Source organism: Nocardiopsis sp. CNS-639 (assembly GCF_000381685.1).
GTDB classification, from domain to species: Bacteria; Actinomycetota; Actinomycetes; order Streptosporangiales; family Streptosporangiaceae; genus Nocardiopsis; species Nocardiopsis dassonvillei.
The window spans coordinates 31,956-87,511 of record NZ_KB906875.1 but is presented as its reverse complement, the minus strand read 5'-3'; the positions used below and the strand labels follow the sequence as shown (position 1 = coordinate 87,511).

55 protein-coding genes (1 of these 55 only partly in view) are annotated in these 55,556 nt (G+C 72.2%); 25 read left to right on the top strand and 30 right to left on the bottom strand.

The features are described 5' to 3' along the window. Positions 1-96, bottom strand: the 5' portion of a protein-coding gene (locus tag G011_RS0125070; protein WP_019610865.1) for a hypothetical protein. It extends 684 nt beyond the left edge of the window; the window shows 96 of its 780 coding nt (coding positions 1-96); it begins with the start codon at positions 94-96; its stop codon lies beyond the left edge, outside the window. A gap of 56 nt (positions 97-152) precedes the next feature. Here G011_RS0125070 and G011_RS0125065 point away from each other — a divergent pair, with 56 nt between their 5' ends. The 3 genes from G011_RS0125065 (at position 153) to G011_RS0125055 (ending at position 3,257) form a co-directional block, all read left to right on the top strand. Continuing rightward, entirely contained in the window at positions 153-938 is a 786-nt protein-coding gene (locus tag G011_RS0125065; RefSeq protein ID WP_013156327.1) for an ABC transporter ATP-binding protein, read from the top strand. A 404-nt stretch (positions 939-1,342) separates the two neighbouring features. Beyond that, positions 1,343-2,266: an SPFH domain-containing protein gene (locus G011_RS0125060; RefSeq protein ID WP_013156328.1), complete on the top strand. Its 924-nt coding sequence runs from the start codon at positions 1,343-1,345 to the stop codon at positions 2,264-2,266. 232 nt (positions 2,267-2,498) lie between these two features. Beyond that, positions 2,499-3,257, top strand: coding sequence for a sulfite exporter TauE/SafE family protein (locus G011_RS0125055; protein ID WP_019610864.1), 759 nt, complete (start codon positions 2,499-2,501; stop codon positions 3,255-3,257). A gap of 73 nt (positions 3,258-3,330) precedes the next feature. Here the strand turns inward: G011_RS0125055 and G011_RS0125050 are convergent, their stop codons facing one another. The 3 genes from G011_RS0125050 to G011_RS0125040 form a co-directional block, all read right to left on the bottom strand. Further along, on the bottom strand, positions 3,331-3,954 hold the full coding sequence (locus G011_RS0125050; RefSeq protein WP_017563491.1) for an HD domain-containing protein: 624 nt from the start codon (positions 3,952-3,954) through the stop codon (positions 3,331-3,333). A 211-nt stretch (positions 3,955-4,165) separates the two neighbouring features. Beyond that, a complete protein-coding gene (locus G011_RS0125045; RefSeq protein WP_019610863.1) occupies positions 4,166-5,035 on the bottom strand; it encodes a S9 family peptidase in 870 nt (289 codons plus the stop codon). Beyond that, positions 5,029-5,619 (bottom strand): TetR/AcrR family transcriptional regulator, encoded by a 591-nt coding sequence (locus G011_RS0125040; protein ID WP_013156332.1) that lies wholly within the window; start codon positions 5,617-5,619, stop codon positions 5,029-5,031. Before G011_RS0125040 ends, G011_RS0125045 begins: the two co-directional genes overlap by 7 nt. 402 nt (positions 5,620-6,021) lie before the next feature. Between G011_RS0125040 and G011_RS0125035 the strand changes: the two genes are divergently transcribed. Then, entirely contained in the window at positions 6,022-7,479 is a 1,458-nt protein-coding gene (locus G011_RS0125035; protein WP_019610862.1) for an aldehyde dehydrogenase (NADP(+)), read from the top strand. Positions 7,480-7,838: 359 nt separating this feature from the next. Here the strand turns inward: G011_RS0125035 and G011_RS0125030 are convergent, their stop codons facing one another. Further along, the gene (locus G011_RS0125030; RefSeq protein WP_231391583.1) at positions 7,839-8,507 is read right to left on the bottom strand and encodes a hypothetical protein; all 669 of its coding nucleotides are present in this window, start codon (positions 8,505-8,507) and stop codon (positions 7,839-7,841) included. A 94-nt stretch (positions 8,508-8,601) separates the two neighbouring features. Between G011_RS0125030 and add the strand changes: the two genes are divergently transcribed. The 4 genes from add (at position 8,602) to G011_RS0125010 (ending at position 13,586) form a co-directional block, all read left to right on the top strand. Then, positions 8,602-9,660, top strand: a complete 1,059-nt coding sequence (gene add / locus G011_RS0125025; RefSeq protein WP_019610860.1) for an adenosine deaminase — start codon at positions 8,602-8,604, stop codon at positions 9,658-9,660. Between the two features lie 726 nt (positions 9,661-10,386). Further along, the gene (locus G011_RS0125020; protein ID WP_019610859.1) at positions 10,387-11,433 is read left to right on the top strand and encodes a chaplin family protein; all 1,047 of its coding nucleotides are present in this window, start codon (positions 10,387-10,389) and stop codon (positions 11,431-11,433) included. A gap of 211 nt (positions 11,434-11,644) precedes the next feature. Further along, complete coding sequence (locus G011_RS0125015; protein ID WP_019610858.1) at positions 11,645-12,646, top strand: SURF1 family protein; 1,002 nt, start codon at positions 11,645-11,647, stop codon at positions 12,644-12,646. A gap of 112 nt (positions 12,647-12,758) precedes the next feature. Then, the gene (locus G011_RS0125010; RefSeq protein WP_019610857.1) at positions 12,759-13,586 is read left to right on the top strand and encodes a class I SAM-dependent methyltransferase; all 828 of its coding nucleotides are present in this window, start codon (positions 12,759-12,761) and stop codon (positions 13,584-13,586) included. Between the two features lie 50 nt (positions 13,587-13,636). On the opposite strand, the gene G011_RS0125005 is transcribed toward G011_RS0125010, so the two are convergent. After that, positions 13,637-14,185 (bottom strand): RNA 2'-phosphotransferase, encoded by a 549-nt coding sequence (locus G011_RS0125005; RefSeq protein WP_026338643.1) that lies wholly within the window; start codon positions 14,183-14,185, stop codon positions 13,637-13,639. Positions 14,186-14,459: 274 nt separating this feature from the next. Here G011_RS0125005 and G011_RS0125000 point away from each other — a divergent pair, with 274 nt between their 5' ends. The 3 genes from G011_RS0125000 to G011_RS0124990 all read left to right on the top strand — a co-directional run bounded on the left by G011_RS0125000 (position 14,460) and on the right by G011_RS0124990 (position 16,275). After that, entirely contained in the window at positions 14,460-14,915 is a 456-nt protein-coding gene (locus G011_RS0125000; RefSeq protein ID WP_019610855.1) for a GNAT family N-acetyltransferase, read from the top strand. 100 nt (positions 14,916-15,015) lie between these two features. Continuing rightward, positions 15,016-15,267 (top strand): Smr/MutS family protein, encoded by a 252-nt coding sequence (locus tag G011_RS0124995; protein ID WP_013156341.1) that lies wholly within the window; start codon positions 15,016-15,018, stop codon positions 15,265-15,267. A 210-nt stretch (positions 15,268-15,477) separates the two neighbouring features. Further along, positions 15,478-16,275, top strand: a complete 798-nt coding sequence (locus G011_RS0124990) for a VOC family protein (RefSeq protein WP_019610854.1) — start codon at positions 15,478-15,480, stop codon at positions 16,273-16,275. Between the two features lie 64 nt (positions 16,276-16,339). Here G011_RS0124990 and G011_RS0124985 read toward each other — a convergent pair whose 3' ends face one another. The 3 genes from G011_RS0124985 to G011_RS0124975 form a co-directional block, all read right to left on the bottom strand. Next, a complete protein-coding gene (locus G011_RS0124985; RefSeq protein ID WP_019610853.1) occupies positions 16,340-17,911 on the bottom strand; it encodes a long-chain-fatty-acid--CoA ligase in 1,572 nt (523 codons plus the stop codon). 119 nt (positions 17,912-18,030) lie between these two features. Continuing rightward, positions 18,031-19,014, bottom strand: a complete 984-nt coding sequence (locus G011_RS0124980) for an amidohydrolase family protein (protein ID WP_019610852.1) — start codon at positions 19,012-19,014, stop codon at positions 18,031-18,033. A gap of 45 nt (positions 19,015-19,059) precedes the next feature. Then, a complete protein-coding gene (locus G011_RS0124975; RefSeq protein ID WP_019610851.1) occupies positions 19,060-19,899 on the bottom strand; it encodes an EamA family transporter in 840 nt (279 codons plus the stop codon). A 485-nt stretch (positions 19,900-20,384) separates the two neighbouring features. On the opposite strand from G011_RS0124975, the gene G011_RS0124970 reads away from it, so the two are divergent. Continuing rightward, positions 20,385-20,681 (top strand): DUF4287 domain-containing protein, encoded by a 297-nt coding sequence (locus G011_RS0124970; protein WP_019610850.1) that lies wholly within the window; start codon positions 20,385-20,387, stop codon positions 20,679-20,681. Between the two features lie 191 nt (positions 20,682-20,872). Here G011_RS0124970 and G011_RS31375 read toward each other — a convergent pair whose 3' ends face one another. Beyond that, positions 20,873-21,067 (bottom strand): DUF397 domain-containing protein, encoded by a 195-nt coding sequence (locus tag G011_RS31375; RefSeq protein ID WP_019610849.1) that lies wholly within the window; start codon positions 21,065-21,067, stop codon positions 20,873-20,875. A gap of 9 nt (positions 21,068-21,076) precedes the next feature. Then, the gene (locus G011_RS0124965) at positions 21,077-21,916 is read right to left on the bottom strand and encodes a helix-turn-helix transcriptional regulator (protein ID WP_081643027.1); all 840 of its coding nucleotides are present in this window, start codon (positions 21,914-21,916) and stop codon (positions 21,077-21,079) included. A 177-nt stretch (positions 21,917-22,093) separates the two neighbouring features. Between G011_RS0124965 and G011_RS0124960 the strand changes: the two genes are divergently transcribed. From G011_RS0124960 to G011_RS31905, 3 genes are read left to right on the top strand one after another with little or no spacing between them, the layout of a single operon-like run. Next, positions 22,094-22,429 carry a hypothetical protein gene (locus tag G011_RS0124960; RefSeq protein ID WP_019610847.1) on the top strand — a complete coding sequence of 112 codons (336 nt, stop codon included), beginning with the start codon at positions 22,094-22,096 and terminating at the stop codon, positions 22,427-22,429. Further along, a complete protein-coding gene (locus G011_RS0124955) occupies positions 22,426-22,710 on the top strand; it encodes a hypothetical protein (protein ID WP_019610846.1) in 285 nt (94 codons plus the stop codon). Before G011_RS0124960 ends, G011_RS0124955 begins: the two co-directional genes overlap by 4 nt. Further along, complete coding sequence (locus G011_RS31905; RefSeq protein WP_019610845.1) at positions 22,707-23,051, top strand: hypothetical protein; 345 nt, start codon at positions 22,707-22,709, stop codon at positions 23,049-23,051. Before G011_RS0124955 ends, G011_RS31905 begins: the two co-directional genes overlap by 4 nt. A 247-nt stretch (positions 23,052-23,298) precedes the next feature. Here the strand turns inward: G011_RS31905 and G011_RS0124945 are convergent, their stop codons facing one another. The 4 genes from G011_RS0124945 to G011_RS0124930 all read right to left on the bottom strand — a co-directional run bounded on the left by G011_RS0124945 (position 23,299) and on the right by G011_RS0124930 (position 27,262). Further along, the gene (locus G011_RS0124945; protein ID WP_019610844.1) at positions 23,299-24,039 is read right to left on the bottom strand and encodes an anti-sigma factor domain-containing protein; all 741 of its coding nucleotides are present in this window, start codon (positions 24,037-24,039) and stop codon (positions 23,299-23,301) included. Continuing rightward, the gene (locus G011_RS0124940; RefSeq protein ID WP_013156349.1) at positions 24,036-24,647 is read right to left on the bottom strand and encodes a sigma-70 family RNA polymerase sigma factor; all 612 of its coding nucleotides are present in this window, start codon (positions 24,645-24,647) and stop codon (positions 24,036-24,038) included. The genes G011_RS0124945 and G011_RS0124940 overlap by 4 nt, the downstream gene beginning before the upstream one ends. Before the next feature lie 253 nt (positions 24,648-24,900). Further along, positions 24,901-25,548: a fasciclin domain-containing protein gene (locus G011_RS0124935; RefSeq protein WP_019610843.1), complete on the bottom strand. Its 648-nt coding sequence runs from the start codon at positions 25,546-25,548 to the stop codon at positions 24,901-24,903. 76 nt (positions 25,549-25,624) lie between these two features. Further along, the gene (locus G011_RS0124930; protein ID WP_019610842.1) at positions 25,625-27,262 is read right to left on the bottom strand and encodes a molybdopterin-dependent oxidoreductase; all 1,638 of its coding nucleotides are present in this window, start codon (positions 27,260-27,262) and stop codon (positions 25,625-25,627) included. 361 nt (positions 27,263-27,623) lie between these two features. Between G011_RS0124930 and G011_RS0124925 the strand changes: the two genes are divergently transcribed. Next, entirely contained in the window at positions 27,624-29,228 is a 1,605-nt protein-coding gene (locus G011_RS0124925; RefSeq protein WP_019610841.1) for an OmpA family protein, read from the top strand. Between the two features lie 227 nt (positions 29,229-29,455). Here the strand turns inward: G011_RS0124925 and G011_RS0124920 are convergent, their stop codons facing one another. The 5 genes from G011_RS0124920 to G011_RS0124900 all read right to left on the bottom strand — a co-directional run bounded on the left by G011_RS0124920 (position 29,456) and on the right by G011_RS0124900 (position 36,422). Next, a complete protein-coding gene (locus tag G011_RS0124920) occupies positions 29,456-30,169 on the bottom strand; it encodes a hypothetical protein (protein ID WP_019610840.1) in 714 nt (237 codons plus the stop codon). Between the two features lie 186 nt (positions 30,170-30,355). Beyond that, positions 30,356-31,759, bottom strand: a complete 1,404-nt coding sequence (lpdA, locus tag G011_RS0124915) for a dihydrolipoyl dehydrogenase (protein ID WP_019610839.1) — start codon at positions 31,757-31,759, stop codon at positions 30,356-30,358. A 212-nt stretch (positions 31,760-31,971) separates the two neighbouring features. Then, positions 31,972-32,991, bottom strand: a complete 1,020-nt coding sequence (locus G011_RS0124910) for a DedA family protein (protein ID WP_026338642.1) — start codon at positions 32,989-32,991, stop codon at positions 31,972-31,974. A 214-nt stretch (positions 32,992-33,205) separates the two neighbouring features. Beyond that, on the bottom strand, positions 33,206-35,188 hold the full coding sequence (locus G011_RS0124905; protein WP_019610837.1) for a hypothetical protein: 1,983 nt from the start codon (positions 35,186-35,188) through the stop codon (positions 33,206-33,208). A 118-nt stretch (positions 35,189-35,306) separates the two neighbouring features. Next, positions 35,307-36,422 (bottom strand): winged helix DNA-binding domain-containing protein, encoded by a 1,116-nt coding sequence (locus tag G011_RS0124900; protein WP_019610836.1) that lies wholly within the window; start codon positions 36,420-36,422, stop codon positions 35,307-35,309. 215 nt (positions 36,423-36,637) lie between these two features. On the opposite strand from G011_RS0124900, the gene G011_RS0124895 reads away from it, so the two are divergent. Next, positions 36,638-37,234, top strand: coding sequence for a GNAT family N-acetyltransferase (locus G011_RS0124895; RefSeq protein WP_019610835.1), 597 nt, complete (start codon positions 36,638-36,640; stop codon positions 37,232-37,234). A gap of 247 nt (positions 37,235-37,481) precedes the next feature. Then, positions 37,482-38,057, top strand: a complete 576-nt coding sequence (locus G011_RS0124890) for a hypothetical protein (RefSeq protein WP_026338641.1) — start codon at positions 37,482-37,484, stop codon at positions 38,055-38,057. Positions 38,058-38,168: 111 nt separating this feature from the next. Here G011_RS0124890 and G011_RS0124885 read toward each other — a convergent pair whose 3' ends face one another. Further along, on the bottom strand, positions 38,169-40,529 hold the full coding sequence (locus G011_RS0124885; RefSeq protein ID WP_019610834.1) for a trehalase-like domain-containing protein: 2,361 nt from the start codon (positions 40,527-40,529) through the stop codon (positions 38,169-38,171). Positions 40,530-41,016: 487 nt separating this feature from the next. After that, entirely contained in the window at positions 41,017-41,673 is a 657-nt protein-coding gene (locus tag G011_RS0124880) for a response regulator transcription factor (RefSeq protein ID WP_013156361.1), read from the bottom strand. Between the two features lie 100 nt (positions 41,674-41,773). On the opposite strand from G011_RS0124880, the gene alr reads away from it, so the two are divergent. Continuing rightward, positions 41,774-42,982 carry an alanine racemase gene (alr, locus tag G011_RS0124875; protein ID WP_013156362.1) on the top strand — a complete coding sequence of 403 codons (1,209 nt, stop codon included), beginning with the start codon at positions 41,774-41,776 and terminating at the stop codon, positions 42,980-42,982. Further along, positions 42,975-44,027: a D-alanine--D-alanine ligase family protein gene (locus G011_RS0124870; RefSeq protein WP_019610832.1), complete on the top strand. Its 1,053-nt coding sequence runs from the start codon at positions 42,975-42,977 to the stop codon at positions 44,025-44,027. The genes alr and G011_RS0124870 overlap by 8 nt, the downstream gene beginning before the upstream one ends. 81 nt (positions 44,028-44,108) lie before the next feature. On the opposite strand, the gene G011_RS0124865 is transcribed toward G011_RS0124870, so the two are convergent. Beyond that, the gene (locus tag G011_RS0124865) at positions 44,109-44,813 is read right to left on the bottom strand and encodes a class I SAM-dependent methyltransferase (RefSeq protein WP_026338639.1); all 705 of its coding nucleotides are present in this window, start codon (positions 44,811-44,813) and stop codon (positions 44,109-44,111) included. A 230-nt stretch (positions 44,814-45,043) separates the two neighbouring features. On the opposite strand from G011_RS0124865, the gene G011_RS0124860 reads away from it, so the two are divergent. From G011_RS0124860 to hisG, 3 genes are all read left to right on the top strand, one after another. Continuing rightward, positions 45,044-45,877 carry an SDR family oxidoreductase gene (locus G011_RS0124860; protein ID WP_019610830.1) on the top strand — a complete coding sequence of 278 codons (834 nt, stop codon included), beginning with the start codon at positions 45,044-45,046 and terminating at the stop codon, positions 45,875-45,877. A 182-nt stretch (positions 45,878-46,059) separates the two neighbouring features. Next, entirely contained in the window at positions 46,060-46,323 is a 264-nt protein-coding gene (locus G011_RS0124855; protein ID WP_013156366.1) for a phosphoribosyl-ATP diphosphatase, read from the top strand. A gap of 75 nt (positions 46,324-46,398) precedes the next feature. Beyond that, entirely contained in the window at positions 46,399-47,253 is an 855-nt protein-coding gene (hisG, locus tag G011_RS0124850; protein WP_013156367.1) for an ATP phosphoribosyltransferase, read from the top strand. A 99-nt stretch (positions 47,254-47,352) separates the two neighbouring features. On the opposite strand, the gene G011_RS0124845 is transcribed toward hisG, so the two are convergent. Next, positions 47,353-47,829, bottom strand: coding sequence for a DUF6194 family protein (locus G011_RS0124845; protein WP_019610828.1), 477 nt, complete (start codon positions 47,827-47,829; stop codon positions 47,353-47,355). A gap of 63 nt (positions 47,830-47,892) precedes the next feature. On the opposite strand from G011_RS0124845, the gene G011_RS32910 reads away from it, so the two are divergent. Then, entirely contained in the window at positions 47,893-48,798 is a 906-nt protein-coding gene (locus tag G011_RS32910; protein ID WP_026338638.1) for a MerR family transcriptional regulator, read from the top strand. On the opposite strand, the gene G011_RS0124835 is transcribed toward G011_RS32910, so the two are convergent. Beyond that, the gene (locus tag G011_RS0124835; RefSeq protein ID WP_019610826.1) at positions 48,729-49,529 is read right to left on the bottom strand and encodes a MerR family transcriptional regulator; all 801 of its coding nucleotides are present in this window, start codon (positions 49,527-49,529) and stop codon (positions 48,729-48,731) included. The genes G011_RS32910 and G011_RS0124835 overlap by 70 nt on opposite strands. Before the next feature lie 264 nt (positions 49,530-49,793). Here G011_RS0124835 and G011_RS0124830 point away from each other — a divergent pair, with 264 nt between their 5' ends. Next, a complete protein-coding gene (locus G011_RS0124830; protein WP_019610825.1) occupies positions 49,794-50,519 on the top strand; it encodes a hypothetical protein in 726 nt (241 codons plus the stop codon). Between the two features lie 55 nt (positions 50,520-50,574). Here G011_RS0124830 and G011_RS0124825 read toward each other — a convergent pair whose 3' ends face one another. The 5 genes from G011_RS0124825 to G011_RS0124805 form a co-directional block, all read right to left on the bottom strand. Next, positions 50,575-50,793 carry an EF-hand domain-containing protein gene (locus tag G011_RS0124825; protein WP_019610824.1) on the bottom strand — a complete coding sequence of 73 codons (219 nt, stop codon included), beginning with the start codon at positions 50,791-50,793 and terminating at the stop codon, positions 50,575-50,577. Between the two features lie 155 nt (positions 50,794-50,948). Next, on the bottom strand, positions 50,949-51,860 hold the full coding sequence (gene pstA, locus G011_RS0124820) for a phosphate ABC transporter permease PstA (protein ID WP_026338636.1): 912 nt from the start codon (positions 51,858-51,860) through the stop codon (positions 50,949-50,951). Then, the gene (pstC, locus tag G011_RS0124815) at positions 51,857-52,864 is read right to left on the bottom strand and encodes a phosphate ABC transporter permease subunit PstC (protein ID WP_019610822.1); all 1,008 of its coding nucleotides are present in this window, start codon (positions 52,862-52,864) and stop codon (positions 51,857-51,859) included. Before pstC ends, pstA begins: the two co-directional genes overlap by 4 nt. A 118-nt stretch (positions 52,865-52,982) precedes the next feature. Further along, a complete protein-coding gene (gene pstS, locus G011_RS0124810) occupies positions 52,983-54,158 on the bottom strand; it encodes a phosphate ABC transporter substrate-binding protein PstS (RefSeq protein WP_019610821.1) in 1,176 nt (391 codons plus the stop codon). Between the two features lie 406 nt (positions 54,159-54,564). Next, a complete protein-coding gene (locus G011_RS0124805) occupies positions 54,565-55,356 on the bottom strand; it encodes a response regulator transcription factor (protein ID WP_026338635.1) in 792 nt (263 codons plus the stop codon). Positions 55,357-55,556 lie beyond the last annotated feature (200 nt).

Here is a 55,556-nt window from a genome sequence, read left to right as displayed (position 1 = left end):
GCGCCGCTCGACGGCGTCGACGGCCTCGTCGAGGCCGACGTGTCCGGCCAGCCAGGCGTTGCCCCAGGCGACGAGTGGTGCGGACGAGAGATGCATTGCTTCAGGGTAGGGCGGCCCGTGCACCGGCGTGGGACGTGACGTGAGGGAGGACGATGGACGGGCGTGTTCTGGGCCTGAGCGGGGTCACGGTGCGGAGGGGCGACGCCCATCTGCTGGACGGGGTGGACTGGACGGTCCTGGAGGGCGAGCGCTGGGTCGTCCTGGGCCCCAACGGTGCGGGCAAGACCACGCTGCTCAACGTGGCCTACAGCCAGACGCACCCGACCGCGGGCGAGGTGGAGATCCTCGGTGAGCGGCTGGGCCGGGTGGACGTGTTCGAGCTGCGCCCGCTCATCGGCTACGCGGGCGCCTCGGTGGCGTCGCGGATCGAGGAGGGCACCGAGGTCCTCGACATCGTGCTGAGCGCCGCCTACGGCTACGTGGGCCGCTTCCGGGAGGAGTACGGGAACCCGGACTACGGCCGCGCCCGCGCCCTGCTGGGCCACTGGGGCGTCGCCGACCTGGCCGACCGCCGGTTCCACACCCTCTCCGAGGGCGAGCGCAAGCGCGTGCTCATCGCCCGTGCGCTGATGTCGGACCCGGAGCTGCTGCTCCTGGACGAGCCCGCCGCCGGGCTGGACCTGGGCGGTCGTGAGGACCTGGTGCGCCGTCTGGGGAGCTTGGCCCGCAACGAGGCCGCGCCCGCGCTGGTGGTGGTGTCCCACCACGTGGAGGAGATCCCCGCCGGGACCACGCACGCCCTGCTGCTGCGCGGGGGTTCGGTGGTGCAGGCCGGTCCGATCGACGGGGTCCTGACCGCGGACCACCTGTCGGAGACCTTCGGGCTCGCGCTGAAGGTGGAGAGGGACGGCGAGCGCTGGAGCGCCCGGGCCGTCTGAGGGTCCCGGCCGCCTGAGGGCTGGCGGCACGGGTGCGCCGGAGTCCGTCCGGGCGGATGCCCTGGCCCGGGCCCCGGGCGTGCGGACACCCGGCCGTCCGGGCAGGTGTTCCGTCCGTGCGCATGAGCCCCCGACGACAGATTCCCTCTTATTGGATTGCATTAACGGAGCAAATGTATTGACCATAAACAGTGTTTCTGTCCGGATGTGGTCGCCCCGGCGCATATGGGGTAGCGTCAGCGGACGGTGAGCGGATCGCTCCATTTCGGCGCGCTTTATGATCTTCGGGTGGGCGGGGCCGCCGGGTGCGGTCCGTGCCCGCTTGTCACCCCCGTCTGGAGATCCGGAGCTGCCCAGATGCCGATACCGAATGACGCCCTCCGTCCGGAAACCGGGGCGGCCCCATGACCATGATCATCATCGTGGCGCTTTTCGTCGCGGTTCTTCTGCTCGTCTTCTGGCGGAGCGTGCGTATCGTTCCGCACTCGATGGAGGACGTCGTCGAGCGTTTCGGTAAGTTCCACCGGACGTTGAGCTCGGGTTTCAACATCGTCATCCCCGGTGTGGACCACGTGCGCGAACGCATCGACCGCCGCGTCCAGGTCGTGAGCTTCCCGCCGCAGTCGGCCATCACCGAGGACAACCTCGCGGTCGAGGTCGACTCGGCGGTCTACATCAGGGTCGTGGACGCCTACCGGGCCACCTACGAGGTGGCCAACTTCATCCAGGCCGTCGAGCAGCTGACTTTGGCCACGCTGCGCAACGTCATCGGCGGCATGAACCTGGAGGGGACGCTCACCTCCCGGGACGCGATCAACCGCGAGCTGAAGGCCGTGCTGGACGAGGCCACCAGCGACTGGGGCATCGAGATCAGCCGCATCGAGCTCAAGGGCATCGAGCCGCCGTCCTCCGTGCAGGAGGCGATGGAGATGCAGATGCGCGCCGACCGCGAGAAGCGCGCCCAGCTGCTCAGCGCCGAGGGCGAGAAGCAGTCCGCGGTCCTGCGCGCCGAGGGTGAGCGCTCGGCCGCGGTGCTGCGGGCCAGGGGCGCGGCCGAGGCGCAGGCGCTCACCTCCAAGGCCGACGCCGAGGCGCAGACCACCCGGGCCCGCGGTGAGGCCGACGCCATCCACATGGTGTTCAAGGCCCTGCACACCAGCCGGGTCGACCCGGACGTGCTGGCCTACCACTACCTCCAGAAGCTCCCGGAGATCGCCAGGGGCGACGCCAACAAGGTGTGGGTCGTCCCGGCCGAGATGGGCCAGGCGCTCAAGGGGGTCAGCGCCGCGTTCGACCGGCTGCGCGACGACGTGGTCCGGGCCCCCTGACCCGGCTCCGCCGCCCGGCCGTCCGGGTGCGCGTCCCGCGCGGCGGGGCCCGCCCCGCGAACCGGTTCCGCGGCGTCGGACCGGCTGACTGAGGGCCGGACCGCGAGGGCCCGAGCCCGGTCCAGTACCGGGCTCGGGCTCTCCGCGTATCCCGGCATGATCATCCGATGACCCGCTCTCGTAGTCTGTTGTCGTCCTCGACCGTCGGGGGCGGACAGGGAGAGCTGGGCGGATGGAACTCTGGGAGGCGGCGGTCATCCTTCTCGCCGGTGTGGCGGCCGGCGGGATCAACGCCATCGCGGGGTCGGGGACGCTGTTCACCTTCCCCGTGCTCCTGGCGCTCGGCTACCCGCCGATCACGGCGACCGTCTCCAACAGCATCGGCCTGGCCCCCGGGACGCTCAGCGGCACCATCGCCTACCGCCGGGAGCTGGCGGGCCAGCGTGCCCGCATCCTCCGGCTGGGCAGCATGTCCTTCCTCGGAGCGGTGACCGGCGCCCTGCTGCTGATCTACCTGCCTCCGGGCGTGTTCGAGGCCGTGGTCCCGTTCATGATCGGCCTCGCCTGCGTGCTGATCGTCCTCCAGCCGCGGATCACCCGGTGGGTCCGCTCGCGCAGGCCCGCCCACAGGGACGGCGGCCCTCTGCTGCCGCTGGGCGCCTACGCGACCGGCGCCTACGGCGGCTACTTCGCCGCCGCCCAGGGGATCATCCTCATGAGCATCCTGGGCACCGCCCTGGACGAGGAGATCCAGCGGCTCAACGCCCTGAAGAACATGCTCGCCACCATCGTCAACACCACGGCCTCGGTGTTCTACATCATCCTGGCCGAGCCCGCCTGGCCGGTGGTCGGCCTCATCGCCTGCGGGACCATCATCGGCGGGTACCTGGGCGGAAGGTTCGGGCGCAAGCTCAGCCCGGCCGCCCTGCGGGTGTGCCTGGTCCTGGTGGGACTGTCGGCCGCGGTCCAGATCATCATGGGCCGGGTCTGACCCCGCCCCGCCGATCCCCTCGCATGGACCCGCGACGCCCTGTGAGAGAGCTTCGCGCCGGGCCCCGTCGGGGTCAGGTCCGGAAGTAGCCGCGGCGGTCGGCGTCGTCCACCAGGGCGGTCGCGTAGGCGCCCAGCGCCTCCGACCCCTCCTGGATCAGCTTGACCTTCTCCATCACCTGCGCCCGGGTGATCCCGAAGCGCACCCACGTGCCGCCCTCGTTGTGCCAGTTGGCGAGCATGGGCGAGAGCCGGTCGACCGCGCGGGCGAACCGCGCCTCGGCGGTGGCGCGCGCCTCGAACTCCTCCCACAGCTCTCGGGCCCGCTCGGCCTGGTCCTCGGGCAGGAGGGGGAAGATGCGGTCGGCCGCGGCCCGCTCGCGCTCCGCCTGGGTCCGGGAGTTGACGGTGTCGAAGAGGAAGGTGTCCCCGGCGTCGATCTCGACGATGTCGTGGAGGACCAGCATCTCGACCACGCGGTCGATGTCGGTGCCCTCGGGCGCGTACTCGGCGAAGGTGCGGGCTGACAGGGCCAGGTGCCAGGAGTGCTCGGCCGAGTTCTCCCGCCGGGAGCCGTCCACCAGGAGGGACTGCCGCAGGATGCGCTTGAGTTTGTCGACTTCCAGAAGGAAGCGGAGTTGCGCGTTCAACCGCTCGTTGTCGACCCCGCTGGCAAAGACCGGTGCCGGTTCCGTCACGTGGTTCGCCCTCCTGAAGGATGAGTCGAAACGGTCAGGTGGGCCGCTCTGTGCGGCCGCCACTGGATGATCCCATGGAACGCGCACCAGCTGTCGCGGCGGCGTCCGTTGAGGGGACGCCGGAGGAGGTGCCAGGGTGCACCCGGTGAACGGGGGGTTTCGCACCGGACCGCAAAGCGGACGAAGCGCCCGGCGGGGCCCGCCGGAGCCCCTACTCGGCCGTCCGGACCTGGTCGGAAGAGCTGAGGTGCTGGTGGAACCACTCGGTCAGCGCCCGGTCGGTGAGGACGCCGGCCGGGGTGAGCGGGCCGGGTCGCAGGCCCGGCTCCGGACCGATGGCGTGGGCCAGGTCGGGGACCACGATGTGACGGAGCGCATGTTCGGGTGCGTGGGCCGCCACGGCGTCGTGCAGCGCCCGGCCGTGCTCGGGGGGCACGACCTCGTCCCGGCCCCCGCTGACGACGAGCAGGGGGACGCGGTCGCGGGAGACCTCCTCGGCGCGGCCGCCGAAGTCCAGCCAGTCGCGGGTGCTCAGGGCCTGATCGGTCCACTCGTAGGCCGTGCCGGTGCGCCGCTCCCGCGCGGCGATGACCAGGGCGGGGTCCACGACCGGGTTGACGACGGCGGCGGCGCCGACGGGCAGGCGCCCCTCGGCCAGGGTGAGCAGGACGGCCGCGGCTCCGGCGCCCACGCCGACCAGCCCGACGGGCGCGTCGGTGACGGGGAAGGCGGCGCGCAGTTCGGCGGTGACGCGGTGGAGCTCGGCGGCGGCCTCCTCCACCACCGGGCCGAACAGTTCGACGAGGTAGTCGCGCTCGCCGCGCCGGTTGATCTCGGCGACGCCGCCCTCGGGGAGCCGGGCCCCGAACAGGGGCAGGCCCAGGTAGACCCGCCAGGCCGGGAGCGGGGCCATGGGCACGGTTCCGGCCAGGGCGGCCTCGGCCCGGGGAGGCTCGAAGGCGTGCAGGCCCAGCACGAGCGGGGCGGGGACGTCACCGCTGGCGGGCGGAAGGGCCAGGAAGGGCACTCCGGCGGCCGTTCCGGTGACGGGCCGGGAGAGGGTGCCGGCGTCGGCTACCACGGATGGTCGCCTCCGTTGCGTTGGGAGAAGTGGGACAGGTAACTGCTGACCAGGTGCTTGGCCTCGCGGACGAGCGCGGGGTCGCCCTCGGGGTCGTCGCGGAAGGCGAGCTTGAGCACGGCGTCCGCGGCCTCGACGGCGACGTCGATGGCCCGGTCGAGCTCCTCATTGTCGGGGATGCCTGTGACAGAGACGATGATCCTGCGCAGGCGGATGGAGATGACGCGGTTGTTGTCGGCGCCTCCGTTGAGGAGGCGTGTGTCGACGATGTCACCGAAGTGCAGGCTGCGGAAGCCCGGCACGTGGCGGTGCATGTCGATGTACTCGTCGACCACCGCGTCCACGGCCAGGGTCCAGTGGCTGAAGGAGGCGTCGGCGAGGCGCTCGGTGACGCGCGTGCCGAACTGGTCGAGGAAGCGCAGACCGAGGGCCTGGGTGATGGCCTTCTTGTCCGGGAAGAACTGGTAGACGGAGCCGATGGCGACCCCGGCGCGCTCGGCGATCCTGGTCGTGGAGAGGTTGTCGTAGCCGACCTCGTCGAGGAGTTCGGCGCAGCAGTCGAGCATGCGCTGGACCCTGAGCATGCTGCGCTGCTGGGCGGGCAGCCTCCGCAGCGGCGCCTGCGCGAAGGCGAGTTCGTCGTGGGCGACGCTGGCTCGTCCACGGCCCTCGCGTGACGCGTGGTCGCCCCCCGTGCTGCCTGGGGAACGTCGTGACCGCGGGGGTGTTGAGCTTCGGGAGTTTGTCGTCACAGCTCCTATGATGCCTTTCCGGAATCACCTGGTTCCGGGGAAATTCCAGTTTCGTTCCACCGCCCCTCCCGGAGCGGGGCCAGCGGTCCGGAGCGGGGGGAGCCCCGGCCGGGGGCTCCCGGGCGCTGCGTGCCCGGAGCGCGCCCCACGTTTGGATAGCGCTTTCCTGTTGGGCTCTGGCATGGTTGGATCAGGGCCGACGCAGCGTACACACCCTCCTGGAGGCTGAGAGCCATGACCACCGCCCCGGACACCACACCGGAGGAACTCGACGCCGTGATGGAACGGGCCGCCGCGGCGGCGCCGCTCCTGGCCGCGCTCACCCCGGACGAGCGCGCCGGGCTGCTGCGCGCCGTCGCCGACGCCCTGGACGGCGCCGCCGACGAGCTCGTGCCGATCGCGATGGAGGAGGCGCACTACCCCGAGGCGCGCTGCCGGGGGGAGCTGGGCCGCACCACCTTCCAGCTGCGCCTGTTCGCCGAGACCCTGGAGGAGGGCTCCTACCTGGAGGCCGCCGTGGACCCGGCCGACCCCGACTGGGGCACCCCGCGCCCGGACGTGCGCCGCCTGCTGGTCCCGCTGGGGCCGGTGGTGGTGTTCGGGGCGAGCAACTTCCCGTTCGCGTTCGCCACGGCCGGAGGGGACAGCGCCTCCGCCCTGGCCGCCGGATGCCCCGTGGTCGTCAAGGCTCACCCCGGGCACCTCCGGCTCGCCCGGCGCACCGCGGAGATCGTGGTCGCGGCGCTCGACGGCGCCGGGGCGCCCGAGGGCTGTTTCGCGCTGGTCGAGGGGGTGGAGACGGGCAAACGCGCGGTCACCCACCCGCTCACCCGGGCCGTGGGCTTCACCGGGTCCATCCCCGGCGGGCGGGCCCTGTTCGACCTGGCGGTCTCGCGACCGGACCCGATCCCCTTCTACGGGGAGCTCGGCAGCGTGAACCCGGTGTTCGTCACCCGCGCGGCCGCCGCCGCGCGCGGCGACGAGATCCTGGGCGGGTACGCGGACTCGGCCACCATGGGCTCGGGCCAGTTCTGCACCAAGCCCGGCGTGCTGTTCGTGCCGGAGGAGACCAAGCTCGACGCCCTCGTCGCCGACTTCGGCGGGCGCGCCGCCGCCCCGCTGCTCAACGAGCGGGTCTCCGAGGGCTTCGTGCGCGGGCTGGACGCCCTGAGCGCCCACCCGGCCACCGAGGTACTGGTCCAGGGCGTGCGCACCGGTGACGACTGGACCCCGTCCCTGCTGCGCACCGACCTGGACTCCCTGCTGGAGAACGCCGAGACCCTCCTGGAGGAGTGCTTCGGCCCGGCGACACTCGTGGTCACCTACCCCGACGAGCGGCGGCTGCTGGAGGCGGCCGGGGTGTTCGGCGGCCAGCTCACCGTGACCGTGCACGGCGAGGAGGACGACGAGATCGCGCCCGCGCTGCTGGCGCTGGGCGCGTCCCTGGCCGGACGGGTGCTCTGGAACAGCTGGCCTACCGGGGTCGCGGTCACCCACGCCATGACCCACGGCGGCCCCTACCCGGCCACCACCGCGCCGCTGCACACGTCGGTGGGCACCACGGCGATCCGTCGCTTCCTGCGCCCGGTCACCTACCAGTCGGTGCCGCAGTCGCTGCTGCCCCGGGAGCTGCGCGACGACAACCCGCTGGGCGTGCCGCGCCGCGTGAACGGCGCCGCTCCCTCCGCCTGACCAACTCGCCGGGCGCGTCGGCCGACGTGCCCGGCGGGTGCCTCGTCGGTGGTCCGACCGCGGACGTGCCGGACGCGGCTTCGGGGGTTCGTGTGCGTGGCGGGGGCCGGTCCCCGGGCCGGCACAGGGGCGGAGGAGCACGCCGAGGGGACGTGCCGGGCCGCCTTCCGGAGCGGGGGCGCGTCGTACGCGGAGTCGTGAGGGGCGCGGTGAGTGAGTCCTAGGGTCTGTTTTTTGAACCGGCCTCAGCTTGTGGGGGGCGCCCACGGGATTCCGGAGGTGTCGTAGGCGCCGAAGGTTCCCGTGCCGCGGGCGCCCGTACACGGACCGAAGCGGAGCGGAGGTCCAAAGAACGCTGCCTAGGGGTGCCATCCTCCGGCGGCGTAGCGGTCGTAGGTGTCGCGGACCGCCTCGGCGCAACGCCTGTCCCGAGCCGCCATGGACGGGTGCAGGAACACGAACAGCACGTTGCACAGGAGGGTGAAGAGGAGCCACCCGGTCTCCACGGAGAGGCCCTCCGTCGACAGCCACCACACCAGGAACCCTGCCTGCACGCACGACACCGCCGCCCAGATGGCGGACGTGCGGCGGGGGAACCGGATTCCGTACTCCCTCAGTTTTCGTTCGGCCATGATCCGGGCCAACCAGTTGGTCCCGGGGTCGTGGCTCAGTACCCCCTCCGCCACCAGCTTCTCGGCCATCGCCAGCCGGTACGGATCGGCGTCGGGCGGCAGGGGAACGTCACCGAAGGAGCGGCGCACACTCCGGGCGGACAGTTCACCGACGAGCACGGTCACCCCGACGACCAGGGCCAGTCCGACACCGGAGTAGGCCAGGAACTGCGCACGGGAGTCGGTGAGTTCGCTGGCCGGGATCAGGAAGACCAGCCAGAGCAGGAGGAGGACGGCTCCGAAGACCAGATAGGCGAAGAGACGTGGCCTGGTTTGCGCGCGGATCAGGTTGCGCGCGCGGAACACGGCGGTGCCTGACGGGGGACGCGGGGACGGCGGCGGGGGCTGGGGGATCACCTCCCCACCGTATCCGGGCCCGCTTCTGACGGACGGCTGTGAACTTGACCGGCAGGGGCTTGGGGCGGCTGCCCGGCACGCGTAACTTGTCGCCATGCACACCCACTCCACGCCTCCCGACGTCGAGGCGCTCATCCGGGACCTGCCCAAGGTGGAACTGCACGTCCACCTGGAGGGGTCGATGCCGGCCGACACCCTGTTCGACCTCGCCCGAAGGCACGGCGTCACCGACGTCCCCGACACCCTGGAGGCGCTCCGGGACTGGTACGTCTTCACCGACTTCCCGCACTTCGTCGAGGTCTACCTCGCCTCGGTCGCGACCCTGCGCGAGGAGCAGGACTTCGCACTCCTGGCCTCGGCGGTCGCCGAACGCCTGGCCGCGCAGAACGTGCGCTACGCCGAGATGCACGTCAGCCTCTACACCCACCTGATGCGCGGGGTGCCCGCCCGCGTGGTCTTCGACGGCATCGAGGAGGCTCGCCGCGCGGCCGAGAGCCGGCACGGCATCCAGCTGCGGTGGATCCCCGACTTCCCCGCCGACTTCGGCCTGGAGAGCGCGGAGGCCACCGTGGAGGCGGTCCTGCGCGACGCGCCGCCCAGCGTCGTCGGCTTCGGCGTCGGCGGTGTGGAGACCCCGCTGGAGCAGTACGCCGGGGTGTTCGGCAGGGCGCGGGCCGCCGGGCTGGCCAGCCTGCCGCACGCCGGTGAGCACGGCGGTCCCGAGCGGGTGCGCGAGGCCCTGGACGCGCTCGGCGCCGAGCGCATCGGCCACGGCATCGACTCCATGCTCGACGAGGCGCTGGTCGACCGGCTGGCGGAGGGGCGGATCCCGGTGGATGTCAGCCCCACCTCCAACGTGTGCACCCGCGCCGTGGCCGAGCTGGGCGACCACCCGCTGCCCCGCATGCTGGAGGCCGGTCTGCTGGTCACCCTCAACACCGACGACCCGACCATGTTCGGCACCGACCTGAACGGCGAGTACCGTGCCGCGCACGCCCTGGGCCTGGACGCCGCCGACCTGGTCGGGCTCGCCGCGAACGGCGTGCACGCCTCCTACCTGGGCGCGGCCCGCCGCCACGCGCTGCTGGCCGAGATCGGCGAGGTCGCCGCGCGCCACGGCGTCGACTCGGCGAAGGTCGCGGCGCCGCGCTAGCGTCCCGGCCGGAACCGTCGCCGGTGTGATGTGCGGGACCGCGAACGGTCGCCGTGGTCCCAGGCGGGCGAGGACGGGTTGCCCGCACGTTCCGGTGGGCGGGGAAACGGGGCATGTCCTGATAAGGGGAACGCACATCACACGCTTCCGGCGGTCGCGCCCTCCGGGCGGTACGGCGCCGCCGGCGGGACTCCGTGGGCATTCCCTTTTCCCAGCTTTTCGCCCAAAAGGGAATTATCTTTGCGCGGGAGGGAAACATGGCACGGGGTTTCGGGTGCCAAGGGGTGACTTGGGTGCGAATCTGCGAAGTTGCTTAGTAGGTTCGGTTCTGGGGTTTACCGGGAAAATTTTCTTTTCCTGTGGCAACATGGAGTAGGTGATCATAAGCAAGGGGTAGTCAATGGGGCATGCTGTGAGCTGCCGTTATGACTTCGTGTAGCAAATCTGTTGCGGACTGTACTTATACTGGGGAAGAGTATTTCCCGAAAACGCCTGCGAGCCTTCGGTGGCTTGCTAACGTTTCGGTCCGTCGGCGGTTCCGCGAACTTTCGAACCGCGACTTCACACATGCGGGTCGCCCCGCCGCCACGCAGTCCTCTCTGCTGGCGGACCCGCACCGCCGTGGACAGCCGGACCCGCGAGACGACGCGGGCACCGGTCCCGTCGCGGACCAGCGCCGCAACGGCGCGATCCCCGAGCCGTACCCGTGAAAGGTCACCTCCGCACATGCGCAACACACTCCGTTACTCCTTCGCCACCGTCATGACCGCCGGACTGGTCGTGGCGCCCGTGGCGGCGGCCTTCGCCGACACCACCACCAGCGGCGCGGGCGGGATCGGCAGCGGGAACCAGGTCGTCGTGCCCGTGGACATCGAAGCCGAGCTGTGCGGCAACTCGATCGCGATCCTCGGCATCTCCAGCGCCACGTGCACCCAGGTCTCGGAGGTCCTCTACGAGGCCAGCGGCCAGGGCGGAGCCGCCACGGACGGCTCCGGCGGTGTGGCCAGCGGCAACCAGATCATCGTCCCCGTGGACGCCGCCATCGACGCCTGCGGCAACTCGGTCGCGGTCGGCGGTATCAGCCAGGCCGAGTGCGTCGAGGTGGTCGAGGTCCTGGAGGAGGAGAGCGCCGACGCGCCCACCACCAGGACCGACGGCTCCGGCGGTGTGGCCAGCGGCAACCAGATCATCGTCCCCGTGGACGCCGCCATCGACATCTGCGGCAACTCGGTGGCCATCCTGGGCGGCTCCAGCGCCAAGTGCACCACCATCATCAACATCATCCAGGCCTCCCCCGAGAACGAGGGCGCCCCCGACGCCGCCACCAGCGGCGCGGGCGGGATCGGCAGCGGCAACCAGGTCGTGGTCCCGGTGGACGCGGCCGTCGACATCTGCGGCAACGCCGTGTCCGTGCTCGGCCTGGCTGAGGGCTCATGCATGGAGATCATCTCCGAGGAGGAGCGGCCGGAGGAGCCCGGCGAGGAGAAGCCCGAGGAGCCCGGCCAGCCCGAGGAGGAGAAGCCGGAGGAGGAGCAGCCCGAGGAGCCGGGTGAGGAGAAGCCCGAGGTGCCCCGCGAGGAGGACAAGGGCGAGGACGACTCCAGCACCGGTGAGGAGCCGACCGAGCCCCAGGCCGACGAGCAGCTCCCCGTGACCGGTGGCGCCCTGGCCGGTCTGGTCGCCGCGGGCGTCGCCGCGGTCGGCGCGGGCGGCGCCGGGCTGTACTTCGCCCGCAAGCGCAAGGCCGCCGCCGTGACCGGCGACGACGAGTAGCACGGTCGGGGGACCCGGGTCCCCCGACCATACACGCGGGGCCGCCGGTGACCGGCGGCCCCGTTCGCGTGCGGACCGTCGGAGGGGCGCGGCCGACGGCGGTCGGCCCCGACCGCGGCGGAGGGTCCGGTCAGGCGGGCCGGGGGCCGCGCGGTGCGGGGAGGCGAGGGGCGGTGCGAGGCGGCCGGAGGAGTCTCATAACCTCGAAGACGTGCTCAAAGTCCTGTTCTCGCAACGCATGCTGGCCTTCCACGCGCTGGTGCTGGTGCTGGTGCCCAGCTTCGTCTGGCTGGGCTTCTGGCAGCTGGACCGGGCCGGGCAGCGCGGCGCGGCGGTCGACCTCCAGCAGTCCAACCTCGCTGCCGACCCCGTGCCGGTGGCCGAGCTGACCCGGGTCGGCGAGGACGTCGACCCCGACGACCGCTGGCGCACCGTCGAGGCCGCCGGCACCTGGGACACCGAGCACGAGCTGCTGCTGCGCAACCGCGACGGCTCCGGGGGCGTGGGCTTCCACGTGCTGACCCCGCTGGTCACCGAGGAGGGGACCGCGGTCCTGGTCAACCGCGGATGGGTCGAGCGCGGCGAGACCGCCCTCGACCAGCCGGAGGTGCCGCCCGCGCCCGAGGGCACCGTGGAGGTGGCCGGGCGCCTGCACTACTCCGAGACCGAGGAGAACACCGGGCTGCGCAACCGCGACGACCTGCCCGAGGGGCAGCTGATGATGGTCGACGTGGACCAGATCGCCGCGGACCTGCCCTACCCCGTCTACGGCGGGTACGTCGACCTGACCCGCCAGGACCCGATGCCGGAGGCGGCGCCCGAGCCGGTCGTCCTGCACGAGGAGGACGCGGGGATGAGCGCGTCCTACGCCGTGCAGTGGTGGGTGTTCGCCGTCGTCGCCGTGGGCGGATGGGTCTTCCTCGTCCGCCGTGAGATCCGGGACGCCCGCGAGGCCGGGGCGGGGGAGTCCGGTGAGACCGCGGAGGTCGCAGGGTCTGCTGAGACCGCCGAGGCTGTGGAGCCCGGTGAGACCGCGGAGGTCGCAGGGTCCGCTGAGACCGTGGAGTCCGGTGCGACAGCCGATGCCGCGCAGCCTTCCGAGCCCGCCGAGACCACCGAGGCCGTGGAGTCCGGCCGGAGTTCCAAGGGGCCTGAGGGGTCCGGCGAGGACTCCGGTGCGACCGCGGGCACGGGCAGGCCCGGGGGCGCCTAGCCCGGGGACGCGTCCGGTACGACCACGGGGCTTCTGTCTCCGGAACCCGACCGCGAAGGCGTGTGGGCGTCCGGGCCCCGTGCACGCCCGCCCTTCTGGAAGGCTGGGGCCCATGAACGATGACGGCTATCCGGATCCCGGGCGCGTGGCGCGTCGCACCGTGGACGCGGAGGAGAGCGCCCGCGCCGGACGCCAGTGGTGGGACGGCGCGGCCGACGCCTACCAGGCCGAGCACGGGGCCTTCCTCGGCGACGCCGAGTTCGTGTGGTGCCCGGAGGGCCTGACCGAGGCGGAGGCGCGCCTGCTCGGCGGCCCGGAGGACCTCCTGCGGGCCCGGATCCTGGAGGTGGGCTGCGGCGCGGGCCAGTGCGGGCGGTGGCTGCGCGCCCAGGGGGTGCGCGAGGTGGTCGGGTTCGACCTGTCCTTCCGCCAGCTCCAGCATTCGCGCAGGATCGACGCGGGGACCGGGCACGCGCTCGCGGCCGTGCAGGCCGACGCCCAGCGGCTGCCGTTCGCCGACTCCGCCTTCGACGTGGTGTTCTCCTCCTTCGGGGCCTTCCCGTTCGTGCCCTCGGCCGACGACGCCCTGGCCGAGGCCGCGCGGGTGCTCAGGCCCGGCGGGCGGCTGGTGTTCTCGGTGACCCATCCGGTCCGGTGGAGCTTCCCGGACGACCCCGGAGAGGACGGGTTCACCGTGAACCAGTCCTACTTCGACCGCCGCGCCTACGTGGAGGAGGACGACGGCGGGGACGCGGTCTACGTGGAGCACCACCACACGGTGGGCGACTGGGTGCGCGGGATCGCCCGCGCGGGCCTGGTCCTGCGGGACGTGGTCGAACCGGAGTGGCCCGAGGGGCTCGACCGGGTGTGGGGCGGCTGGGGGCCGGTGCGCGGCCGGTTGATCCCCGGCACCGCGATCTTCTCGGCGGTCCGGCCCTGAGTTCCTGACGGAGCGGGAGGGCGGCGCCCCGGTGCCGCGGTGCCACGGCCCTAGACGGGCTCGCCGAGGTACTCCGGGGGCACGGCGGGTACCAGCCACACTCCGTTGCCGGTGACCCGGAAGACGTAGCCGTCGTCGTGCATGCGTCCGGAGGCGATGGTGAGGACCACCGGCGCGCCGCGCCGGGCGCCCACCCGGCGGGCGGTCGCGGTGTCGGGGGACAGGTGGACGTCGTGCCGCCGCATCGGCCGCAGCCCCTCAGCGGTGATGGCGGGCAGGAGTCGGCCCACGGTGCCGTGGTAGAGCAGGGCGGGGGGCGTGCTCGGCTCCAGTCCCAGGTCGACGCGGACGGAGTGGCCCTGTTGGGCGCGGATGCGGGTGCCGTCCGGGCTCAGGACGAAGCGCTTCTTGTCGTTGGTGTCGACGACCTCCTGGAGGGCCGCGCGGTTGAGGCGCACCCCAGCTCTTCTACAGCCCGCGAGGAGTTCGTCCACCCCGGCCCACCCCTGCGGGTCGAGCCGCACTCCCACACGGGCGGGGTCGTGGCGGAGCACGCGCGACAGCAACTTGGAGGCGCGTACGAGTTCTCTCCGGTTCATGGCTCCGATGATCCCCGCCGGGCCTCCGGTCGGGCCAGGGCTTTTCGGTCGGATACCGGGGCGGTGCCCGGACGGCGAAAACCCCTGGCGCAGGCGTGCACGGAGGAGGCAGGAACGGGTGAGTGGAGCGCGCCGGTCCCGGAGCAGGGGTCCGGGCGCTCCTGAGCGGTTCGCCGCACCCGGAGCGGGCGGGTCCGCGAAAGCGGTTCGCGGACCCGTCGGCGGGTATCGCCGGACCCGGAACACCCCTCCGACGACGAGCAGGAGCCCCCGCATGGCCGACGTCCGTGTCCGGACCGCCCTCCCCTCCGACCACCCGCGCATCCTGGCGGTCTGCGACGACTGGTGGGGGCGCCCCGTGGCGCACATCCTCCCCCGGCTCTTCCTCGACCACTTCCACACCACCAGCCTCATCGCCGAGGCGGAGGGGGAACTGGCGGGCTTCCTGATCGGCTTCCCCTCGCCGTCCGTGCCCGAGGAGGCGTACGTGCACTTCGCCGGGGTGGCCCCGGGACACCGCAGGACGGGGCTCGCGAACGGGCTGTACCGGCGCTTCACTGACGGGGCGCGGGAGCACGGGTGCACGGTCGTGCGCGCGGTCACCTCCCCCGCCAACGAGCGCTCGATCGCCTTCCACCGCGCCCACGGCTTCGCCGTCACCGGACCGCACGCCGACTACGAGGGGCCGGGCGTGGACCGGATGGTCTTCACCCTGCGCCTCGGGGCGTGACAGGGGACGCCGCGAGCACCGGAGGAGGAGGCCGCGCCGCGGCCCCGGCGCGCGGCCTCGCGACGCGTATGATCCGGCTACCGGACGCGGAGGAGGCACGGTGCGGCTCAAACTCGACCTGCACGACATCTTCAACAAGGGACGGGACATCGACCGGGCCCTCAACGACATCATGGACGAGGCCGAGCGCACGGGCGCCAAGAGCATCGAGATCATCCCCGGCAAGGGGTCCGGGCAGCTCAAGAAGCGGGTGCTGCGCTTCCTCGACCGCAAGGACGTCAAGGCCCGCTACCACCGGGTCGAGAAGGACTCCAAGAACTTCGGGCGCCTGTTCGTGCACTTCAGGCACTGAGTGCGTCCGCGCCGCGGCCGGCGGCGGGCCGGCGTGCGCGGAGCCGCCGGGCCCGGACGTCCCCTTACCCCTCGGCGGGAGCGCCGCGTCCCGTCCGCGGACGGGCTCGGCAACGGCGAGTTGTGTGAGACTTTGCCCCTCCGATCCCCGAAACCTCCCTCACCAGGGAAGGAACCGAAGGGTGGTGTGCCGTCACGGAGAGGGACAGCGATGATCAGTACGGATTTCACGCCCGGGGCCCCCTGCTGGGTCGAGGTGTCCTCACCCGACGTCGAGGCCTCGACAGCTTTCTACGGGCACGTGTTCGGCTGGAGCGCCGAGACGCACATCCGGCAGCTGGAGGGCTACAAGTTCCTGTGCGCTGAGGGGCTCGCCGCGGCGGGGGTCAGCCCGGTCATGGGGGAGAGCGACCACCCCTCGTGGACGGTGTACTTCGCCGACTCCGACATCGAGGACACCATCACACGGGTGGAGCGGCTGGGCGGCTCCCTCCTGGTGGAGCCGTTCGACATCTTCGACCTGGGCCGCCAGGCACTGTTCCGCGATCCCCAGGGCGCCTCCTTCGGCGTCTGGCGGGGGGAGATGTACCTCGGCCTGGTGGGACGGGTCAACAGCCTCTGCTGGGTGGAGCTGCGAACCACCGACGCGCGCGGCGCGGCCGAGTTCTACACCGGGGTCTTCAAGTGGGACCTCAGCCCGTTCGACCCGTCCCTCGGAGGGGAGGAGGTCGGCGGGTACACGGTCCTGCGCCCCGCGGGCACCGGTGACGAGCGCACCCACGGGGGCATCCTGCAGGCGGGCCCCGGGGACAGGGGCCGGTTCGGCGGGGAGGAGGACTGGCACCCGGTGTTCGCGGTGGCCGACTGCGACGCCGTCGCGGAGAGGGTCGTGGCCGCGGGAGGACACGTGCACACGGAGCTGGAGAACATCTCGGGCGTGGGACGCCGCATGGTCTGCTCCGACCCCTTCCAGGCCGGGTTCGTCCTGCTCAACTGGCCGCCCGGGTGACACCGGCACCGCACGGCCGGGGCCCGCGCCCTGCAGGGCGCGGGCCCCGGCCGGAACCCGGCGGCTACTGCCGCGACACCGCGGACGCGCCCCCGCGCAGCACGAACTTCTGGATCTTGCCGGTGGCCGTCTTGGGAAGCTGCTCCACGAACTCCACCTGTGTGGGCGCCTTGAAGTGCGCCAGGTTGTCGCGGGCGAAGGCGATCAGCTCCTCCTCCGTGGCCGCGGCGCCCTCGCGCAGCACCACGGACGCCTTCGGCGACTCGCCCCAGCGCTCGTGCGGCACGCCCACGACGGCCGCCTCCAGCACGGCCGGGTGCCGCAGCAGGACCCCCTCCACCTCGACGGACGAGATGTTCTCCCCGCCGGAGATGATGACGTCCTTGATCCGGTCCTGGATCTCCACGTACCCGTCCGGGTGGGTGACCGCCGCGTCGCCGGTGTGGAACCAGCCGTCGCCCATGGCCTTCCGGGTGGCCTCCGGGTCGTTGTAGTAGCCCTTCATCACCACGTTCCCGCGCACGGTGATCTCTCCGACCGTCGTGCCGTCCCAGGGCACCTCGACGCCGTCGGCGTCCACCACCCGCAGCTCGCCGGAGGTGATCAGCTCGACCCCCTGGCGTGCCTTGACGGCGGCGCGGTCGCGCGGGGACAGGCCGCCGTGCTCGGCGCGCGGCTCGCACACGGTGATGAACGGCGTGGTCTCGGTCAGCCCGTAGACATGGGTGACGGTCCACCCGAAACCGTCCTCCAGGCGCTCGATGGTGTCGGCGGCGGGGGAAGCCCCGGCCGTCACCACGTGCACGCCGGACGGAACCTCGCCGCGCACCTCCTCGGGGGCGTTGGACAGCATGATCAGCACGGTGGGGGCCGCGCACAGCCAGGTGACCCCCTCGGAGCGGATCAGTTCGTACACGGTGGCCGGGTCCATCGCGGGCAGGCACACGTGGGTGGCGGCCGCGGCGGTCACCGTCCATGTGTAGGTCCAGCCGTTGGCGTGGAACATCGGCAGCGTCCACAGGTACCGGTCGTCGATGCCGATCCGCAGGTGGAGGAGGGTGCCCACCGAGTTCATGTACGCGTTGCGGTGGGTGATCATGACGCCCTTGGGTCGGGCCGTGGTCCCGCTGGTGTAGTTGATGGTCAGCAGGTCGGTCTCGTCGATCTCGGGACGGGTGTAGTCCGCCGCGGCCTGCGCGACGAGGGTCTCGTAGTCCTCCCAGCCGGGGCGCGCCCCCTCCAGGGCGACGAACCGCTCCACGTCCGGCATCTGGTCGCGGACGCCGTCTACAGCGTCGAGCTGGTCGGCGTGCACGCACAGGACCCGGGCCCCGGAGTGGTTGACGATGTAGACGAAGTCGTCCGCCGACAGCCGGAAGTTGACCGGTACCAGCACCGCGCCGAGCTGCGGCACGGCGTAGAAGGACTCCAGCTGGGCGTGGGTGTTGGGGGAGATGTAGGCGACGCGGTCGCCCTTGGAGACCCCCATGTTCTGGAGTGCGCGGGACCAGCGGTCGCAGCGGTCGAAGAACTCCTCGTAGGTGAGCCGGAGGCCACGGTCCACCACCGCCTCGCGCCGGGGGTGCAGTCTTCGGGTGCGGCGGGCGAACTCCAGGGGAGTCAGGGCGAGTTCCATGGTGCCGGGATGCCTTTCCGCGTCGGTGATGGTGGGCGGTGGTCGGGGCGGTCGCCCCACGACCACCATCACCGGACGGCCGCCGGCTGTCCAGGGGTGATCCGTCCGGGCCGGGGGCCTCAGAGACCGAACAGACGTGCGGCGTTGCCGTACAGCACTCCCCGAAGCCAGTCGTCACCCAGGCCGAGCCAGGCAAGGGCCTCGATCTGTTCGAGGTAGGGATAGGGGATGTTCGGGAAGTCCGTGCCGAACAGGATCCGGTCCGCGATGCCCTTGAGCCGGGGCACCTCCTGGTCGGGGAAGGGCGCCCAGTCCTTGGAGAACTCGGTGAACACCATCGTGGTGTCCAGGTGGACGCGCTCGTGGTGCTCGGCCAGGTCCAGGAACGCGCGGTAGTCGGGAGCCCCGGCGTGGGCGATGACCGCGGTGAGCCCGGGGTGGGCGCGCAGGGTCTCGGCGAAGGGTTCGGGGCCGGTGAAGGGGCCCTCCTCCGGGCTCGAACCGCAGTGGATCACCACGGGCGTGCCCGCGTCCGCGATCAGCCCCCACACGTCGGCCAGCAGCGGATCGCGCGGGTCGTAGCGGCCGACTTGGAGGTGCGCCTTGAACACGCGGGTACCCGCCTCCAACGCCGCGGCCACGTAGTCGCGGGCCTCCGGCTCGGGGTAGAAGGTGGCGCTGCGCAGGCAGTCGGGGTTGCGGTCGGCGAAGTCGCCCGCCCAGTCGTTGAGCCAGGCGGCCATGCCGGGCCGGTGCGGGTAGGAGAGGGCGGTGAAGTGCCGCACCCCGAAGCCCCGGAGCAGGGACAGGCGTTCGTCCTCGTCGAAGCGGTAGTTGATCGGCCACAGGCCGCCGAGGGCGTCGAAGTGGGCCCACACCTTGCGCAGCACGTTGTCGGGCATGAAGTGGGTGTGGACGTCGATGAGTCCGGGGAGTCCCAGGCCCTGCCAGACCGCGCGTACGGCGGCGGACTCGGGCCCGTGTTCGTGCGCGGTATCCGTCGTGCGGGAGGACCCGGGATCGGTTCCGGCGGCGGTGTCGGAACGGGTTTCGGTGCCGGTGTCCGTTGTGGCGGACCCGGAGAAGGACGAGGCTCGTGTCACGCCGGAAACGATACGGGTAAGCGCTGGTCAGAGTCATGAAGACGCTCAGAAAGCCAGGAGGATTACTCCGGTCACGACGATGACGGAGGCGGCGACCCGCACCGGGCCGAACCGCTCCCCGAACAGCAGGGCGCCCAGCACCGCGGCGAAGACGATGCTCGTCTCGCGCAGCGCGGCGATGCCCGCGACCGCGCCGGTCAGCTGCGCCCACAGCACGAGCCCGTAGGCGACCGCGCTGACCACGCCGCCCAGGAGGCCGAACTTCCAGACCGGCTTGAGCTGGCGTGGAAGTGCGCCGCGGCGGGTGAACACCGCCACCACGAAGAACACCGGTCCCTGAAGGATCATGAGCCATGTGATGTAGCCCAGCGGATCCTGGGTGAGGCGGACCCCGTGGGCGTCGACCACGGTGTAGACGGCGATGCTGACGCCGGTGGCGAAGGCCGCCAGCAGCGCGGGGAGCTGTGCGCGGGAGGGGCGGCCGCCCGCGAACACCAGCGTCGTCAGCCCGGCGGAGACGACCAGGACCCCGGCCAGGTCGGACGGGGGCATCGACTCGCCGAGCAGGAGGATGCCGGTCAGGGCGACCACCCACGGCGCCGTGCCGCGTGCCATCGGGTACACCTGGCCGAACTCGCCGGTCCGGTAGGAGGCCATCAGCAGGCTCATGTACAGCAGGTGGGTGGCGAGGGAGGCGAGCAGGACCGGCCATGCCTCGCGCGGGGGCGGCCCCACGACCGGGAGCAGGGGCAGGGCGGCGAGCATTCCGCCGAGGCCGATCAGGGCGAACCCGAGCAGGCGGTCGGTGATGGAGTGGGCGATCGCGTTCCAGCCCGCGTGCAGCAGCGCCGCGAGCAGGACCACGGCCACGACCCACGGCGTCATGGGGTGGAGACGGGCATCGGGGGCGGAAGGGGCATCCGGCAAGGCTAGGCGGTCGTCCACAGGCCGGGGAGCGCGGGGTGGTGCCGGGACCGCGGTGGGCATACCTGTCACGGGGGACGTGTTCCACGGCGCGGAGGCCGGGCACCCCCATCAACAGCATGCCCCTCCCGGGAGCCGTCCACCACCCCGCTGTCACGCCTGTGGACAGCCCTTCTGAGCCCGCGCGCTGGGCCTCCTGACCTCGCGGGCTCCGGCCCCCACGCGCTCTGGCTCCTGACCCCACGCGCTCCGCATCCTGAACCCGCGCGCTTGGCCTCCTGACCTCGCGGGCTCCGGCCCTGCGCGCTCCAGCTCCTGCGCGCTTGCGGCCCCCGCGCGCTCCAGCGCCTGCACGCCTGCGGCCCGCCTCGGAGACCGGTGCCGCTGCCGCCGGAATGTCGTAGGCGCGTGTGAGTATCGGGACCTGCCCAGTCGAGGAGGCCCCCATGTCGTTCCAGGCTTATCTGGATGCCGTCGAGGACAAGACGGGTCTGACCCCGCGCACGCTGGTCGACCGCGCCAGGGAGAAGGGCTACGACGACCCTTCCGTCAAGGCGGGCGCCATCGTCCAGTGGCTGGCCGAGGACTACGGTCTGGGGCGCGGCCACGCGATGGCCCTGGTCCACGTCATCAAGAAGGGCCCGCGGATCAGCGCCAAGCACGTGGGCACCACCGGTACCCATCGGGACGCCTCGACCGAGCTCTGGCTCGACGGCAAGACGACCAGACCGCAGACGGCCTGAGGCCGCGCGCCCCTGCCTGGCTCCGAGCCCTTTCCCCGTCCCGCCACCGCCGGAGGTTTGGGATGGTCTGGCCGAGCGGGACCGGAACCGACTGAGTCGCGGCCTGGTCGGGGGTCCGCCTCGGCCGGTAGACTCCGTACGGATGGATGCAAAGAAGGGCCTTCCCGACAAGGGGAGGGCCCTTCCGCGTTCTACAGGGCGTCGTGCTTGGCGACGGCCAGAAGCGCGAGCCACGCCGGAGCTTCGGCCACCGGGACGTGCCCGAGCCCGCGATGCTTCGTGTCGCGGAGGGCCGCGCCGCCTCCAGGAAGGTCGGCGACCTCGACGCAGTCAGAAGCGTTTGCACTGTAGGAGGACTTGCGGAACTGGAGCGTGGATGGATGCATGTTCTGCCTCTAGTTGATGATGGTCTTCATGAGGTCGATGGACGCCGCTTTCGACAGCGCGTCCATGCTGACGTGGTCGAATGTGGTCTTGTATTCGGTGACTTGGTCGGCGTCCTCCAGGTAAGCCCCGGTCTGCACGGTGTCGATGTAGACCAAGGGCGCGTCCATGTCGTCGGTGTAGTCGAGGATCGTGAACGCCCCCGATGTCGACGCGAAGATGCCTGCGGCCAGCGGATGCACCTGGATCGTGACGGAGTTCAGGGCCTCCGCCACCTTGACAAGGTGGCCGATCTGCTCGCGGGCGAGCCTTGGGTCACTGTGGTGTAGCCGGAGGAGCGCTTCCTCGGTGATGACGGCGTGCAGCTCGGGGGCGTCGGCGCGCTGGAGGATCTCCTGCCGTCTCACCCTGACAGCGACGATGCGCTCGATCTCATCCTCTGTACGTGCGAGGGACGCGCGGGCTGAGAGGGCTGCGTAGGCGGGGACTTGGAGCAGGCCCGGCATGACGATCGGCTGGAAGGTGCTGATCTTCGATGCTTCGGCCTCGAAACCGATGAAATCATCCGGCAAGACGTCGTCGTACTTGCGGAACCAGTCCTTCTGCTTGGACTGCCTGCCGAGTTCCAGGATCGCTTCCCGGCGCGCGGTGTCGGTGACGCCGTAGGTCGTCATCAAGTCCTTGAGCGCGCTGGAGTCCGGTCTGGAACGTCCGGCTTCCATGTGGTTCAGGCGACCGGAGGTCCATCCGAGCGCGTGCCGGGCCTCCTCGATGGACATGCCCGCCTCTTCGCGCATGCGGCGTAGCTCGCGCACCAGTCGGCGCTTTCGCACGGTGGGTGACTGCGGCATGGATGTCCCTGTGTTGTGGGTGGATGGCGTGCTGATCATATGACGCGGCTCTCTGATCAGGACATTTCGCTCAGTTTGAAGCGTTCCTATTGACGCTTCAGTCTGAAGTATTCATGATGGTGCTTGCATCCATCCCGCCGCCTTCATCCAGCGGCACCTTGTGTAAGGAGGCGCCCCGTGCGCTACCTGCTCCTGATTGCGTCCGCGCTGTGGCTGGTCGCCCGCGCGGCCGCCCACGCCGTCCGCCGCCGCGGGGCCCGTGTCCGGCGGTACGCCGCCGCCCCGCTTCCGCCCCGTCCGCACGTCATCACGGGACCGATCCCGCTGATCCTGCCCAGCCAGACCACCGGCACGGCCGCCCCGCCGCTGCCCGCACCGAAGGCACTGCCCTGGCGGACCCTCGCTCCCGCTCCAGCGCCGATCGACGTTCTCCAGCGCCGCTGTGGACAGCCGTCCGGTGGCCGCCACCGTGACAGTCACCGTGGCTGCCACCGTACGGTGGTGGTCGCGTGAGTTACGAGCGGCGGAACCAGCCGCCTGACCTGATCGGCCTGTCCGACCTGGTCGAGGCGCTCTCCGAAACCCTGTACGTGCCGCGCCCGTTGCAAGCCAACCCGGAGACGGAACGGCAGTTCCACGCCCTGCTGCGCGACCGCGTCGCGCACGCCCGTGACGCGCTCCTGAGCCTGCGGGGCGAAGGGAGGCTCCCCGACCTGGAAAGGCTGGCCGGGTGGCTGTACATCCACGCTGCGGAACCGCCTTACAAGGCCGTCTGGGACGAGGGCGCCCCATGATTCCTCAGGCGTGCCGTGAGACCGTGCTCGACCGCACCTGCCGACACCACGTGTGCGCGGAGGACGCCGGGCACGACGGCGACCACGTGTCCGTGCGCGGCTACCGGTGGGAGCCGCCCAGGGCGACCCTGGCCAGGCTCCGCGCACGCTGGGAGCACACGCACCACGTGGCGTGGACCGGCTCGTACTGGGTGGCCACCGCCCACGACCGGAGCGCCCCGCACCGCTCCCACGTCGAGCCCACTCCCGAACAGCTGGAACGCAAGCTCCGGGAGCAGCCCGAACACCCGTGGGTACTCGCGCAGCTGTCCCGACACAACCACTCACGGGAGACCCGGTAACGGGGCACGGAAGGGCCGGAGGGCGGCCCCGGACCCGGGGCCGTCTGTGCCGATCAGAGGAGGTGGCCGTGGCCCGATCGCGGCCCCGCCCCCCGAAGGGGCCGAGCGGTCGGGCCACGGCCGGTCGGGTGTCCGGACCGCCGCCCGGGTGACGGGAGGCGGCCCGGCTCGGGGGCCGGTCACCGATCATCCGACGATCGGAGTGAAGCCGGTCGCCGCCCGGTCGGGGCCGTCCGGCGACCGGCCCTCAGCCCTCGAAGGGCATCGCCATGAGCGGATCGGAGGTGGGCTGCTCGGAGCCGCCCTCGGGCTCGACGGTGACGGCCACGCCCCCGGTCGCCTCGTCCTGCGGCGCGGCCAGCACCGGGAGCACGAAGCCCGACTCGTCCACGGAGAGCACCCCGGCCGAGTAGACGCTGCCGTCGTCACGGGTCAGCCAGAGCTGGTAGTCCTCGTCCTCCAGCCGCTCCAGTCCGTGGGCGCTGAACACCAGCCGTCCGCTGCTCTCGGAGTGCACCACCGTCACGGACACGCCCTCCATGGGCTGGGCCGTGGTGTGGTCGGCGTCGGGGTCGGAGAGCACCGCCGCGATCTGCCGCTCGTTCTCCCGCAGGTCCCGTACCTGGCGCACCTGGTCGATGACGACCGCGCCCAGCGCGACCATGACGGCCAGGCAGGCGGCCAGCGCCAGTCCCAGGCCCCGGGTCCAGCGCCCCGGACGCGGCACGGGCAGGCGTTCGGGAGCGGGGGCGAGCTGGCGGGTGCGCGCGACCTCCTCCAGCACGCGCTCGCGCAGTCCGGCGGGCGGCGTACCGGCGGCCGCGGTGCCCAGGAGCGCGACGGTCTCGGTGAAACCACGCGTCTCCTGTACACAGGAGTCGCATTCGGCCAGGTGGTCCTCGAACCGCACGCTCTCACTCGGCGACAGGGCGCCCAGGGCGTAGGCACCCGAGAGGATGTGCGGATCCTGGCCCAGTGTCCTCCTCACCACTCCACCCCCAAGCAGTCCCGCAGCCGGATCAGGCCGTCGCGCATCCGCGTCTTCACGGTGCCCAACGGCGTCGAAAGCAGGCGGGCCACCTCACGATAGGTGTATCCGCCGTAGTAGGCCAGACGTACGGACTGGCCCTGGAGTTCGGTCAGGGTCTCCAGACAGCGGCGCACCCGCTCGCGCTCCAGACGGTTCGTGGCCTCCTCGGCCACCTCGTCGTAGGGGCGCTGAGTGCTCGCCGCCGCCACCCTGGCCTCCCGGTCGGTGGCGGCCTGCTCGGAGCGCACCCGGTCCACCGCCCGGCGGTGCGCGAGCGTCATCACCCACGCCTGGGGGCTGCCGCGCCGCTCGTCGTAACGGCAGGCGGTGCGCCACACCTCCACCATCACCTCCTGGGCGACCTCCTCGGACTGGGCGGGGTCGCGCAGCACACGGCGGACGAGCCCGTACACCGACGGGATGACCAGGTCGTACACCTCGCCGAACGCGCTCTCCTCACCCCGGGCCACTTGGCGGAGCAGCTCCGTGAGCCGCTGGGCCGGCGGAACCGGAGGCTCCGCCTCCGCCCCGCGGGGGCCCCGGGGTATCGCGGCGTGCTCGTCCATCCGCTCCTCTTCCTGGTGGTCCTGCGCTGCTCGCCTCGTCCGTGCGCCGGGCGGGCCCGGGTGTGCCCCGAAGGATCCCGATCCCTTCAGAGTCGCACGTCAGCCGTGCCGTCGTCCGGCTGTTCTTCCGTAGCGCGCCCGGCGGGGCTCCGTGGACACCACGGAGCCCCGCCGGGCGCGGGTGCGGTGGCGGTCCCGGACGGCCCGGCGTCAACGCTCGGACCGCCCGGGGGTCGCACCGTGCCGGAGGCCGTTAGGCGGGCATCAGCACGCCGTCGATGATGTACACCGTGGCGTTGGCCGTCTGCACGTTGCCGCAGATGACGGCCGCCTCGCCGTTCACCGTGAACTCCTCGCCGGAGCCCTCGGTGGTGACCTCTCCGCCCTGGAGCGAGGTGAACGTGCCGTCCTCCAGGTCGGCCGGGGTCTGGCGGCCCTCGACCACGTGGTAGGTCAGCACCTCGGTCAGCTGCTCCTGGTCGGCCAGCAGCGCGTCGAGGTCCTCCTGCGGGATCGCCTCGAACGCGGGGTCGGCCGGGGCGAAGACCGTGATGTCCTCGGCCGAGTTGAGCGTGTCCACCAGGTCCGCCTCGGTCACGGCCGTCACCAGCGTGGACAGCACCGGGTTGTTGGACGCGGCGGTGGCGACCGGGTCGTCCGCCATGCCCTCGAAGCTGCCCTCGCCGTCGGCGGGCACCTCGGCGCAGCCGGAACCGAAGTTCTCGCCCGCCATCTCGGTGGTGCCCTCCTCGCCGCCCATGCCGCCGCTCTCGGACTCGGCCGCGGTGGGGGTCTCCTCGGCGGCCTCCTCCTCGCCGCCCATGTCGCCGCCACAGGCGGTCAGACCGAAGGCGAGCGCGGCAGCGGCGGCCGTGATGGTGAGGCTGCTCTTGCGGACCATTGTTTGCTCCTTCAACTTGGTTAACTTCTGTTGGCTCACGTCACCGACTTGCGCCGGTGTTGGTCGAGGGGTACGTCTACTCGGCGGTGAACCGGATGCCGTGCCAGCCGGTGGCGCCGTCGGGCACGGGATCCACCCGTTCGGCGGGCTGGGTGAACCCGGTGGCGTCGGTGGCCCGGACCTCCACGGAGTGCTGGCCGGGCTCGACGGTGGTCTCGGCCACCCACTGGACCCAGGTGTCGACGCCGGGGACCGCGGCGAGTTCGGCCCGCTGCCACCCGCCCCCGTCCACACGCACCTCCACGGCGTCGATCCCGCGGTGCTGCGCCCAGGCCACTCCGGCCAGGACGACCTCTCCGGCGTCCACCCGGCTCAGGGGCGCGGGCACGTCCACGCGGGACATGGTCTTGACGGGGGCGCGCACGGCCCAGCCGCGCTGCGCCCAGTAGGCCCGCTCGTCGGCGAAGCGGGTCAGCTTGATGTCGGTGACCCACTTGGTGGCGCTGACGAACCCGTAGAGGCCGGGGACGACCATGCGCGCCGGGTAGCCGTGCACGTGGGGGAGGGGTTCTCCGTTCATGCCCACGGCCAGGAGCGCGTCGCGACCGTCCATGACGACCTCGGTCGGCGTGCCGCAGGTCCAGCCGTCGTCGGAGGTGCTGAGGATCTGGTCCGCGCCGGACCGCACGCCCGCCCGCCGCAGCAGGTCGGCCAGGGGGAAGCCCAGCCAGCGGGTGTTGCCCGCGAGGTCGCCGCCGACCTGGTTCGACACGCACGTCATGGTGATGTCGGCCTCGACGAGCTCCCCGGCGAGCAGTTCGTCCATGTCGATCTCGAAGGGGCGGTCCACCATCCCGTGCACCCTCAGCGTCCACCGGGTGGAGTCCAGCCGTGGAACGGTGAGGGCGGTGTCGATCCGGTAGAACTCCCGGTTGGGCGTGGTGAAGGGGGTCAGCCCCGGAACGCCCAGTTCGGTCGCGGCGGGCAGCGGCGGCAGCGGGTTCGCCGCCGCGGGAAGGGCGAGGGCGGAGCGCGAGCCCGCGTCTCCGCTGAGGGTCGGCAGCAGGCGTCCGAGGCCACCGGCGGTGCCGGACACGGCCAGGACGCCCGCCGCGGTCAGCACGAAACCGCGTCTGCCCGGGCCCCGGTCCGGTCCGGCCTCGGGAGGAGCTCCCTCCGCGCCCGCCGGTGGCCTCGGACCGCCCACCCCCTGTGGTCCGGGGTCCGCCTCGGGCCGGAGCGTCCCGCGCGCGCCGCGCACCAGGAGCGCCAGGGCCAGAGCCCCCGCGACCGCCCCGACGAGCACGGGCACCGGGGTACCCGGGTCGTCGGAGCGGTGCGGAAGCACGGCGGCCAGCCCGACCGCGGTGAACACCGCCAACCCCGTGTACCCGACGACGGGCCGCCGGAGCGACGCCGTGCCGAGTACGGCCCCGACACCCAGGAGGACGGCGATGATCCCGGCCACGAGCACGACCTTGTCGGCTCTGCCCAGCAGGTCGATCGCCGCCTCCACCAGGGAGGGCGGTGTGGTGTCGACGACCGTGTCGCCGACGGCGACCACCGGAGACACGGTGCGGAGCAGTCCTGCGGCCAGCTCGGCGGTGCCCAGTGAGGCGCCGACCGTGAGCAGCCCCACGACTGATCCGACGACGACCCGTCGCCTGTCGCGTGGCGGGGTGTTCCCGCGTGTCTCGGTGGTCACGTCGGTCATTCGCGGCTGACGCGGGGGCGGATGGGTGTTTCCGCGGAATTTTTTCCGTACCGCGTGAGAAAGCCCGTGACCTGCGGTGACGTGGGGCCGTCAGCGGCCGACAGAGCGCCGCCCGTTGCCCGTCACCCGTCCGGGGCGCCCCCGCCGCCCGCCGGGGACTCCTCCGGGCCCCGCTCCCGGAACCCGTTCGAGGCCCGTCCGGGACCCGTCCGGGGCTTTCGCGCCGACCGGACCGCCCCGCACCGGGCACCGGTCGCTAAGCGGACGTAACCCGCCAACAGCGGGCAGGGCGGTCGGTTCCGCCCCGCGGGTGCAGGAGGATGTTGCCCGTACGTCTCCTCAACGATCGGAGTTCCCCCACATGGCGAGGAAGTCGCCCCTACCCCTGGTCGCGCTGGCGGTCTCGGGCAGCCTCCTGCTCAGCGGCTGCACGGTCACCGAGGGGGTGTCCGACTGGTGGTCCGAGACCTTCGGAAACGCGTCGGGCCCGCCCGAGGTCAGGGAGGAGTTCCCCTACGTCCGTGAGGGCCGCATCTTCCAGGACACCGGCCGGGACAACGAGATGCGTTTCGCCGTCACCGGTCTGGAGCGCACCGACGAGTACACCGTCATGTACTACGAGGTCACCTACCTCGACGAGTTCACCGGGCCCAACCGGAACATGAGCATGGCCCACACCCTCGTCGATCCGCTCACCGGCCGCGTCTACCGGCAGTTCCTGGACGGGGAGGGCCTCAAGTACGGCTCCGAGAGCCCCAACCAGGACGGCCTCTACCCGGTCCACGACGGGGTCACCAACGAGTACGTGCGCTACTTCCCGCGCCTGCCCGACGAGGTCCGGCAGGTCACGTTCGTCGGCAGCGGGCTCGGGGCCATGACCGGCATCCCCGTCGTGGACGTGGAGGAGGAGCGGGCCGACCCGCAGGACCCCAACGGGGCCGACCACCTCACCCCGGACGACCCGCCGCCGGGCGGGGAGAACCTCACCTTCGCCAACCGCCGCCCGGACGCGGACGCCGTGGCCGACGAGGGCTGGGTGCAGAGCTTCGTGGACTCCGAGATCGCCTCCACCACCCGCGACGGCGACCGGGAGATCATCTCCCTGCACTCCGACGTCATGTTCGAGTTCGACCGCTCGGACCTGACCTCCGAGGCCGAGGACGTGGTGAGGCGCGCGGCCACCAGCCTGGCCCGCAACGTCGATCCCGACGAGCCCGTCATCACCGTCATCGGCCACACCGACAGCATCGGCGACGACGCCTACAACGACAACCTGTCGGTGCAGAGGGCCGAGAGCGTGCGCGACCTGCTCGCCGAGGAGCTGGGCACCGACTACACCCTTGAGGTGGAGGGCCGCGGCGAGCGCGAGCCGATCGCCCGCGAGGGCGGCCCCGACGACGACGAGGCGCGGGCGCGCAACCGGCGGGTGGAGTTCTCCTACGTCTTCAACACCACCGTGGAGGCCACGGAGGAAGAGGAGTACGACGACGACGCCCTGGGCGCGGCCCAGCGCAACGTCACCTGGCCCGCGCCCTACGACGACGACCCGGGATCCGTGGTGGCCGAGGGCGAGCTGGACGGGGTGCGCCTGGAGGTCTACCCGCTGCGCCGCGACGGCGCGTACGTCATCGGCACCGTGGCGCTGACCAACACCACCGACGAGCCGACCATGCCCGACATGGGCGGGCAGGAGGCCGTCCAGGCGGGCGGCCCCGAGCAGTTCAACAAGGGCACGCTCGGCGGCTTCCAGCTGCTGGAGCCGGAGAGCGGCCTGGTGCGCTACGTGGCCCAGATGGACTTCGGCGAGGGGCGCTACAGCAGCTTCGCCGAGGAGGTCCACATGCTCCAGCCCGACAACACCTACAGCCTGGTCGCGGTCTTCCCCGCGCCGCCGGTGGACGTGGAGGAGCTGACCCTGCGGGCGGGCCCGTTCGGTGAGTTCGAGGAGATCCCCGTGGAGTACTAGGGCCCGTTCTTTCGGATGTTCTCCCGTGCCGCTGGAGGTTGACGAGGAGCCCGGCGGGGTTGGAGGCCCGGAGGAGACGTCCGAGGAACGGGGACGTCGACGTAGGGCCGACAGCCCGGGGGCAGGCCCGGGCACCGTGCCCGGGAACGGGCCACGGGGCGCGGGGAACGTCCGAGCACGCGAGGGGGCCGCCGACCGGCGGCCCCCTCGGTCGTTCGCGTCGCGGGTCAGCCCCGGATGCGCTCGGCGGCCAGCATGACCACCCGCTCCAGGTCCTCGCGCGGCACCTCCTCGCCGTAGGCGATGGCGGTGACGTACAGCTCGTCGGGCAGCGCCAGGTACAGGTGGCGGCTGGAGCCGTCCACGGTGCCCACGTACTCCAGGTCGCCGCCCAGGGAGTCGGACTCCTCGGTGTGGTAGGTGTCCACGTCCACGTCGACGTCCACCTCCCAGTTCATCTGCTCCTGCTCCCCGGGCACCCGCACCACGTCCGGGTTGGTGCTCGGGTCGGCGTTGAGGGTGAACACCAGCGTGAACGAGGAGGCGCCGGGTCCGGTGCTCCCGTCGCTGAACGAGCACACGACCTGCTCGGCGCCGTCGACGCCCTCCACCTCACCGACCTCCTCGGTGAGCACCTGTCCCGGGGCCAGCTCGCCGACCACCTCCGCGGCGCCGGCGGCCGCGCACGACTCGGGCAGCCCGTACTCCGGCGCGGCCTGCTCCGACTGTTCCTCCTCGGGGCCGGGCGAGGCTCCGGCCTCCTGCTCCGGCGCCTCCTCACCGTCCCCGAAGGGCAGGTCCACGCCGTCTCCGAAGGACAGGTCCATCTCGAACTCGTCGAAGTCGATCACGCCGAAACCGACGAGGGCGAACCCGCCGACGACGGCGACGGCGGCGGCCGTGCCCAGGCACGACAGGGGAGTGGACGGGATCAGGCGCATGGATGGCTTTCGGTCGGGGGAGCGCCGGAGTTCGGGGTGGGGATCCGGCGGGGACACACGAAACTTAGCAAGTCCGCGGAGCGCCCGCGGCAGGGGTCGCCGCCCGCTTCCGACGGGCGGCGCCCCCGCGGGTACGGTGCGGCCCCGCCGCCCTCCCGGGGCGGCGGGGCCGAGGGCGCCGGTGCGTCACATGTTGATCATGTGGCCGGCCAGGCCGTGCACGGCCTCCTTGACCGCCTCGCTGAGCGTGGGGTGCGCGTGGATGTTGCGCGCCACCTCGTGCACGGTCAGGTCCCACTGCTGGGCCAGGGTCAGCTCGGGCAGCAGCTCGGTCACGTCCGGACCGATCATGTGCGCGCCGAGGAACTCCCCGTACTTGCCGTCGGAGAGGATCTTGACGAAACCGCGCGTGTCCCCGAGGCCGTGCGCCTTGCCGTTGGCCATGAACGGGAACTTGGCGACCTGGACGTCGAAGCCCGCCTCCCGCGCCTCCTTCTCGCTGTAGCCGAAGCTGGCGATCTGCGGCTGGCAGTAGGTGGCGCGCGGGATGAACCGGTAGTCGATCTCCTGGGTCTCGGCGCCCGCGATGGTCTCCGCGGCGACGATGCCCATGGCCTCGGCGGTGTGGGCCAGCATCAGCTTGGCGGTGACGTCGCCGATCGCGAAGATGTGCGGGACGTTGGTGCGCCCCCGGGAGTCGATGCCGATCGCGCCCCGGTCGGTCAGCTCGACGCCGGTCTTCTCCAGGCCGTAGCCCTCCACGTTGGGGGCGAAGCCGATGGCCTGGAGGAGCTTGTCGGCCTCCAGGGTCTGCTCCTCGCCTCCGCCGCTGACGGTGACGCGCACGCCCTCACCGGTGTCCTCGACCGACTCCACGCGGGTGGAGGTCATCACCTTGACGCCCAGCTTCTTGTAGGCGCGGCCCAGCTCCTTGGAGACCTCCTCGTCCTCGGTGGGCACGAGGCGGTCGAGGAACTCCACGATCGTCACGTCCACGCCGTAGTTGGCCAGGACGTAGGCGAACTCGACGCCGATGGCGCCCGCGCCGGCGATGACGATGCTCCCCGGCAGGGTGTCGGTGAGGATCTGCTCCTCGTAGGTGACGACCCGCTCGGACAGCTCGGTGCCGGGCAGCAGCTTGGTGGAGGAGCCCGCCGCGATCACCGCGTGGTCGAAGGTGACGGTCTCGGTGGCACCGTCCTCACCGCTGACCTCGACGGTGTGGTCGTCGGTGAAGGTGCCCCGGCCGTTCAGCTCGGTGATCTTGTTCTTCTTCATCAGGTAGTGGACGCCCTTGACCCGGCCGTCCGCCACCTCGCGGCTGCGGCTGTGCGCCTTGCCGAAGTCGAACTCCACCTTGCCGTCGACCTTGATGCCGAAGAAGTCGGCCTCGTTCTGGAACAGGTGGGCGAGTTCGGCGTTGCGCAGCAGCGCCTTGGAGGGGATGCAGCCCACGTTGAGGCAGACCCCGCCCCAGTACTTCTCCTCGATGACGGCGGTCTTCAGTCCGAGCTGGGCGGCGCGGATGGCGGTCACGTAGCCGCCGGGGCCCGCGCCGAGAACCACCAGATCGAAGTGTCGCTGTCCCATGACGGGATCTCCTTGAGTGTGTTTGTGACGCACCCAGCGCAGTCGGCTTGCCCGGGTTGTCGGATTGCCGAACGCCAGCCTAGTCGGGTGCCCCCGGCGCGTGGGTGACCAGCCGCTTCCTTCACGGTACTTTCCGTGGAAGCGCCTGGTCGCAGCGGGTCGCGCGCGTTCGGCGGCGGGAGATCCCGGTCCGCGGTGCCGGTTCCGCGGTGTCAGTCCCGCGGGTCCCGCGCCCTCTCGTCGCCCCGCGCCGCCCCGGCCCTCTCCACGGCCTCGGCTTCCTCTGCGGTCGCGGCCTCCTCTGCCGCCCCGGCCCCGTCTGCGGTCGCGGTCTCCTCGGCGGCCTTAGCCTCCTCGGCGGCCTTGGCCCTCTTCTGCGCGCGGTTCTGCTTGAACACGGGGACGAAGGCCATGACGACGACGATGGCCAGGGTGAACCAGAGGGCGTACCTGTCGACCAGCAGGACGATGTCGACCCCGGTCTGGCCCGCCGCGTAGCCGACCGAGGCCACGGACGCGGTGAGGACCAGTGCCCCTAGGGCGTCCAGCAGGAGGAAGGGCACCAGGCGCATCCCGGTCCAGCCCGCGATGACGAGGACGAACACGGTGGGAACGCCCGGCAGGTAGCTGAGGACGAGTGCGACCGGCATGATCCACGGGTTCATGTCCTGTGCCCGGTCGGCGAAGCGCTGCGCCCTGTCGCCCGGCGCGATGAGGTTGACGAAACCGCGGCCCCAGCGCCTGCCGACCCACCAGAACAGCCAGTCGATCTTCACCTTGCCGACGACGCCCGCGACCACGACCAGCCACAGGGGGATCTCCCCGATCCGCGCGAACGCCGCGGCCGCGCCGATCGCCGCGTTGCTGCCGGTGACGAACTCCAGCAGGACCGGGTGGTGGGCGATCAGGAAGGGCTTGACCGGCGTCAGCGCCATGAAGAAGAGGGGAACGCCGACGAAGGCGGCCATCAGCGCCTTGTCCTGCCGGGTCGCCCTGCCCTCCCAGGGTTTGATCGCGCGCAGGGCGGCCCGGGCCTCCTCCTTCTGCGCCTCCCTCTCGGCGGCCTTGCGCTCCTCCGTGGACAGGGGTGCGCCGTCCGCGCGCGGGGAGTCCTCACCGGCGGGCGCGGTCCCGGACGCGGACCCGGTTCCGGCCTCGGACTCGGGCCCGGAACCCGTTCCGGCTCCGGACTCGGCGTCGGTGCCGGGGCGGTCGCTGTTCAACGTCGTCATACCCCCAAGCTTGGCCGACCGGGGAGGCCCGCCCCCAGACGCAGGAGTCACCGGGTCGGTGTGAGAGCCGCCTGTGTCGCGGCATGACACCTGTCATACGGCGGTACCGGAGCGGGGCCCGGGTCGGCGGTCCCGAGCACGTACCCCGGACCCGTGACCGTCACCCGGCCCGCGGCCGGAAACGCCCTTCCCGGCCGGGCGCCGCGGGCCGTACTCAGTCGGACGAACCGGGAGGCGCGGGCCACTTCCAGCCCGGAGCCCACGCCCAGCTGTCCGAGACTCCCGGCGGCATGGGCGGCAGCAGACGGGCGCCGGGGCGCCTGTCGTCGCCCTGGCCCCCGGAGTCCGCCGTGTCCTCCGTCTCCGCCGGATCCGTCGCGTCCAGGGGGTGGGCCGGGCCCGCCGCCCGGTTCTCCGGAGCCTCCGGCTGCCCCCAGGCGCCCAACGGGTCCTCCGGGGCCACGGTGTTCCAGGACCGGTCCGGGCCCGTCCGGCCCGCCTGCCCCATGTGCTCCTCGGGTTCCGCGGGGGGCCGGGAGTCCAGCGGCTCGGGGCTGCGCCAATCGCTCATCGGCTCCTCGGCGCTCCAGGAGTTCTCCGAAGCGGCCAGGGGCCAGGGCTGGGCCCGGTCCGTGCTCTCGTCGGCCTCCGTGGGGGTCCGGAAGCCCAGCGGCTCGGGGCTGCGCCACTCGCCCATCGGCTCCGCGGCGCTCCAGGAGTCCGGTTCCTCCACCGTTCCTCCGGACCGCCAGGGCTCCCTCGGACCCGAGAGCGGGTCCGAGAAGGGGTCCGAAAGCGGGTCCGCGAGCGGGTCCCCGGCCAGGGGGGCCTCCGGCGGCTCCGGGCGCGTGCGGGAGGGCAGCGGGTCGGCGGCCCACGGGTGCGGTTCGGGCGCTTCGGTCCCCGGGGACCCGTCCCGGTCCTGCGACGGGGTCTCCCACGGGTCCGGCGGGGACTGCGGTTCCGCGGACGCGGCGCCGGTCTCCCCGGGAATCGGGTCGTCGGCCTCCGGTTCCAGCGATCGGAAGGAGGCCGACATCGGACCCGAGTCCACCTCGGCGAAGTGCGCGGCCACACCGAAGTGGCGGGGCGCCTGCGTCCGGTGGGTTCCGGTCTCGTCGTGCTCGATCGGCGGCGCCATCGGATGGCGCACCGAACCGGCCATGTGGATCCGCGTCCACCACGCGGCCGCGTCCTCGTGGCGCAGCTCCTCCAGCACCTCCAGCGACCCCGGGATGTGCGGGTGCCTGCGCCCCGCGCGCCAGGAGTGGCTGAGCGACTGCGGCTCCAGCACCAGCACCCGCGTGCCGTCGACCAGCGGGATGTCCCCGGGAAGGGCCTCGTTGCCCACCCACGTGCCGTCGCCGCCGACCAGGTCCCACTCGCCGCGCACCACGTCCGCCAGCGGGTCCACCGGCGCGTCCAGGCACGCGGCGGTCCACCGGGGGTCGGGCCGGGTGCCGGGCACCAGCCGCCCCTCCTTGCCGATCAGCGCGTCCGCGAGCAGCGTGTGCAGCTGGAAGTTGTCGCCGATCCCGTCGAAGCGCACCTGGAAGCCCCGGCGCGAGGTCCGGTCCAGCACCAGGAGCGTGCTCGCCTCCGCCATCCGCAGCAGTTCGTTCACCTCGACGAACTCACTGAGCTGTGTGGACAGCGCGTGCACGATCTGGGTCAGCCCCTCCAGGGCGCTGGAGTCGGCGCGCACGGCCGCCCGCACCCCGGGGTCGCCCAGCATGGCCTTGGCGGCCAGCCCGTAGCGCAGGGACGTCCACCAGCCCACGGTGGCCAGCGGGGCGTTCTCCCCGAGGACCTCCTCGACGCGCTGCTCGTCGGCCGCCGACACGTCGTTGGGCGCGGGCAGCTGTCCGCCGCCGGTCTTGTCCCACGCGTGCATGAAGGCCACTGCGGCCTGACCGTAACTTCCCAGCTGGCGCAGCACCTCCAGCCCCACCTGTCCCGCGGGCGCTCCGGCCTCCACGAGGGCGCCGGCCAGGACGGCGAGGTCGGCCGCGATCCCGGCGACGGGTTCACTGTCGCCCAGAACCGGGGCCAGTGCCTCCATGGCGATGGCGAGTTCTTCGACGGGCACCTGGGAGGACAGCCGGAACACGTCGTGCACGGCCGCCGGAAACGCGGGTGCCTGGCTGGCTGCGGTGTCGAGCACGCGTTGGAACGCGGCGCGGAACTCATCGGTCACCTGTGAATCCTTCCATACCCACACGTAGTGTCCGTGGTCCGGTCACATGCGCCGATGTCGGACACCGAAAGGATCCCGTCGGCGAGGATCCGCCCGCGTCCACCGGGACGTGCGGCGGTCAGGCGGGCGACACGAACCGGACCTCGTGCGCCTCGCGCTCCGGCGCCAGGAAGGCCAGCAGCCGCAGCCCCTCGGCCTCCGCCTCCTCGCGGTCGGCGGCCCCGATCGGCCGGAACGGCGTCACCTCCACGGCCGCCTTCCCCCCGGCGCGGACCACCTTCCAGGAGCCGCGTACCTCGCCGTCCACGAGCACCGTGGCGGGCGGCATCCCGTTGCGGGAGGCGAGCCGCTTCAGGTCCTCGGCGGAGAGTACCCGGCCGCGGTCGGCGTGGCCGCGCAGCACGTTGTCGAAGTCGTAGAGGAAGCGGACCGGCGCCGGGACGTCCGGGCCGGGGCGCGGGGCGTCGGGGAGGTCGAACAGCTCGGCGCCGTCCTCGCCGCGCAGGACCACCAAGCGCTCGCGCAGGCGGTCGACCACCGCGCGCAGCCGGGTCAGCCCCGACCAGGCCTGCACGTCCTTCACGGTGGCCGGTCCGAACGCGGCCAGGTAGCGCAGGACGAGCGACTCCGGATCGGGCTCGGCGTCCATGGCCAGCCCGGTCCAGGTGTCGGCGGGCGCGAACGCGGGCGGTCCGGAGGAGCCCCACACCCCGCGCGGGGGTATCTGGACGACGGGCAGCAGGGAGCGCACCGCGTAGGACAGGTCGTCGCCGGGAACCCCGGGCCACCGCTCGGCCAGGCGTGCGCCCAGATCGCCGGGGGTGAGCGGCTCCTTCACCAACAGAGCGCGCCCGGCGTCCACCACGGCGTCCAGGTCGGTCCCGGCGAGGGCCTTCCCGTGGCCGCTGTGCGCCAGGCCGCGGGCGATGACGGGCTGGACCGTGGGGCGCAGCGCGCGGAAGTCCTCGGGGGTGACCAGGTGCAGGGTGCCGCGCATGAGGGTGGCGCGGACGAGTTCGCCGTCGGTGAGCTGGCGGCCGACGTCCTCGGGGGAGGGGGCCTCGATCCGGTTCTGGAGCCCGACGTACCAGGTGTGCGTGGTCTGCGCCTGGAGGCCGACCAGGTGGGAGACGACCTCGGTCACCGGCCGGTCCACGCGCCGCAGGAGGAACTGTCGGGCGAGGGTGGCGCGGCCCAGCGCACGCCGGGAGAGGACGGTGTCGGTGGCGGCCATCGCTCGGTTCCTCCAGGATTGCCGGTCGGTGGGGGCACACTACCGGCCGGGTCCGACAGGCGGGCGTCGCGCGCGGGGCGGCCCGGTGCGTCCCCGGACGGCGGACGGGCGGCGGGTGGGGCGTCGGCTGTGTGGGGTACCCCACTCGACGGGCGGCCCGAGGGGCGACACTACAATCCGCAACGGACATAACGCCGTACACCGGAGGAGTGCCCATGTCGTGGTCCGAGCAGTCGCGTGTCCGGTTGGAGAACGAGCACGTGCTGCTCACTCCCCTGGTGGAGACGGACCGCGAGGGGTGGCGTGAACAGGCCATGGACCCCGACATCTGGACGCACTTCGTGGCCCGTGTGGACGACGAGGCGAGCTTCGTCCGGTTCTTCTACTCCTACCTGGCCGCCAGCGACGGCGGAGAGCGCTCCACGTTCACCGTCACCGACAAGGCGAGCGGGCGCATCGCGGGCAGCATGAGCTACGGGCACATGTCCGAGCCCGACCTGCGGCTGGAGATCGGCAGCTCCTGGCTGGGGCGCGACTTCCGGGGCCGGGGAGTCAACCACTGGTCCAAGTACCTGCTGCTGCGGCACGCCTTCGAGGAGATGGGCGCCGAGCGGGTCGAGTTCAAGACCGACGTGCTCAACGAGCGGGCCCGGCGCGGCCTGCGCTCCATCGGCGCCACGGAGGAGGGTGTCCTGCGCAGCTACAACGTCATGCCGGGCGGGCGCCGCCGGGACGCCGTGTACTACTCGGTGCTGCGCAACGAGTGGCCGGGCGTGCGCGAGCGCCTGGAGGAGGGCCCGCGCTTCCGGTGAGGCCCGCGTCGGCGGCGGACGGGCTCACCCGTGCCCGAACCTGCGGATGGTTAGGACGCCGAACGAAGGGAAGACATCACCCTCAACACCGCCCCCCGGTGTCACGGGCGGCTCCCGTCCCCTGGGAGCCGCCCGCCCTGCGGGCACGGGTTCCGCCCGGGGGGGAACCGTTCCCGCCCCGCGGAAGTCGTAGACCCGAAACATCCTTCGTCCCGCTCACGACTCCGACCGGGAAGGCGTCTCCCCCGTGAACCCCCACATCCCCGCACCCCCGATGCCCGGCACGCTCAAGGCGGTCCGCGTCATCCTCGTCATCAGGATCGTGCTCGCCGTCGTCCTCTACTCCCTGGCCCTGATCGGTCTCGTCGCCCTCGTCAACCTGCCCAGCGCGCAGGTCGAGGCGGAGATGGGCATGGGCGTGGGCGGACTCGCGGCCATCCTGGTCTACGGCCTCGCCCTCACGGCCTTCGAGGCCTACGTCGTGATCGCCCTGAAGAAGGGCGGGGCCAGAGCGCGCACACTCGTGCTCGTGGTCGTGGGCCTGGGGCTCGCCAGCGCGCTCCTCAACCTGCTCAGCGACGCCTCCAACCCGGCCGTGGGCGTGATCCTGATGGTCGTCATCGTGATCCTCGTCCGGACCGAGAGCGCCCAGGAGTGGTTCCGCGTGACCGACCCCGGGTACCGGCCCCTGCCGGGCGGATACCCCGGCCAGGGCGGTCAGCCGGGCCACCCGGGTCACCCGGGCCAGCCGGGCTACGGGGAACAGCCGGGCCACCCCGGCCCCGGCGGCCACCCCGGCCAGACGGGTCCCACCGGTCACTGAGCGGTCCCGCCCGACACCGCGGGTCCCTCCCATGGCGAAGGGGCGTCCGCGGACCCGCTCCCACGGCCCTCACGGGCCGGGGAGCGCGCCGCGGACGCCCCTTGGGGTCCTTCAGAGGCGGTCGAGCAGCTGGGCGCAGCGGATCAGGCCCAGGTGCGAGTACGCCTGCGGGTGGTTGCCCAGCGCCCGCTCGGTGACCGGGTCGAACTCCTCCGGGATGAGCCCGGTCGGTCCGGCGCAGTCCACCAGGTGCTTGAACAGCTCGTCCGCCTCCGCGCGGCGGCCGGTCAGCAGGTACGCCTCGATCAGCCACGCGGTGCACAGGTGGAAGCCGCCCTCGCCGCCCGGCAGGCCGTCGTCGCGGTGGTACCGGTACACGGTCGGGCCGCTGCGCAGCTCCGCCTCCACGGCGGTCACGGTGGCCTGGAAGCGCTCGTCGGCCGGGTCGATCAGCCCGGACAGGCCGATGTGCAGGGACGCGGCGTCCAGGTCGGTGCCGTCGTAGGCGGTGGTGAAGGCCTGCGCCTCCTCGTTCCAGCCCTTGTCCAGCACCTCGGCGGCGATGCCGTCGCGCAGGTCCGGCCAGGACGGGTCCACCTCGCGGCCGTAGGCACGGGCCAGGGAGACGGCGCGGTCCAGGGTCACCCAGCACATCACCTTGGAGTAGATGCGCTGGCGGGGCTCGTCGCGCTCCTCCCAGATGCCGTGGTCGGGCTCGTGCCAGCGGCGTGCGACCGCCTCGGCCATCGACCGCACCAGGTCCCAGTCGCGGTCGGCCAGGGTGCCGCGCACCGAGGACAGCTTCTCGATCAGCTCCACGACGGGGCCGAACACGTCCAGCTGCACCTGGTGGTCGGCCAGGTTGCCGATCCGCACCGGCCGCGAGCCCGCGTACCCGGACAGCGACTCGATGACCTCCTCCGGGCCCAGGTTCGTGCCCCGCAGCGAGTACAGCGGGCGCAGCATCTCCGGGCCGGGCAGCGAGTCCACGACCCGGTGCACCCAGTCCAGGAACTCCTCGGCCTCGGCGGTCGAGCCCAGGGAGACCAGCGACTGCACGGTCAGGGCGCCGTCGCGCAGCCAGCAGTACCGGTAGTCCCAGTTGCGGACGCCGCCGATCTCCTCGGGCAGCGACGTGGTCGCGGCGGCCATCACGCCCCCGGAGGGGGTGCACAGCCCGCGCAGGGTGAGCGCGGAGCGCGCCGCCAGCTGCTGGGCGGTGTCGGGCAGGGTGAGTCCGTCGAGCCAGCGCGACCAGTGCTCGCCGGAGGTCCGCTGACGCTCGGACTCGGGCAGGGTGCCGTGCACGAGGGAGTCGGTGCCGCAGCGCAGCTCCAGCACCACGGGCTGCTCCGAGCGCGGGTGGACGACCGCGCGGGCGAGGTCGGAGACGCCGTCGTGGTCGATCTCCCACTCCACGCCGGGCGAGTACAGGGCCATCGGGAAGTCGGCGCCCTTGACGAGCAGGCCGTTCTCCTGCGGCGTGATGCGCACCGGCGCACGGCCGAAGTCGGGACGGGGGGCGAACTCCACCGTGGCCGGGGTGACGCCGCTGATCACCCGGATCAGGTCGGTGCGCCCCTGGGGGGTGCCGTGGGCGAGGTAGTCGGTGACGTCCATGCGCGACCAGCGGGTGCGCACGGTCATGGTGCCGGGCAGGTAGCGCTGGCCCAGCGGACGGCCTCCGTGGGCGGGGGCGACGGCGAACACGCCCGCCTGGCGGCCGCCCAGGACCTCGGCGAACACGGCGTTCGAGTCGGGCTCGGGGTGGCAGAACCACAGCAGGCGCGCGTCCGGGCCGACGAGGGCCACGGAGCCCTGGTTGGAGAGCATCGACATGCGCTCGATGGGCGTGGGGCGCTCGCCGAAGACCCAGAAGCGGCGCTCGGCCGCCAGCGCGGACAGCAGGGCCGCGGCGGTCGGGGTGTCGGCCACGCGGTGGGAGGCCACGGTGGGCCCCTCGCCGACCCGCACGCCCGCGTCGGCGCCGGTCAGCCGCATGAAGACGGGCTCCTCGCCCTCGCCGCCGCCGATGTAGAGGATGGCGGTGGCCTCGACCTGGTCGCGCAGCAGCTCCAGGGCGGCCGCCTTGTCCGAGGGCGAGTCGGCGTCGCGGTGGTCGGGATCGACGGTCACGTCGGTGTCGAACTCGGTGCCGTGGGCGCCCACGAGGCGCACCTCGGCGGGCAGGCGCGAGAGCGCGGCCAGGTCGCGCAGGGGACGGCCGGAGATGACCGCGCACACGGTGCCCGGCAGGTCGGCCAGGTCGCGCAGCGCACGCAGGGCCTCGGGCAGCGGGCGCCGGTCGGCCGGGTCGACCGTGGAGAGGGCGCCGTCGTAGTCGCAGGCCACCAGGAGCCGTGAGGTTCTGGCGAGGGCGGAGACGCGTTGCCGGACGTCCACGGGCATGAGCGCGGGAGCGGTGTCCCCCGGCATGCCCGGAACCGCTTCGACCGCTTGGGTGACCGTCACGCTGCCTCCTCCGTTGGTCCGCGTTGACCTGGGGAATCGGATGATCTGTAGGACTCCGCGCGCATGCTGCTGGTTCACTCTGATATGGGTGTGCACAAGAGTGAGCCCAGGGCTTGTGGCGCGGGATGGGACTTCCGGGGACGTCAGAGGGATCCTCAGGAGCTCTTCACGTGTGCGTGGGCGAGAGGTGGTGCCGAACGCAAAGATCCGGTCCGCAAGAAGTCAACGCGAGACTACCTGCGTCCCGCAGGTACCTGCGACCTCAGATTCCAGTGATGCAGGTCACGAATCAGTCGCAAAATAGGGCGAAGGCCGGGATCCCGACCCGGGTGGGCCCGTGACCACCCACGGTTGCCGAGGATCCGGGTGGCGGAGGGAGCGGGTGCGCTCCCTCGGCGCGGGACGTGCGATGGGACACGTCGGCGCTCGGCGGCCGGCCCCGGTCACCGCCCCGGTCCGGCGGTCCCCGTTCCGCCCGGCACCCGGGTCACGGCAGCCGGTAACCCACGCGGGGCACGGTCTGGATGGGGTTCGGGGTGCCCAGCTTGCGCCGCAGGGAGCGGATGGTCACGCGCACGATCGTGGTGAACGGGTCGATGTTCTCGTCCCACACCCTCTCCAGCAGCGCCTCCGCCGACACCGGGGCGCCGTCGGCGCGCAGCAGCTCCTCCAGCACCCCGAACTGCTTGGGCGACAGGTGCAGCGGCCTGCCGTCGCGGAAGGCCTCGTAGCGGGTGGAGTTGAGCCGCAGGCCCGAGCGCTCCAGAACCGGCGGTTCGGCCAGGCCGGGCCTCCGGGCCAGGGCGCGGACCCGGGCGATCATCTCCTCGCGGTCGAGGGGCCTGATGAGGTAGTCGTCCGCGCCCAGCTCGAAACCGGCGAGCCGCTCCTTCGGGCTGGTGGGAGAACTCACCATGAGCACCCGCACCTGACCGTGCAGGGCGGTGGCCACGCGGCACACCTCGTTCCCGCTCAGCCCCGGCAGAGCCCGTTCGAGCAGCATGACCCCGTACTCGTTGACGGCGAGCTTGTAGAGCGCCGTCTCCCCGTCAGGGGCGGTGTCCACGGCGAAACCGGCCTCCCGCAGCCATGAGGCGGTCGGCTGTGCGGGGTCCTCTCCGTGGTCCACGACCAAGACCCTCATACGCTCTTCCTTCTCCCTCCGCGCGGCGGGCGTTTCTGTAGGACGTGGCGAGGGGGGCGCTCACACTCTGTTCACAGCGCGTCGTGTCTACTTTTTGGTCATGCCGTCGACCGACCCCGGGGAGCACTCGCTCCACCTCCCCGGCCACCCGGCCTCGCCCCTGGGTGAGGCCCTCGTTGATATAAGCGCGATCGCCCACAATGTACGGTTCATGGCAAAGCGGACCAATTCCGAAATTCTTGCCGTCGTCAAGGCGAACGGCTTCGGCCACGGGGCCGTGGAGGTCGCCCGCGCCTCCCTGGAGGCCGGAGCGACCTGGCTGGGCGTGACCTCCCTGGAGGAGGCGCTCGCCCTGCGCCGCGCCGGGCTGCGCGCCCCCGTGCTGTGCTGGCTGCACCGTGCGGACCAGGACTTCGACTCCGCCGTCGCCGCCGACGTGGACCTGTCCGTCCCCTCGGTCGGCCACCTGCGCGCCGTGGCCGACGCCGCCGTGCGCACGGGCCGTGTCGCGCACGTCCACCTCAAGGCCGACACCGGGCTGAGCCGCAACGGAGCGCCGCCGGACGCCTGGCCCGGACTGGTCGGTCTGGCCCGCGTACTGGAACTGGACGGCCTGGTCCGGGTGCGCGGTGTCTGGTCGCACCTGGCCTCCGCCGACCTGCCCGGCGCGGCGACCACCGCGCAGCAGGTCACCGCCTTCGAGGGGGCGCTCTCCCAGGCGCGCGCGGCCGGGCTCGACCCGTCGCTGCGGCACCTGGCCAACACGGCTGCGATCCTCAACGAGCCCGCCACGCACTTCGACCTGGTCAGGGCGGGGGTCGGCCTCTACGGAGTGGAGCCCGTCGAGGGCAGGCGCTTCGGCCTGCGCCTGGCCATGACCCTGCGCGCCCGGGTGGCCATGGTCCGCCGGGTCCCCGCGGGAACGGGCGTCAGCTACCACCACGCCTACACCACCCCACGCGAGAGCCTGCTCGCCCTCGTCCCGCTCGGCTACGCCGACGGTGTGCCCCGGGCGGCGGGGGACCGGGCCTACGTGTGGATCGCCGGACGGCGGTGCCCCGTGGCCGGACGCATCGCCATGGACCAGTTCGTGGTCGACGTCGGCGGCATGGACGTGCGCGAGGGCGACGAGGTGGTCGTGTTCGGCCCCGGCGACCGCGGCGAGCCCACCGTCGAGGAGTGGGCCGACTGGGCCGGAACCATCCCCCACGAGATTCTCACCGGCGTGGGCGCGCGCGTGCCCCGCCTCCACCAGGACCTGGCGCGGCCCGTGCCGCGCGAACCGAGCAAGGAGAGATCGAGTGCCTGAGGCAAGGACACGCGTCGCCGTCGTCTTCGGTGGACGCAACGGGGAGTACGACGTCTCGTGCGCGTCGGCGATGTCGGTCCTCACCCACCTGGACCGCGACCGGTACGAGGTCGTCCCGGTGCGGATCACGCGCGCCGGGGCGTGGGTGGTGGGCACCGACACCGACGACCCCGCCGCGCTGGACGCCGAGCGCCTGACGGCCCTGACCCCCGAGCCCGGCGGCGAGAGGGAGCGGCGCACGGGCGACGGCCTGGGCGAGGCGATCCTCGCGTTGGGCGAGGCGGACGTGGTCTTCCCCGTCATCCACGGCCCCTACGGCGAGGACGGCACGATCCAGGGGATGCTCGAACTCCTGGGAGTGCCCTACGTGGGCAACGGCGTGCTCGCCAGCGCCACCGGTATGGACAAGGCGACCACCAAGACGCTGCTGCGCGCGGCGGGGCTGCCGGTCGCGCGGGACGTGGTGCTGCGCGGACCGGACGACGAGGTCTCGCCGCAGGAGCGCGCCGAGCTGGGGCTGCCCGTGTTCGTCAAGCCCGCGCGCAGTGGCTCCAGCCTGGGGGTGACGCGGGTCGGCGACTGGTCGGAGCTGGAGGCCGCCGTCAAGACCGCGCGCGAGTTCGACACCAAGGTCCTGGTGGAGGAGGCGGTCGTCGGCCGCGAGGTCGACCTGGCCGTCCTGGAGCTGCCCGACGGCGCGCTCAAGGTCGGGCCGCCGCTGGAGATCCGGGTCGCGGACACGGAACGCTTCTTCGACTACGACACCAAGTACGGGGGCGACGCGGTCTTCGACATCCCCGCCGACCTGCCGGTCGGGATCCAGACGCAGCTGAGCGACCTCGCCCTGGGCGTGTTCGAGGCGGTCGGCTGCTCCGGCCTGCTGCGCGTGGACTTCTTCCTGCGCGGGGGCACCGAACCCGTCGTCAACGAGGTCAACACCCTGCCCGGGTTCACCGCGCACTCGCAGTACCCCCAGATCTGGCGGGCTACGGGCCTGGAGTACCCCGAGCTGCTGGACAGCCTCATCCGGACCGCGCTGGCCTGAGGGCCGCGTCCGTCCCGGGAAACGCGAGGGCCCGCCACGTGTGTGGCGGGCCCTTCCATGTGGCTGTGAGGGGGAGGGGGTTCAGCCCTTCCCCGGCTTGCGCAGGTGGTGCACCCACGCGGGCGGGACGTTGGCGAACACCTTCTCGGAGCCGATGCCGTAGCGGTCGATCCACTCCTGGACGAGCCAGCTCGTGCGGGCCTGGCGCAGGTAGTCCTCGCGGCGGGCGATGACCGCCTTGACCTCCTTGGTGTACAGGTACCCGTAGAAGGACATGGTGCCGCCCGGTTCGAGCACCTCGAAGTAGTAGTCCAGGATCTCCCGGACGGTGTCGGCGGTGAAGTTCGCGAACGGCAGGCCCGACACGATCACGTCGTAGGACCGGTCGGTGCCCATGTCGTTGACGAGTTTGGCGTGCACGCGGGAGCCGTCGGCCACCCGCGACATCACGGGGTCGGTTCTGAGCAGTCCCTCCACGTGGGCGGCGAACTCGGGGTTGGCCTCCACCAGGTCCAGGGTGTCCCCCGGCTGCATCGAGGCGGCGATCCCGCGGCTGATCGCGCCGGTTCCGGCTCCGGCCTCCAGGATGCGCAGCGGGCGGTCGGGTTCTGGTCGGCGCCGGACGTACTCGGCCATCGCACGCGCCAGCGCACCGCTGCTGGGGAGGATGGAACCGGTGGCGTGGAAGGTGCGCAGCGCCTGGCTGAAGAACAGTCGGGTGTCACGCAGGCGCTCGTCCAACCTCAGGGAGGAAAGGGGTCCGGCAGGACTGTGGGTCTCGGACATACACGCACGCTAACGCCTCACCCCTCCCCGAAGGGAGTCGGCGCGGCCGCGTTCTGGGAAAACCCAGGTGAAACCGTGTGTGTCCATACCCACCGCGCAAAGGGGAACTCCGACGCCGCGGGGAGCGCCGCGCGGGCCGGGGCGCCGCCGGGCGCCGCCGTACGCGCACGCCGATCCGGTGTCCGCCGAGGCCGCTGTCCCCGCGACCGGTGACGGCCTACCCTGGGGGGATGAGCGAACCGGCCAGCACCTCCGAGACCCCCGCCCACCCACGGACCGCGCTGGTCACCGGAGCCTCCACCGGGATCGGCGAGGAGTACGCCCGCAGGCTCGCCGAACGCGGCTACTCCCTCGTCCTCGTCGCCCGCCGGGGCGAGCTCCTGGAGGCCCTCGCCGAGGAGATCGGCGGACGCTACGGGGTCGGAGTCCAGCCCCTGCCCGCCGACCTGGGCACCGACGAGGGCCTCTCACTGGTCGTCGAACGCCTGTCCGCCGACGGCAGCGGCGACGAGGCCCCCGTGGACCTGCTCGTCAACAACGCCGGGCGGGGCGACGGCGGCCCCTTCGTCAAGCAGGAGCCCTCGGAGATCGACGCCATGCTCGACCTCAACGTGCGTGCGGTCCTGCACCTGACCCGCGCCGTCCTGCCGGTGCAGATCGCCCGCCGCGGGAGCCTGCCGAGCCGGACCAGGCTCGGCGTCATCAACCTCTCCTCCGTCGCGGGCGAGATCACCGCCAACCCCGGCGGCTCGGTGTACGGGGCCGGGAAGAAGTTCGTGTCCCTGTGGAGCGAGAGCGTGGCCGCCGAGGTCGCCGAGCACGGCGTGCACGTCACCGCGGTCCTGCCGGGGTTCGTGCGCACCGACATGACCAGGGGCGTCCAGGAGAGCGGGATGCCCGCGTTCGCGTTCGTCCCCAAGGAACAGGTCGTGCGCGAGTCCCTCACCGCCTGGGCGGCCGGGCGCTCCAGCGTCGTCGCCGGCGCCCAGTACAAGGCGGCCACGGGGCTCCTGCGCTTCATCCCCAAGCCGATCGTGCGCGCCGCCGCCCGCAGGGTGTGGTGAACCGGACGAAGGCGCTGCGGACCGGGCGCGACGGCCGCCCCGCGCGGGGACGCGACCGGCGGGGCGCGGCGCGGTGTGGCGCACGCCGCCGCCCACATGATGAGACATCCCCGCGAGGGTGCGGCATCGGGGCGCCGGACCGCCTACGCTGGTAGCGCATCTGTCTGTCGAGGAAAGACACCATGAAGACCTTCGAAGAGCTGTTCGCCGAGCTGTCCGAGAAGGCGCGTTCCCGCCCCGAGGGCTCCGGGACCGTCGCCCAGCTCGACGCCGGCGTCCATGCCATCGGCAAGAAGGTCGTCGAGGAGGCGGCGGAGGTCTGGATGGCCGCCGAGTACGAGTCGGACGACCAGGCAGCCGAAGAGATCTCGCAGCTCCTCTACCACCTCCAGGTCCTGATGCTGGCCCGTGGCCTGCGTCTGGAGGACGTCTACAAGCATCTGTAGGCCGACGCGCCGCCCGTGCGCATCCGGCCACCGACGCCACGTCCCCGTACACGCAGCCACGAGAAAGCCGTGAACATGCCCGACATGCTGAGAATCGCCGTGCCCAACAAGGGCCAGCTCTCCGAACCCGCCGTGGAGATGCTCCGCGAGGCCGGGTACCGGCAGCGCAAGAGCAGCCGCGACCTGGTCATGATCGACCCCGACAACGACACCGAGTTCTTCTTCCTGCGCCCCAAGGACATCGCCGTCTACGTCGGTGAGGGCATCCTCCAGGCCGGGATCACCGGCCGCGACATGCTGCTGGACTCCGGCGCCGCCGTGGACGAGGTCCTGCCGCTGGGCTTCGGCGGCTCCACCTTCCGCTTCGCCGCGCCCGGCGGCGCCGGCATGAAGGTGTCCGACCTCAACGGCAAGCGCATCGCCACGTCCTTCGACGGCCTCCTGCGCTCCTACCTGGACGAGCAGGGCGTCGACGCCCGCGTCATCCACCTGGACGGCGCGGTCGAGAGCTCCGTCCAGCTCGGCGTCGCCGACGCCGTCGCCGACGTGGTCTCCACCGGCACCACCCTGCGCCAGGCGGGCATGGAGACCTTCGGCGAGCCGATCCTGGTCTCCGAGGCGGTGGTCATCCGTCCGTCCGGGGCCCCCGAGAACCCCAGGTTCGACACGCTGCTGCGCCGTCTGCGCGGCGTCCTGGTCGCCCGCGACTACGTGATGATGGACTACGACGTGCACGCCGAGCGCCTGGAGGCGGCGGTCGCGCTCACCCCGGGCATGGAGGGGCCGACGGTCTCCCCGCTGCACCGGGAGGGCTGGGTCGCGGTCCGCTCGATGGTGCCGAGCAAGGACGCCCAGCGGATCATGGACGACCTGTGGCAGCTCGGCGCCCGCGCCATCCTGGTCACCGACATCTACGCCTGCCGCCTGTAGGCGGTGTCCTGAGCAGCGGACCGGTGGGGACCGGCGTCATGCCGGTCCCCACCGGTCCTCGGTGTTCCACGGGGATCCGGCGCTCCTCGGAGCCGTCCGTCAGTCCGGTGCCGCCCCGGTGCGCCGCTCACGGCGCGAACGGGCGAGGCCGTGGGCGGTGCGGAGCAGCGCCCGGGCCGCCTCCCCGGTCCGCGGCCCCGGGTTCACCACGGCGAGCCAGCCCAGACCGCCGTAGACGGGGTGCGCCACCACCGTGTCCGCCGCGCTCGGGTCCGCGTCAGGGTCGGCCGGCTCGCGCGGCTCGCGGCCCGTCCAGCTGACGAAGGCCTCCCTTCCGGCGGCGGCGTTCAGGCGGAAGACGCCGGGCCGGTCCAGGCGCGACGCCCGGTCGTCGGGGTAGTCCTTCGTCACGATGGTCGCGAAGGGCTGGGTCGCGGTGGGGACGACGCCGTCGGGCGCGTAGTAGAAGAACGTGTCGCCCCAGCTGAGTTCGGGCGAGCCGTCGCCGGGCTGCGGCCTGAGGGTCAGTACGCCCTCGAGGCCCTCCAGGAACGCGGTGATCTCTTCGATGCTCATGTGTTCCAGCGTTACATTCATGTGGTTGTGGAGACTTTTCCCCGAAGAGTGCGAGGTGGGGGAGTGGGAAGTCGCAACTCGACCGCCATGCGCACGGTCGACGTGGCCCGGCGCTCCGGGTACTCCGTCCAGCAGGTGCGCAACCTCGAACGCGGCGGTGTGCTGCCCCCGGCGCCGCGCACGGCCTCGGGTTACCGCGTCTACACCGAGGCGCACGTGTGCTCGGCCCTGGCCTACCGGTCCCTGGCCGCCGGGACCGGCCCCGTCGAGGCCGGGCGGATCGTGCGCGCCGCGCACGGGTACCCGGCCTCGGACCTGCTCGCCCTCCTGGACGCCGCGCACGCCCGGCTCCACACCGAGCGCCGGGAACTCGGACTGGCCAGGCGGGCCGCGGAGGCGATCGCCGCGGAGCCTGTCGGGGACGTCCGCCCGGCGGACTCCATGGGTGTCTCCGAACTCGCCGCCGCGCTCGGAGTGCGGCCCTCGACGCTGCGGCACTGGGACGCGGAAGGGCTCGTCGTGCCCGGCCGGACCTCCCCCGGGGGAACGCGGAGGTACTCGCCCGCCGACGCCAGGGACGCGCGGATCGTCCACCAGCTGCGCATGGCCGGGTACCGCATCGCACCGCTCCGTGCCCTGATGCCGCAGCTGCGCCGCGCGCACCGGTGGGACGAGGTGATGGCCGCGCTGGCCGCCCGGGACGCGAGCATCGACGCCCGGTCGGCGGCCCTGCTCGAAGGCGCCGCCGCGCTCGGCGCCCTGCTGCGGTCGGCGCGGCTCCCGGGCGCGGGGCCCACCGGTGCGGGACCTGCGGATACGGAGCCCGCGGTAGCAGGCATCCCGGGTACGGGGGCTCGGGACCCGGGTCCCTCAGGCGGGGGACCCGAGTCCCCGGGCCCTCACTCCGGAGCCTCCGACAGGGGCCGCAGCCCGACGGCGAACTCCACACCCCCGTCGTACTCCGACTGACGGAGGGCGCCCACGTCGGCGAACATGCCCTCGACCTCGTGCTCGAACAGGTGGGTCAGCGCCAGGGTGAGGCCGCCCAGGCTCTCCCGGCCGGGCATCAGCAGCCTGACCTCGGTGCCCTCCCCGTACTCCACCAGCTCCACGCCCTCCGGCAGCGGGGACGGGGAGGACCCGGCCTCCGCGACCGGCACGCACACCCGGTAGCCCGCGCCGTCCGACCCCGGCTCCAGGCTCTTCCACCACCGGCCGTCGGCGCGCCACCCGCGCTCCTCGACCAGCGCGCCGAGCCGCCCGGCCAGGGCGTGCACCTCGGCGCACTCCCGGTCCAGGTCGAAGTCCCCGTCCGAGGAGAGCGCGGTCACCCCCGTCAGGGCCGTGCGCGCCCGCCGGGGCCGGACCTCCACCCGCGGCTCCCACGCCAGGACCGCGAGGGCCTCCGCCAGCGCCCGGTCCTGGGCCTCCCGCTCGCGCCGGAGGTCCTCGGCGTGCCGGCGCAGCGCGTCCGGGGCCAGGCCGGGGTCGTCCACCACGCGTCGGACGGTGTCCAGGCCCATGCCCGCACGGCGCAGGGTGACGATCTGCCCGGCGCGCTCGATCTGGTCGACGGTGTACCAGCGGAACTGCGTGTCCTCGTCCACGCGGGCCGGGACCAGCAGCCCGAGGGAGTGGTAGTGGCGCAGCGCCTTGTGCGAGAGGCCGGTGAGTTCACTGAAGGAACCGATGGGAAGCATGGTTCCACTGTGGCTCCTCCCCCTAGGGGAGGGGCAAACGGGCGCTCCGGGCCCGCCGACGCCCAGGCGCGGGGAGCGGCTCCGCGCACCCGGTCGAGCAGCCCGCCGCGCCCACGCTTCACCTGCGTGGAGTCCTCCTCCGGTGGGTGGACACCGACCCTGCTCCTCGGTAGGCCCACGGTCCGAGACGACCCCGCGGACAGCGCCCCGTCCTTCCCCCCGGCGGGAACGCGGGCGCGCCCGCCGGGCGGCACAATGTGGGGTATGGACCAGCCGACGACGTACACCGCCCCGGTTTCCCGTGAGCCCGAGGAGGAGACCGCCACCCTGGCGAGGGTGACCGGGGAGACCGGCGGAGACCTCGTGCTGCGCCGCGTGGGCGCGCACTACGAGATCTACTCCAACGGGGTGTTCCTCATGGACACCCGCGACGGCACCTCCGAGCGGGAGATGGTGCGCGCCAGCCTCGCCGCCCTCCCGGCGGGCCGCTCGCGCTCCCGGGTGCTCATCGGCGGCCTGGGCGTGGGTTTCTCCGCCCGCGAGGCCCTGGAGCACCCCCGGGTGGCGGTGGTGGACGTGGTGGAACTCGAACCCCACGTGATCGCCTGGCACGACGGGGAACTGGGCGAGGCCGCCGAGTACGTGCACCGGGACCCGCGCTGCCGGGTGGTCAACGCCGACATCGTGGCCTGGCTGGAGGAGGCGTCCTCGGCCGCGGCCCCCGTCCGCTACGACGCGATCTGCCTGGACACCGACAACGGGCCCGACTGGACGGTGGTGGAGAACAACAACCGCCTCTACGAGGCGGCCGGGCTGGACCGGCTCACCCGCCTGCTCGCCCCCGGCGGGGTCCTGGCCTTCTGGAGCGCCAACGCGGTGCCCGCCTTCGAGGAGTCGCTGCGGGGCAGGTTCGCCTCGGTGGAGGTCATCGAGGTGCCGGTCGCCCGCGGCGTGCCCGACACCGTCTATCTGGCGCGCGAGCCGCGCTGAGGCGGGCGGCCGCGTTCGCGGCGGTGCCGCCCCGGGGGCGGCACCCGCCGGGGGCTCAGCTCCCGGTGTCGGACATGTAGGCCGTGAACTCGTCCAGGGTGATCAGCCCGTCGCCGTCCTGGTCCATGGCCTCGATCGCCCGCAGGGCCTGCTCCTCGGTGCAGCTGTCCCCGAGGCGGTGCATCAGGTCGGCGTACTCCTGTGCGGAGATGCGGCCGTCGCTGTCGGCGTCGACGAACGCGAAGGTCGTCGCGTACTCGTTGGTGTCGGGCATCTGCGTTCGTCTCCAGGGAGTCGCGGTGGCGGGTCCGGCGCAAGATTACCGGTGAGGGGGCGGTTCGGGAAGCCGGCGGGACGTCGGCGCCGGCAGAGCCGAAGGGGCCGCGCACCGGAGGTCCCTCCGGCGCACGGCCCCACGGGGTCGGGCTGTCAGCGGCTGCCCACGGAGGCCCGCGAGCCGATCCACCGCGCGATCACGGTGAACAGCAGCACCAGCAGGAACAGGCACAGGGCGGCGCCCCACGCGCGGTCGATGCCGGCCTCGAAGGGCTGCATGGCGCCCCGGTACAGCTGCATCGGCACGGCGCCCTGCGGCTCGCCCTGGAAGGCGGTCACGACCAGGCCGGTGCCGAACGCGGTCAGCAGCAGCGGGGCGGTCTCGCCGATGCCGCGGGCGACGGCCAGCATCGAACCGGTGGTCAGGCCGGGGGCGGCGGCGGGCAGCACCGTGTGCACGATGGTCTGCCACTTGCGCGCGCCCAGGCCGTAGCTGGCGTTGCGCATCTCGTTGGGCACGAGCCGCAGCATCTCCTCCGCGGACCGCGTCACGATCGGCAGCATCATCATGGCGATCGCCAGAGCACCGGCGAAGGTGCCGAAGCCCATCTGGCCCCAGCCGATGACGACCAGGCCGTACACGAACAGACCGACGAAGATCGAGGGGATGCCCGTCATCACGTCGGTGAAGAAGCGGATCGCGCCGGTCAGGCGGTTGGGCCCGTACTCCACGACGTAGACGGCCGTGGCGATGCCGAACGGGATCGACATCACGACCGCGAGCGCCATGATGTAGAGCGTGCCGAAGAACCCGGCCGCGTACCCGCCGCCCTCGCGCCGCGGCGGGGGCTCGGTCTCGGTGAAGAACTCCAGGTTGACGACGCCGATGCCGCGCCGGGTGACCTCGAAGATGATGAGGATCAGCGGGATCATCGCCAGGACCATCGCGGCGGTCAGTGCCACCGACGCCGATCGGTCCTTGAACCTGCGGAAGCCGGAGCCGGGCGGGCGCTGGCTCAGGGGGGTGTGCCGGGCGTCCGGAGGAGTGGTGGTTGCTGTGCTCATACGGCGGAGTCTCCCGTGAACTGCCCCAGGCGCCAGACGATGACGCGGGCCAGGATGTTGACGATCATCGTGACCAGGAAGAGGGCGACGCCGATCGCCATCAGCGCCGTCCGGACCTCGGGCGAGGCCTCACCGAAGGACGCGGCGATGTGCGAGGCCATGCTGCTTCCGGTGCCGAACAGGCTGCCGCTCCACCCCTGGGTTCCGCCGATCAGCATCAGCACGGCGATGGTCTCGCCGAGGGCGCGGCCCAGTCCCAGCATGGCGGCGGCCACGATCCCGGAGAAGCTGGCCGGCAGGATCACCTTGGTGATGACCTCCCACCGGGTGGAACCCAGGGCGTAGGCGGCCATCTGCTGCTCGATCGGCTGGACGACGACGACCTCGCGGATGAGCGCCGTCATGATCGGCAGGATCATGATGGCCAGCACGATGCCCGCGGGCAGGTAGCCGACACCGCGCACCGGTCCCTCGAAGAGGAAGAACCAGCCGAAGGTGCTCTCCAGCCAGACGAAGAAGGGGCGCATCACGTTCGGCAGGAACCAGTGCAGGCCCCAGAGGCCGAAGATGACGCTGGGCACGGCGGCGAGCAGCTCGACCGTGTACGACAGCGGCTTGGCGATGCGGCGCGGGGCCAGGTGGGTCAGGTAGACGGCGACCATGATCGCCAGCGGCAGCGCGATGACGATCGCGATGGTCGCCGTGACCAGGGTGCCGTAGATGAAGGGCCAGGCACCGTAGGTGCCGGTGATCTCCGTGCGGGATCCGCCGCTCTGCCAGTCCTCCCCGAGGAGGAAGCCGAAGAAGCCCTCCTTGGCGAAGACCGGCCAGGCCTCGCTGGTGGTCCGGATGACCATCAGCGCCAGGATGATCAGGACGAGGGTGCCGCAGGCCGCGACGGCCCACTTGAAGATCGGATCGCCCAGGCGCCCCTTGCCGGACTTCAGCGTCCCCCGCCGGGAGTCCTCGGGGGCCTGGGGGGCCTCACGGGCCTCGGTGGACATGTGCTTCTCCTCTGTGGCTTTCGTGGGGAGTGGAGAGCGTCCCGCCCCGGGGCGGGGGCGGAGGTTGGGAAGAAGGCGTGCGGGGCCGGGACGACTCTCCCGGCCCCGCGGGGCGTTCCTACTCGGTGGTGGCTTCGGCCTCGGGAGCGCTCTCCTCGGCGCTCTCCTCGGCTCCGGCCTCCTCCTCGGCACCGGCGTCGGCGCCGCCCTCGCCGGAGTTGGTCTTCTCCAGCTCGGCGACGACGCGGTCGGTCAGCTCCTGGCCCAGCGGCGCGTAGCCCAGCTCACCGGCCAGGTCGCGGGCGCCCTCGTCGGTCAGGGCCCAGGTCCAGAAGTCGATGATGGCGTCGGCGCTGGCCTGCTCGTAGCCGCAGGTGTAGGTGAAGATCCAGTTGGAACCGGCGATCGGGTAGCCCTCGCCGCCGATGTTGTCGATCGCGAACTGGAAGTTGTCCGGGATCTCGGCCTCCTCGGAGGCCGCGATGGTGGACTCCAGGGTCGGCTCGATCGGGTTGCCGTCCTCGTTCACGATGTGGGCGACGGACAGGCCCGCCTCCTGCGCGAAGGACTGGTTCACGTAGCCGATGCCGCCGGGGTTCTGGGTGATGCCCTGGGCGACGCCGTCGTTCTGCTGGCCGCCGACCAGGCCGTCGGCCCACTCGATCTCCTTGCCCTCGCCGTACTTCTCGGCCCAGGAGTCGACCTCGGTGCTCAGGTAGTGCGAGAACACGTAGGTGGTGCCGGAGCTGTCGGAGCGGTGGACGGGGATGATCTCGTCGCCGGGCAGTTCCATGTCCGGGTTGAGCTCGGCGATGGCCGGGTCGTCGAACGTGGTGATCTGGCCGTCGTAGATGGCCGCGATGGTCTCCGCGTCCAGGACCAGGCCGTCCAGCTCGGGGTTGTTGAAGGCGATGACGACCGCGCCGAAGACGACCGGGAACTGCACGGCCTCACAGCCGCGAGCCTCGGAAGCGGCCTCGAGGTCCTCCTCGCCCAGCGGCTCCTCGGAGGAGCCGAAGTCGACGGTCTGCTCCAGGAACTGCTCCACGCCGGCACCGGAGCCCACGCTCTGGTAGTTGACGCTGACGCCGGGCTGGACGTCGTTGGAGTAGGTGTAGATCCAGTCCTGGAACAGGGGGTCGGGGAAGCTGGCCCCGGCACCGGTCAGGGAGGCGCTGAGGTCGCCCCCGCCACCGCCGGAGCCGTCGCTGCCGGTGTCGCCTCCGCTGCTGCACGCCGCCGCGAGCAGGGGGATGGCCGCCAGGACGGCGAGCTTGGAACGCCCGTTGCGCATGTCGTAGTTCTCCTCGTTGAATCACCGCTGTCGGGGCTGACGTGAAATGACAGTAAGTGCGCAGGAAGACGCTGTGTCATCGAGATGAAGGCGGGATGGTAGAAGAAGGGTGAATGCGAAGTGAATGGCGGTAACCATTTGATAACGGGTGTGTGTTTTCGGTTCCGCGCGGATCCTGTCATGTTCCGGGGACAGGCGGTGATGACCTGCGGGTATGGCCGTGGGGGCCGGGGGCGGCGCAGTGGTTCCCCGGTGGTGAAGGTGACACGTCGGATTGTTCGGTGATTCATCTTCGCGTTCGTCTCGGACTGAGGTGACGTGAAGATGAACAAAGGGTCTCGTCGGCATCACCGAAAGGACCCGGCGGAGGGGAATTCACCAACCCCGTTCCGCGCTTTTCCTCCGCTCAGGAACCGTTCGCCGTGTCCAGCCGGTAGCCGATCCCCCGGACCGTGTGGATGAACCTGGGCTGTGCCTCGGAGTCACCCAGCTTGTGCCGCAGGCGCCGGATGTGCACGGCGATGGTGTTGTTCACCGGAGGCAGCGGCTTGTGCCAGACCTCGGTCCACAACTCCTCGCGGCTGACCACCCTGCCGCTGTGCCTCAGCAGGAAGTCCATGATCCCGAACTCCCGCAGCGCCAGGTTGACCGGGTTGCCGTCCACGAAGAGCCGGTGCCCCAGCGCGTCCAGCTCCAGGGCGCCCGAACGCAGCGCGGCCGAGGAGACGGTGCCGTCGGGGCCGCCGCCGTCCGGTCCCGGGAGGGAGCCGCGCAGCAGCGCCGCCAGCTCCGGGATCCGGTAGGGGCGGTTGACGCACGCGGTGGCTCCGGCCGCCAGCGCGCGCATCGCCCGCTGGGAGTCGCCGGGGCCCACCCCGATGAGGATCGGGATGTCCGTCGCCCGCCGGGTCACCCGCACCAGTGTCTCCAGGTCCACCTCGGGCGGAGTGGCGCTGGTCACCAGGGTGTCCGGTCGCATCATCCCCACCCGCAGCAGCGCCTCGGCGCCGTCCACGCACACCGTGATGTCCACGTCGTGCCCGCTCAGCGACAGCACCAGCTGGTGCGACTGCTCCGACTCGGGCTCCACCAGCAGGACCCGGAGCGGTCCCTCCGACCGTTCCGAGCGCTCGACCATTTCGTCCTCGACCGGGGCACCCGGGAACGGGACGGATGCGGACGTTGTGAGCGCGGGCATGGGAGGTCCACTTCGTCGAAGGAACAGTGGGGCGGATCCCCGGGGAGGGTGCTCCGGCCTGACCGAAACGGCCCTCCGGTCGACGGTCGCGACCGGAGGGCCCGCGGCCGTGGGGGAGCCGGAGGCCGGCGGTTTGGCCGGAGCGGCCCCACCGATCAGCGGTCCCGGTCTGCGGGAGAGCTGAAGGTCGGCGGTTTGGC

Coding starts and splice junctions, on each gene's coding strand:
- G011_RS0124975 (WP_019610851.1), bottom strand. CDS start 19,899: ATGACGCCGTGGGTCGTGGCCGTGGTCCTGCTCGCGGCGCTGCTGCAC.
- G011_RS0124855 (WP_013156366.1), top strand. CDS start 46,060: ATGAAGACCTTCGAAGAGCTGTTCGCCGAGCTGTCCGAGAAGGCGCGT.
- G011_RS0125035 (WP_019610862.1), top strand. CDS start 6,022: ATGACCACCGCCCCGGACACCACACCGGAGGAACTCGACGCCGTGATG.
- G011_RS0124835 (WP_019610826.1), bottom strand. CDS start 49,529: ATGCTTCCCATCGGTTCCTTCAGTGAACTCACCGGCCTCTCGCACAAG.
- G011_RS0124865 (WP_026338639.1), bottom strand. CDS start 44,813: ATGTCCGAGACCCACAGTCCTGCCGGACCCCTTTCCTCCCTGAGGTTG.
- G011_RS0125055 (WP_019610864.1), top strand. CDS start 2,499: ATGGAACTCTGGGAGGCGGCGGTCATCCTTCTCGCCGGTGTGGCGGCC.
- G011_RS0124805 (WP_026338635.1), bottom strand. CDS start 55,356: ATGCCCGCGCTCACAACGTCCGCATCCGTCCCGTTCCCGGGTGCCCCG.
- G011_RS0125010 (WP_019610857.1), top strand. CDS start 12,759: ATGAACGATGACGGCTATCCGGATCCCGGGCGCGTGGCGCGTCGCACC.
- G011_RS0124940 (WP_013156349.1), bottom strand. CDS start 24,647: ATGGACGAGCACGCCGCGATACCCCGGGGCCCCCGCGGGGCGGAGGCG.
- G011_RS0124900 (WP_019610836.1), bottom strand. CDS start 36,422: ATGGCCGCCACCGACACCGTCCTCTCCCGGCGTGCGCTGGGCCGCGCC.
- pstA (WP_026338636.1), bottom strand. CDS start 51,860: ATGAGCACAGCAACCACCACTCCTCCGGACGCCCGGCACACCCCCCTG.
- G011_RS0125065 (WP_013156327.1), top strand. CDS start 153: ATGGACGGGCGTGTTCTGGGCCTGAGCGGGGTCACGGTGCGGAGGGGC.
- G011_RS31375 (WP_019610849.1), bottom strand. CDS start 21,067: ATGCATCCATCCACGCTCCAGTTCCGCAAGTCCTCCTACAGTGCAAAC.
- G011_RS0125000 (WP_019610855.1), top strand. CDS start 14,460: ATGGCCGACGTCCGTGTCCGGACCGCCCTCCCCTCCGACCACCCGCGC.
- G011_RS0125040 (WP_013156332.1), bottom strand. CDS start 5,619: ATGCTCAGGGTCCAGCGCATGCTCGACTGCTGCGCCGAACTCCTCGAC.
- G011_RS0124880 (WP_013156361.1), bottom strand. CDS start 41,673: ATGAGGGTCTTGGTCGTGGACCACGGAGAGGACCCCGCACAGCCGACC.
- alr (WP_013156362.1), top strand. CDS start 41,774: ATGCCGTCGACCGACCCCGGGGAGCACTCGCTCCACCTCCCCGGCCAC.
- G011_RS0124910 (WP_026338642.1), bottom strand. CDS start 32,991: ATGACGACGTTGAACAGCGACCGCCCCGGCACCGACGCCGAGTCCGGA.
- pstC (WP_019610822.1), bottom strand. CDS start 52,864: ATGTCCACCGAGGCCCGTGAGGCCCCCCAGGCCCCCGAGGACTCCCGG.
- G011_RS0125020 (WP_019610859.1), top strand. CDS start 10,387: ATGCGCAACACACTCCGTTACTCCTTCGCCACCGTCATGACCGCCGGA.
- G011_RS0124930 (WP_019610842.1), bottom strand. CDS start 27,262: ATGACCGACGTGACCACCGAGACACGCGGGAACACCCCGCCACGCGAC.
- G011_RS0124965 (WP_081643027.1), bottom strand. CDS start 21,916: ATGCCGCAGTCACCCACCGTGCGAAAGCGCCGACTGGTGCGCGAGCTA.
- G011_RS0124830 (WP_019610825.1), top strand. CDS start 49,794: ATGGACCAGCCGACGACGTACACCGCCCCGGTTTCCCGTGAGCCCGAG.
- lpdA (WP_019610839.1), bottom strand. CDS start 31,759: ATGGGACAGCGACACTTCGATCTGGTGGTTCTCGGCGCGGGCCCCGGC.
- hisG (WP_013156367.1), top strand. CDS start 46,399: ATGCCCGACATGCTGAGAATCGCCGTGCCCAACAAGGGCCAGCTCTCC.
- G011_RS0125005 (WP_026338643.1), bottom strand. CDS start 14,185: ATGAACCGGAGAGAACTCGTACGCGCCTCCAAGTTGCTGTCGCGCGTG.
- G011_RS0125060 (WP_013156328.1), top strand. CDS start 1,343: ATGACCATGATCATCATCGTGGCGCTTTTCGTCGCGGTTCTTCTGCTC.
- G011_RS0124845 (WP_019610828.1), bottom strand. CDS start 47,829: ATGAGCATCGAAGAGATCACCGCGTTCCTGGAGGGCCTCGAGGGCGTA.
- G011_RS0124895 (WP_019610835.1), top strand. CDS start 36,638: ATGTCGTGGTCCGAGCAGTCGCGTGTCCGGTTGGAGAACGAGCACGTG.
- add (WP_019610860.1), top strand. CDS start 8,602: ATGCACACCCACTCCACGCCTCCCGACGTCGAGGCGCTCATCCGGGAC.
- G011_RS0124825 (WP_019610824.1), bottom strand. CDS start 50,793: ATGCCCGACACCAACGAGTACGCGACGACCTTCGCGTTCGTCGACGCC.
- pstS (WP_019610821.1), bottom strand. CDS start 54,158: ATGCGCAACGGGCGTTCCAAGCTCGCCGTCCTGGCGGCCATCCCCCTG.
- G011_RS0124935 (WP_019610843.1), bottom strand. CDS start 25,548: ATGGTCCGCAAGAGCAGCCTCACCATCACGGCCGCCGCTGCCGCGCTC.
- G011_RS0124925 (WP_019610841.1), top strand. CDS start 27,624: ATGGCGAGGAAGTCGCCCCTACCCCTGGTCGCGCTGGCGGTCTCGGGC.
- G011_RS0124985 (WP_019610853.1), bottom strand. CDS start 17,911: ATGGAACTCGCCCTGACTCCCCTGGAGTTCGCCCGCCGCACCCGAAGA.
- G011_RS0124860 (WP_019610830.1), top strand. CDS start 45,044: ATGAGCGAACCGGCCAGCACCTCCGAGACCCCCGCCCACCCACGGACC.
- G011_RS0124990 (WP_019610854.1), top strand. CDS start 15,478: ATGATCAGTACGGATTTCACGCCCGGGGCCCCCTGCTGGGTCGAGGTG.
- G011_RS0124920 (WP_019610840.1), bottom strand. CDS start 30,169: ATGCGCCTGATCCCGTCCACTCCCCTGTCGTGCCTGGGCACGGCCGCC.
- G011_RS0124970 (WP_019610850.1), top strand. CDS start 20,385: ATGTCGTTCCAGGCTTATCTGGATGCCGTCGAGGACAAGACGGGTCTG.
- G011_RS31905 (WP_019610845.1), top strand. CDS start 22,707: ATGATTCCTCAGGCGTGCCGTGAGACCGTGCTCGACCGCACCTGCCGA.